Raw genomic sequence first — 57,396 nt, 5'->3', positions numbered from 1 at the left:
CAGGCGGCTTCCTTGGTTGGCGCTTGGCGCTCTATGGCCGCGGATGTTAACAAATAGGCTTTATGTCGCTAAATAACGTTTGTGGCAGAAGTCCCTAACTTTAATGAATAAGGCGCCGCGTTGCGTCACCTCGCCCGTGCCGTTAGAGTGCCGCTTCAATTTTTCTGCCTGAGGAATAGCCCGTGGAAATAGCCTGTCTCGACCTGGAAGGTGTGCTGGTTCCGGAAATCTGGATCGCGTTTGCCGAAGCCACCGGAATTGAATCGCTCCGGGCGACCACGCGGGACATTCCCGACTATGACGTGCTGATGAAACAGCGCCTTCGCATCCTCGACGAGCATGGCCTGAAGCTGGCGGATATCCAGGCCGTGATTGCCACCCTGAAACCGCTGGAGGGAGCTGTCGAATTCGTCAACTGGCTGCGAGAGCGCTTTCAGGTGGTGATTCTCTCAGACACTTTCTACGAGTTTTCTCAACCGTTGATGCGTCAGCTGGGCTTTCCCACGCTGCTCTGCCATCGTCTGATCACGGATGAAGCAGGGCGCGTCGTCAATTACGAGTTGCGCCAAAGAGACCCCAAGCGCCAATCAGTTATCGCCTTGAAGAGTCTGTATTACCGCGTCATCGCTGCAGGCGATTCTTACAATGACACCACCATGCTTGCCGAAGCGCATGCCGGCATTCTCTTTCATGCCCCGGACAATGTGATTCGTGAATTTCCACAGTTCCCGGCGGTGCACACCTTCGGTGAGCTGAAGCAGGAATTCCTCAAGGCTTCGAATCGCACGCTGGAGCTCTGAGGCGCTTCCGCGCTTGAAGGCCGACGGCGAATGGTGGATCAGGCTTCATGGATCCACCATTGCGTGCGCGAGGCGGGGGGCTAGCTAGAGCCTCTCCAATGTCTCCATCAGTACTCTGACCTTGTCCAGCGTTTCCTGGTGCTCGGCCTGCCAGTCAGAGTCCGCGACGATCCCACCACCGCCCCAGCACGTGACCTGATCGTTCTGGATCAATAGCGTGCGAATGGCGATGGAGCTATCCATTTCGCCTCGTACATCCAGATGCAGCAGTGACCCGCAGTAGATCGAGCGTTGGGTAGCTTCCAGCTCATCAATGATCTGCATCGCTCGGATTTTCGGAGCGCCTGTTATCGACCCTCCTGGAAAGCTGCCCTCAAGAAGGTCCAGTGCGTCCTTGCCGCTGGCCAGGGTCCCGCTAACGCTGCTGACCAGATGGTGGACATTCGGATAGCTTTCAAGCGAGAACAACTCGGGTACCTGCACACTGCCTATTTCGCAACTGCGCCCCAGGTCGTTCCGTAAAAGATCAACGATCATCAGGTTTTCGGCTCGGTCTTTCGTGCTGTTCTGCAGAGCCTGAGCTTCTATTCGGTCTTCTCCAGGATTGCTCCGTCGAGGGCGCGTGCCTTTGATCGGTCGGGTCTCGACCAGCCCTTTTGCCAGGCGCAGAAAGCGTTCGGGAGAGAGGCTCACGACAGCGCCGTCGTCTAGAGCCACATAGCCGGAGTATGGGGTAGGGCAAGCGGCGCGCAGGGCCCGGTATGCCTGCCAGGGGTTGCCAGCGCAAGGGGCGCGAAAGCGCTGAGCGAAGTTGACCTGATAGCAGTCACCGGCCTGAATGTAATCATGGATCCGTTCGATTGCCTGCCGATATTCCGAGCGCTGCGTATCGGCTGAAAACGGCGCGAGGAGCCTGAATGCTGTGCGCTCGTGCTTGGGCTCCGACTCGAAAAGACTTATCAGGTGAGCTTGGAGATCTTTCGCCAGTTGGGGGTGAAAGATCAGATACGTGGTTTGGCAGTGGTGGTCGTTTATCAACGCCCAGGCGTAGACGCCGAATCGGGCTGCGGGCAGTGTCAGATCCTGAGTGGCAGTAGCCGGCAGCCGCTCGAGTCGTGAGCCGAAATCGTATCCGAGAAAGCCCAGCAGGCCACAAGTAAATGGGATTTCGAGATTCGCAGGGGGCTCGGCTGCACCAAGGCTTTTCAGTGCGTTACGGAGTCGAGCAAAGAAGCTTGCCCCCGTCTCACCCTCATCTGGCTCGAGTGTTACTTCAGGCCAGGCGCTTAGCAAATCGTATCGGCCGCGCTCGGCAACCGGCCGGCCGGAATCGAGCAATACCGCTCCCGGCGCACTATGGATGCGCTCGAACCAATGCGCCGGGTCGGGATGATAGGGAAGTGGGTGCAGGGTGCAGAAGGTCATCTGGAAATTACGGTCCGGACGCGGCTGGATGTGCAGCCGCTAGCACTCAGGCTCACGTATGGGTCGGAATGTGGCCGAACAGCTCCTGGGCGAAACGGACCCGCTCTTCCGGCGTTTCCTGTACGTTCTTTTCCTTGAGGTCGGCAATCCGATGTTCTACCGCGTGGGCCCGGTGAGTGAGGCCGCAGTCGTTGGCGATCTGGATATTGAGGCCCGGGCGAGCGTTTAGCTCGAGAATCAGCGGGCCCTTGTCCTGATCGAGCACCATGTCGACGCCGATGTAGCCCAGCCCGCACAATTCATAGCAGCCGGCGGCGAGCTTCATGAAGCCGTCCCAGTTGGGCAGCTGTACGCCATCCACCGCATTGGTGGTGTCCGGATGCTTGCTGATCTTGTTGTTCAGCCATGTGCCTCGCAGCGTGATGCCCGTGGCCAGATCAACTCCGACACCAATCGCACCCTGGTGCAGGTTGGCCTTGCCGCCGGACTGCCGAGTGGGCAAGCGCAGCATGGCCATCACTGGATAGCCCATCAGGACGATGATGCGAATGTCCGGTACGCCTTCATAGCTGATGCTTTTGAAGATGGGATCCGGCGTAACGCGGTATTCGATCAGCGCGCGGTCGCGGTGCCCGCCAAGCGAATACAGGCCAGTAAGGATATTGGAGATCTGATGCTCGATTTCGTCGTGGGTCAGGATCTTGCCCGACACGGTCCGGTAGCGGCCTTCGAAGCGATCGGCGATGACGAGAATTCCGTCGCCGCCTGCGCCCTGGGCTGGTTTGACTACGAAGTCGGTGTGGTCCTTGACGATATCTTTGAGCTTTTCGATATCGCGTTCGGTTTCGATGACCCCGTACATCTCCGGCACATCGATGCCGGCCTCTATGGCCCGCTCTTTGGTGATGATCTTGTCATCGACGATCGGGTACAGGTTGCGCTTGTTGTACTTGAGCACATAGTCCGCATTGCGGCGGTTGATACCCATGATGCCCTTGGCTTCAAGAGCCTTCCACGTCTTGATTAGACCGAACATGGCTCAATCCTTCAAAAAGGCTTTGAAACGAAACAGTTCGGTCAAGCGGTAGCCGCGGTAGCGACCCATCGCAAGCATGAAGCCGACCATGATCAGCAGGACTGCAGGGAAGGTGAAGATGAAGTAGGTCAGCTCCGGAATATTCATCAGCATGAATGCCAGCGCTGCAGCGATCAGCGTGCCGACCGCGACTTTGAAGGCATGACCGCCGCCGCGCTCTTCCCAGGTGATCGAGAGACGCTCGATGGTCATGGTCAGAATGACCATCGGGAACAGCGACACGGAAAGGCCGCGCTCCAGGCCCAGTTTGTGGCTGAACAGGCTTATCACCGCAATCAACACCACTACGAACGTCAGTACGACCGAGAGTCGAGGCAGCATTTGCAGCTTGAGGTGCTCGAGGTACGAGCGCAAAGACAAGCCGAGTGCGGTGATTACGGTGAACAGAATGATGCCGAAACCGATCTGGGTTTCACGGAAGGCGAGGGCGATCAGTACGGGTGTGAATGTCCCCAGGGTCTGGAGACCGCCGAGGTTACGCAGGATCAGAATCACCAGAACGCCAATCGGGATCATGATCATGATCTGGTAGGTCTGCTGGGTCTGCAGCGGCAGTCCGTATAACGAATACTCAAGAAAATCCGCGTCGGTATTTTCGTCGGTCAGCTTCGCTAGACGGATTGCGTTCATCTCGCTGCTGTTAAGTGTGAAGGTCACCTGCGCGTTGCGCCCGCCTTCGAGCGTCAACAGAGGATCATCACCTGTCCACCAGACCAGGCGGTCCTTCGGTAGCCCCTGCTCGCCGGTTTCCGGGTTGAAGTACAACCACTTGTCGCCGTTGAAGCTCCGCAGCCAGAGCTCAGGTGACTGCGCCATGTCGGCCAGCAGTCGCACCGTGTGCACGCGCTCCATCGGCACGTGGGCAATCGAAAGCAGCAGTTCGATTACTCGCGCTTTGTTCGGGGTTGAGGAATCGCCACCAAGCAACAACTTGACGTTGTCGTCATTGGCATTGTTGACACGTTTAATGGCTTCGCTGATGAAGGTTTCAACGTCGGCCGAATGCTGCCGTATAGGTGAAAGCAACGCTTCTGCGGCAATTTTCTCGGCACCCTCGACCGGGATGCTGTCGCGGAAGATCGGGCCGGTGGCCTTGGTCTGTTCGCCGCTGTAGCGCCGGGTCAGAACCAGTCGGTAATAAAGCGTCTGGTTGCCATTGACGCGTCGTGCGGACCAGGTGACCCGACGGTTGCCGTCGGCTCGGTTGATGCTCACGCCGTAATTGTTGGAGATGAAGCTTTCGTTGAGGCTGACGAATTCCTGATTCAGCGGCGGCACATACATCTGCAGCTTTACCGGCTCACGCGCACTGGCCTGAAATTCGATTTTCGCGTCGATGTTCCAAAGGTCGTCGGTTTCGTCTTCGGTCACCGGTATGCCGAGAATGAATATCTGGTACGCGGTAATCGCGATGCCCAGCGTGACGAGTATAAAAATCAGTACTTTCAGGTGCAGGGTAAGAGCGCGCATTGAATTACTCGTCAGCGTCTGATTCGTTGATGCAGCCGGGCTTGCCAGCAGCGTACTTAAGGCTTGGGTCTACCAGGGCTTCGAAGCGAGCAAGCGCATCGGAACCGATCAAAAGTGGGTATTGGAATGCAGTTCGGTCCGTGAGGTTCACTTCAATGCTGCGTTTAGCCTTGCCCATGCACAGGTCGAGCTCGACGACCGGGCGGGGTGTGTAGGTTTTTTCTTCTTCTGGATCAAAGTCGCCGGCGCGTCGCTTGATCTTGCTGATGCGCTGCAACGGTAACTCGATGGGCTGATTGTGCGCCTCGTCGAGCGCCAGATAAAAGCGTACCCAGTTTTTACCATCGCGTTTGAATCGCTCAATGTCGCGAGCGCTCAACGACGCCGTCTGCGCACCCGTATCGAGTTTCGCGGGTACCTCGATACCAAAATCGGGTAAGGCCACGTGCTCGTTCAGGCCGTAAACGGTTTTTTCATTGGCGAGGACCAGAAGCGGACAGCTTACAAGGCACAGCAACAGGAAACGGCTTTTAGCGAGCATAGGTCCAGTGAGTCGAGTCGATAGGAGCGGCCGAAATGTCGACCTGCGGGTTGAGCGTGGCGAAGCAGACGCCAAGCGCGGCATATAGCGGCGCATTCTAGCACGGGCGTTCTCGTGTGCGACTTGGATTAAAGCCTGACCATCAAGCTACTGCGATCTAATCTACCGAAGGTGATTGTCGACAATCGACCTTGGTATCAGTTGACTCACTGTGTCCACAGGCTTAGTTTGTGCGAACTATTGATGCAGGTGTCAACAATATGCTGGATGCGTTGGAAAGCCATCGCCCTGATCAGATCGACAGCGGCACCTTGTCTGAACACGTCTTTCGGTTGATTCAGGCAGCCATCGTCAAAGGCGATATCGCGCCGGGCAGCAAAATCTCTGAGCCCGAACTCGCACGTACTTACGGTATCAGCCGCGGGCCGCTGCGCGAGGCGATTCATCGCCTAGAAGGCCAGAAACTGTTGGTGCGTGTCCCACACGTCGGTGCCCGGGTGGTTTCGCTCAACCATGCGGAATTGATCGAACTCTACGAAATCCGTGAGTCGCTGGAAGGAATGGCTTGCCGATTGGCTGCCGAGCGCATGAGTGAGGCGGAGATCGAAGAATTGCGCCGTGTGCTGGATACCCATGAGCGAGACGAGGCGTTTCAAGCCGGGTGGGCTACTACCAGCAGGAAGGAGATTTCGACTTCCACTATCGGATCATTCAGGGCAGTGGCAATCGCACCTTGGCTCAGATGCTGTGCGGCGAGTTGTATCAGCTTGTGCGCATGTATCGCATCCAGTTCTCGGCCACGCCGAATCGCCCTCGTCAGGCGTTCACCGAGCACCATCGAATTCTCGACGCCATCGCCGACCGTGACGGTGAACTGGCGGAGCTGCTGATGCGGCGCCATATCTGCGCATCCAAGCGCAACATCGAGCGGCATTATCTTCCGGCTCAGCAACAGACCCCACAACCAAGAGGTGAGGCATGACACTTCCTACCCCCGGCCAGCGTTTTCGCGATGCGGTTGCCAGCGAGCATCCTTTACAGGTGGTTGGCGCCATAAATGCCAACCATGCGCTGCTCGCCCAGCGTGCCGGCTTCAAGGCTATCTACCTGTCCGGTGGCGGTGTCGCGGCAGGATCGTTGGGCTTGCCCGATCTGGGTATTACCGGCCTGGATGATGTTCTGACCGACGTTCGGCGCATAACCGACGTCTGCGACCTGCCGCTGCTGGTGGATGTCGACACAGGCTTCGGCTCCTCCGCGTTCAACGTGGCGCGGACGGTCAAGTCGATGATCAAGTTCGGCGCGGCAGCGATTCATATCGAAGATCAGGTGGGCGCCAAGCGCTGCGGTCATCGTCCGAACAAGGAGATCGTTTCGCAGCAGGAAATGGTCGACCGCATAAAGGCCGCCGTCGATGCACGCACTGATGACAGCTTCGTAATCATGGCGCGCACCGATGCGCTGGCGGTCGAGGGGCTGGAGTCGGCGCTGGATCGCGCGGCAGCATGCATCGAGGCGGGGGCAGACATGATCTTCCCCGAGGCGATTACTGAATTGGCGATGTACAAGACCTTCGCTGACCGCGTCCAGGCGCCAATCCTGGCCAACATCACTGAGTTCGGCGCAACCCCGCTGTACACCACCGAAGAGCTTGCCGGTGTCGATGTATCCCTGGTGCTTTACCCGCTGTCGGCATTCCGTGCCATGAACAAGGCGGCAGAGAACGTCTATACCGCGCTGCGTCGTGACGGTACCCAGAAGAACGTGATCGATACCATGCAGACCCGCATGGAGCTCTACGATCGCATCAACTACCACACATTCGAGCAGCACCTCGACGCGCTCTTCGCCCAGAAAAAAAGCTGACGAGAAGGCCCCGATGGGTTTGCCAAAGGGGTCTTTGCGAACCATTTTTCAACGTGATTTGCAGTATCCAGAACAAATCCAAGAAGGAGATAGCAATGGCTGAAGCAAAGGTGTTGAGCGGTGCGGGTCTGCGTGGACAGATCGCCGGACAGACCGCCCTGTGTACCGTCGGCAAGACCGGCGCCGGGCTGACCTATCGCGGTTACGATGTGCGCGACTTAGCGGCCGACTGTGATTTCGAAGAAGTCGCCTACCTGCTGTTCTACGGTGAGCTGCCTAATACCCGGCAGCTGACCGATTACAAGGCCCGCCTCAAGACTCTGCGTGACCTGCCGCAGGCACTGAAGGAAGTGCTCGAGCGTATTCCGGCAAGCGCGCATCCGATGGATGTCATGCGTACCGGTTCGTCGGTGCTCGGCACGCTGGAGCCGGAGCTCAGCTTCGATCAGCAGCGCGACGTGGCAGAGCGCTTGATGGCCGCCTTCCCGGCCATCATGTGTTACTGGTATCGCTTCACCCACGATAACGTTCGTATCGATTGCACCAGCAGCGAGGACACCCTGGGTGGGCATTTTCTGGCGCTGCTGCACGGCAAGACGCCCAGCGACCTGCATGTAAAGGTGATGAACGTCTCGCTGATCCTTTACGCTGAGCACGAGTTCAACGCCTCGACCTTCACCGCACGGGTGTGTGCTTCGACGCTGTCCGACCTTTATTCCTGCGTGACGGGTGCCATCGGTTCACTACGCGGCCCGCTGCATGGCGGCGCAAACGAAGCGGCGATGGACATGATCCAGCAATGGAAGAGCGCGGAAGAGGCTCGCGAAGCGATTCTCGGCATGCTCGAGCGCAAGGACAAGATCATGGGCTTCGGCCACGCGATCTATAGCGAATCCGACCCGCGCAACGAGGTGATCAAGGTCTGGGCCAAGAAGCTGGCTGACGAAGTGGGCGACACCGTGCTCTACCCAGTTTCGGTGACCGTCGACGAAACCATGTGGGAGCAGAAGAAGTTGTTCCCCAACGCCGATTTCTATCACGCCTCGGCTTATCACTTCATGGGCATCCCGACCAAGCTGTTCACGCCGATCTTCGTCTGCTCGCGTGTCACCGGCTGGGCTTCTCATGTGTTCGAGCAGCGCAGCAACAACCGGATCATTCGGCCAAGCGCCGAGTACATCGGTCCAGAACAGCGCAAGGTTGTCCCGATCGCTCAGCGCTGATCGAAAAGGGGAGCTCGCTAAGCGGCTCCCCGGGCCTCGCCCCCAGGAACATTACCGCATTGAGTTCTCCCGGCATGAATACAGAACACCGCAAACCGTTGTCAGGCACTGGGCTTGATTACTTCGACACGCGTGAGGCTGTCGAAGCCATTCAGCCCGGCGCCTACGACAAGCTGCCCTATACCTCTCGCGTGCTAGCCGAGCAGCTGGTTCGTCGTTGCGAGCCTGCTGCGCTTACCGATTCGCTGAAGCAACTCATCGAGCGCAAGCGTGACCTCGACTTTCCGTGGTATCCGGCTCGCGTCGTCTGTCATGACATCCTCGGCCAGACCGCTCTGGTCGACCTGGCTGGTCTGCGTGACGCGATTGCCGAGCAGGGCGGCGACCCGTCCAAGGTCAATCCGGTGGTGCCAACCCAGCTGATTGTCGACCATTCGCTGGCGGTGGAGTTTGCCGGGTTCGATCCGGATGCCTTCGAGAAGAACCGTGCCGTTGAGGAGCGCCGCAATGAAGACCGCTTCCACTTCATCGAGTGGACCAAAACGGCCTTCAAAAACGTCGACGTGATTCCGGCCGGCAACGGCATCATGCACCAGATCAACCTGGAGAAGATGAGCCCGGTGATTCAGGCCCGGGGCGGCGTCGCCTTTCCCGATACCTGTGTCGGTACCGACTCCCACACCCCCCATGTCGATGCGCTAGGCGTGATCGCTATCGGCGTCGGTGGTCTGGAAGCCGAGACCGTGATGCTCGGTCTGCCGTCGATGATGCGCCTGCCCGACATCGTTGGTGTTCGCCTGAGCGGCAAGCGTCAGCCGGGCATCACCGCCACCGATATCGTCCTCGCGCTGACTGAGTTCCTGCGCAAGGAACGTGTCGTCGGAGCCTGGGTGGAATTCTTCGGCGAAGGCGCCGACAGCCTGACCATCGGCGATCGCGCGACCATCTCGAACATGTGCCCGGAATACGGCGCCACCGCGTCGATGTTCTATATCGACCGGCAGACCATCGATTACCTCAAACTGACTGGTCGCGAGCCAGAACAGGTTGCGCTGGTCGAGCAGTACGCCAAGGAAACCGGCCTGTGGGCGACCGCGCTGGAAGGCGCCGAATACGAGCGCGTGCTCGAATTCGACCTGTCCAGCGTGGTGCGCAACATGGCCGGCCCGTCCAACCCGCACAAGCGCTTGCCGACTTCGGCCCTGCACGAGCGCGGCATCGCAGATGACAAGATGCTGACGTCTGCCCGTGCAGAGGAAGCCGAAGGTCTGCTGCCGGACGGCGCGGTGATCATCGCGGCCATTACCAGCTGCACCAACACCTCCAACCCACGCAACGTGGTTGCCGCTGGCCTGCTGGCGAAGAAGGCCAATGAGCTCGGTCTTGTGCGCAAGCCCTGGGTCAAGACGTCTTTCGCACCGGGCTCCAAGGTCGCCAAGCTTTATCTTGAGGATGCAGGACTGTTGAGCGAGCTGGAACAGCTCGGCTTCGGCATCGTCGCTTACGCCTGTACCACCTGCAACGGCATGTCTGGTGCGCTGGATCCTAAGATTCAGCAGGAAATCATCGAGCGCGACCTGTACGCCACAGCGGTGCTGTCCGGCAATCGCAATTTCGACGGCCGTATCCACCCTTATGCCAAGCAGGCGTTCCTCGCATCGCCACCGCTGGTGGTCGCTTATGCGATCGCTGGGACCGTGCGATTCGACATCGAGCAGGACGTGCTGGGCACCGACCAGAACGGCCATCCAATCACCTTGAAGGACCTCTGGCCAACCGACGAAGAAATCGACGCCATCGTCGCTGCGTCGGTAAAACCCGAGCAGTTCAGGCAGATCTACATTCCGATGTTCGATCTCGGCACCATTGAGGAAGCCGAAAGCCCGCTGTATGACTGGCGACCGACATCGACTTACATCCGTCGCCCACCGTACTGGGAAGGCGCGCTGGCCGGTGAGCGAACGCTGAAAGGCATGCGCCCGCTGGCGATTCTCCCGGACAACATCACTACCGATCACTTGTCGCCATCGAACGCCATCCTGCTGAACTCGGCTGCTGGAGAATACCTGGCCAAGATGGGTTTGCCGGAAGAGGACTTCAATTCATACGCCACGCATCGAGGCGATCATCTGACGGCCCAGCGCGCGACGTTCGCCAACCCGCAGCTGGTCAACGAGATGGCGGTGGTTGATGGCAAGGTGAAGAAGGGCTCACTGGCCCGCGTCGAGCCGGAAGGGCAGGTCATGCGCATGTGGGAAGCAATCGAGACCTACATGACGCGCAAGCAGAATTTAATCATCGTTGCCGGTGCTGATTATGGTCAGGGCTCGTCGCGTGACTGGGCTGCAAAAGGCGTGCGTCTGGCGGGCGTTGAGGTAATCGTCGCCGAAGGCTTCGAACGTATCCATCGGACCAACCTCGTGGGCATGGGCGTGCTCCCGGTCGAATTCAAATCGGGCACTACGCGCCTGACCCTTGGCCTCGATGGCACCGAAACCTTCGATATCGAGGGCGATCTGTCGCCGCGCTGCGACCTGACGCTGGTCATTCATCACAAGAGCGGTGAAGAAACCCGCGTTCCGGTCACCTGCCGCCTCGATACGGCGGCGGAAGTCAGCGTATACGAGGCTGGCGGGGTACTGCAGCGGTTCGCCAAGGACTTCCTCGAGCAGGCGTGACCGCCCCCCCTCGCAGGGTGGATGGCGCTTTTCCATCCACCACACCAGCCCGCGCGGTGGATCGGTCAAGCATGATCCACCCTACGGCCCACTTATCTTTCAGCCAGGACTCACTCATGGCTTATCAACCTCAAATCAAGATTCCCGCGACCTACATGCGCGGCGGCACCAGCAAAGGCGTGTTCTTTCGGTTGCAGGACCTGCCTGAAAGCTGCCAGGTGCCTGGCGCTGCGCGTGACAAACTGTTCATGCGCGTGATCGGCAGCCCCGATCCGTATTCTGCGCACATCGACGGCATGGGTGGCGCCACATCCAGCACCAGCAAATGCGTGATCCTGTCGAAAAGCGAGCGAGCCGACCACGATGTCGAATACCTCTATGGACAGGTCTCTATCGACAAACCCTTCGTCGACTGGAGCGGCAACTGCGGAAACCTGTCGACCGGCGCTGGTGCCTTTGCGCTGCACGCCGGGCTGGTGGACGCCGAGCGTATCCCGCAGAACGGCATCTGTATCGTGCGGATCTGGCAGGCGAACATCGGCAAGACTATCCTCGCCCACGTTCCGGTCACCGACGGGCGGGTTCAGGAAACCGGTGATTTCGAACTGGATGGCGTGACCTTTCCAGCTGCCGAGATCGTGCTCGAATTTCTCGATCCTTCGGATGACGGCGAGGAGGGCGGTTCGATGTTCCCCACCGGCAACCTGGTCGATCATCTGGAGGTTCCCGGCATCGGTATGCTCAAGGCGACCATGATCAGCGCGGGCATCCCGACGGTTTTTGTCAATGCCGAGGATATCGGCTACCAGGGCACGGAGCTGCGTGAGGACATCAACGGCAGTCCGGATGCTCTGGCTCGTCTGGAGTCAATTCGTGTGGCCGGTGCGCTGCGCATGGGCTTGATCAAGACCGCGGAGGAGGCGCTGACCCGTCAGCACACGCCGAAGGTTGCGTTCGTTTCCCAGCCGAAAAGCTACCGGGCGTCTTCCGGAAAGACCATTGATGCAGGCGAGGTCGACCTGCTCGTGCGGGCGCTGTCCATGGGCAAGCTGCACCACGCGATGATGGGGACATGTGCGGTGGCCATCGGCACGGCCGCAGCGGTGCCCGGCACGCTGGTCAATCTTGCTGCAGGCGGTGGGGAGTTGCCGGCCGTGCGCTTCGGTCACCCGTCCGGCACGCTGCGTGTTGGCGCCGAGGCGAAGCAGATCGATGGGCAATGGTCAGTGACCAAGGCAGTTATGAGTCGCAGCGCACGCGTGCTGATGGAAGGCTGGGTTCGCGCCCCCGGGGACGCCTTATGAGGTGCCTTCGAGTTCAGGCGCCATTGGTTCTAGGCGTAATTCGTCGCGAGTAAAAAAGCAAAAAGTCCGCACCAAGCGGACTTTTTGTTGTCTAGCGATGCGGCGCTTTATTTGAGTCGGCGTTCGACGCCTTTTTCCACCAGGATCTTGGCCGAGATTTCCTCGACGGAAAAATGGGTCGAGTTGATGTAGTTGATGTTCTCGCGGCGGAACAGGTTTTCCACTTCGCGAACTTCGAATTCACACTGGGAAAAGCTTGCGTAACGGCTGTTGGGTTTGCGCTCGTTTCGAATGGCGGTCAATCGATCCGGGTCGATGGTCAAACCGAAGAGCTTGTCGCGGTGGGTTTTCAAGGCGGTAGGCAGTTGCAGGCGCTCCATGTCGTCTTCGGTCAGCGGATAGTTTGCTGCTCGAATGCCGTACTGCATCGCCATGTACAGGCAGGTGGGCGTTTTGCCGCACCTGGAGACGCCGACCAAAATAAGATCCGCCTTGTCATAGTAGTGCGTGCGGGCGCCATCATCGTTATCAAGAGCGAAATTGACCGCGTCGATTCGCTCCATGTAGTTCGCGTTATGGCTGATCGAGTGCGATTTGCCGACAGAATAGGACGAACGTGACATCAGTTCATGTTCAAGCGGAGCAAGGAAAGAAGAAAAGATGTCGATCATGAAGCCATTGGACTCGGCGAGGATGTCGCGAATCTCCTGGTTCACCAGCGTGTCGAATATGATCGGGCGAGCGCCGTCGCTTTCCGCCGCTTTATTTATTTGCTGTACCATTGCCCGCGCTTTTTCGGCCGTATCTATATATGGCCGGGTAAGCTTGGTGAAGCTTATGTTTTCGAACTGTGCCAGCAGACTTTGGCCGAGTGTTTCGGCCGTGATCCCGGTACCGTCGGATATGAAGAATGCAGTTCGTTTCATTGCTTGCGGGGCCTTAAGTCAAGAACGGTTCTCAGCTATAGTAGGCCCCTTCGCCGAGCCTCGATTGGCGGGCATTGTTACTTATTTCGCAGGGCCAGGCCACCGTGCCGCGGATGGGCACGAACCGAGTTTCCAACAAAACGTGGAGAGATCACCTTGGTAGAGTACGTAGTTTCCCTCGATAAGCTCGGCAATCATGATGTTGAGCGTGTAGGGGGCAAGAACGCCTCCCTAGGCGAGATGATCAGCAACCTCGCAGGCGCGGGTGTTTCGGTGCCTGGCGGTTTCGCCACTACGGCCCAGGCCTATCGTGACTTCATGGAGCTCAGCGGTCTCAACGAGCAGATCCATGCACTTCTCGATGCGTTGGACGTGGATGACGTTAACGCCCTGGCAAAGGCCGGCTCGCAAATTCGGGGCTGGGTCATGGAAGCCGAATTTCCTCCTAAGCTCGATGCCGACATTCGCACGGCTTTCGCGGAAATGGCCGGCGGCAATGACAATATGGCGGTCGCGGTTCGCTCCTCGGCGACTGCTGAAGACCTGCCTGATGCCTCCTTCGCAGGCCAGCAGGAAACGTTCCTGAACATCCGTGGCGTCGACAATGTCATCCGCGCCGCCAAGGAAGTCTTCGCGTCTCTCTTCAATGACCGGGCAATTGCCTACCGAGTCCATCAGGGCTTCGACCACAAACTGGTCGCCCTGTCGGCAGGCGTGCAGCGCATGGTCCGCTCCGAGACCGGCACCGCTGGCGTGATGTTCACGCTGGATACTGAGTCTGGTTTCCGTGACGTGGTGTTCATCACCGGCGCCTATGGCCTGGGCGAAACCGTGGTGCAAGGTGCGGTCAATCCTGACGAATTCTACGTTCACAAGCACACTCTCGAAGCCGGTCGTCCCGCCATCCTGCGCCGCAATCTCGGCAGTAAAGCGATCAAGATGATTTATGGCGAAGAAGCCAGCGCCGGAAAGTCGGTCAAGACCGTAGATGTCGATCAGGCTGAGCGCATGCGTTTCTGCCTGACTGATGAGGAGGTCACCAACCTGGCCAAGCAGGCCATGACCATCGAAAAGCACTACGGGCGCCCGATGGACATCGAGTGGGCCAAGGATGGTGATGACAACCAGCTTTATATCGTTCAGGCACGTCCGGAAACCGTAAAGAGCCGCAGCAGCGGCAACGTCATGGAGCGCTACCTGCTGAAAGAAAAAGGCAAGGTCCTTGTCGAAGGCCGCGCCATCGGACAGCGTATTGGTGCCGGTCCGGTCAAGATCATTCACAACGTATCCGAGATGGACAAGGTTCAGCCGGGTGATGTGCTGGTCTCCGATATGACCGATCCGGATTGGGAGCCCGTGATGAAGCGCGCAAGCGCAATCGTCACCAACCGCGGCGGTCGTACTTGCCACGCGGCCATCATCGCTCGTGAGCTGGGCATCCCGGCGGTCGTCGGCTGCGGCAATGCGACCGAACTCTTGCAGGATGGTCAGCGCGTTACCGTCACCTGCGCCGAGGGCGACACGGGCTTGATCTTCGAAGGCGAGCTTGGCTTCGATATCCGCCAGAACTCCGTCGACGCAATGCCAGACCTGCCGTTCAAGATCATGATGAACGTCGGCAATCCTGATCGCGCATTCGACTTCGCCCAGTTGCCGAACGAAGGCGTGGGCCTGGCGCGTCTGGAGTTCATCATCAACCGTATGATCGGCGTCCATCCCAAGGCGCTACTCAATTTCGATGGACTGCCAGCGGACGTCAAGAGCAGTGTCGAGAAGCGCATCGCCGGTTACGGTGATCCAGTCGATTTCTATGTCGAGAAGCTGGTTGAGGGTGTAAGTACACTGGCGGCGGCTTTCTGGCCCAAGAAAGTGATCGTGCGCCTGTCTGATTTCAAGTCCAACGAGTACGCCAATCTCATCGGCGGCAAGCTATACGAGCCGGAAGAAGAGAACCCGATGCTCGGCTTCCGCGGTGCGTCACGCTATATCAGCGAGTCATTCCGCGATTGCTTCGAGCTCGAGTGCCGTGCCATGCGCAAGGTTCGCGATGTGATGGGGCTGACCAACGTTGAGCTGATGGTGCCATTCGTCCGTACGCTGGGTGAGGCGTCCCAGGTTATCGACATCCTCGGCCAGTTCGGTCTGAAGCGCGGCGAGAACGGTCTGCGCATCATCATGATGTGCGAACTGCCGTCCAACGCCCTGTTGGCCGATGAGTTCCTTGAGTTCTTCGACGGATTCTCCATTGGTTCCAACGACATGACTCAGCTTACGCTGGGCCTGGATCGGGATTCCGGCATCATTGCGCACCTGTTCGACGAGCGTAATCCGGCAGTGAAGAAGCTGCTGGCGAACGCGATCGAAGCCTGTAACAAGGCAGGCAAGTACATCGGTATCTGTGGTCAAGGACCTTCCGATCACCCGGACCTGGCCAAGTGGCTGATGGAGCAGGGCATCGAAAGCGTATCGCTGAACCCTGACTCGGTTCTTGATACCTGGTTCTTCCTCGCTGACGCCGAGATAAAGTAACCACTAGGCACGGAAGGGCGCTAAGCCCTTTCGTGTTTATGCGCAATCTACCTGCGCTGTTGATGCGTACCGGCCAGAGCATCACCCAGCATTTCGTCGGATATCGCGATCGGGGCGGTCTTATTTCCGTCAATCGAGTTCCTGGTTCTGAACGTGGTTCGCCTCAAGGAGATTTCTCATGCAATACGTCACCCCAGACTTGTGCGACACCTATCCAGACCTGGTTCAGGTGGTGGAACCCATCTTCAGTAACTTCGGTGGCCGAGATTCGTTTGGCGGCGAGATCGTGACCATCAAGTGTTTCGAAGACAATTCGCTGGTCAAGGAGCAGGTTGACACTGACGGTACAGGCAAGGTGCTGGTGGTCGATGGTGGTGGCTCTTTGCGGCGTGCGCTGCTGGGCGACATGCTTGCAGAGAAGGCCGCACGAAATGGCTGGGAAGGGTTGGTGATTTACGGCTGCATTCGTGACGTCGATGTCATCGCCCAGACCGAGTTAGGCGTGCAAGCGCTGGCTACTCACCCAATGAAAACCGACAAACGTGGAGTTGGCGACCTTAATGTTGCGGTGACCTTTTGCGGCGTTACGTTCCGCCCTGGTGAGTATGTATATGCGGATAACAACGGCATCATCGTCTCTCCAGAGCAGTTGAAAATGCCCGCCTGAACATGCGTTTCGCGGTTCACAAGCCCGGCCACGCCGGGCTTTTTTGCGATTTGGAAGAGGTAGCTGGTCTTGCCTGAAGAAATGACCTACTCGGGTCTCTTGCATGCCCTCGTCCTCGATGGCCAGGGCGGAGCCCGCCGTGTTGGCGCTGCTGAGCTGCCTTCTTTGAGGCTCGAAGACTATGAGAGCCTGTGGTTGCACTGGGATCGCAGCCACGCACAGGCGCGCGAATGGCTCCGGAAGCAGAGCGGCTTGACTGCGTTCGCGTGCGACGTGCTGCTCGAGGAAAATACGCGTCCACGTGTCCTTACGTTGCCGGATGATGAGCTGCTCCTGTTTCTGCGTGGCGTCAACTTGAACCCTGACGCCGAACCAGAAGACATGGTCTCACTGCGGGTATTTGCCAGTGCAAAACGAGTCATTTCGCTTCGCCTGCGTCCGCTGCGCTCGACGGAGGTGGTGATCCAGTTGCTGGAGGCCGGCATCGGCCCGAAAACTGCTTCGGAGGTCCTGCTAGGCCTGGCGGACGCATTGACCGAGCGGGTAGATGAGCTGGTTGCAGTTCTTACCGAGAAGGTGGATGGCGAAGAAGATCGCGTGGAAGCTGATGATCGCTACACACCGCCTCAGGATAAGCTTTTATCGCTCAGGCGACAGGCTGCTGGGCTTCGGCGATTCCTACTGCCACAGCGCGAGATTTACGGTCAGTTGACCCGTAACCATTTGCCCTGGTTCGTCGATGACGACACCGATTACTGGAATGAGCTGAGCAATCGGCTTATCCGCTACCTTGAGGAGCTGGAACTAGTTAGGGAGCGAGTCAATCTTGTGCTCGAAGCGGAAGAAAGGCGAATGCGCGAGCGTATGAACAGGACTATGTACCTGCTGGGCATTATCACAGGCTTCTTTCTTCCGATGAGTTTCCTTACCGGGCTTCTCGGGATCAACGTCGGGGGAATCCCAGGATCGGAAAACCCCTATGGGTTTGTGGTCGCATGCGCGCTCATTGCTGCGGTCGCTGCATTCCAGTGGTGGATTTTCCGTCGTTTGAAATGGGTTTGATGTGACTACTCCGACAGCTATGCCGTCAGAGTCACACTGTTTGCGAGGTAGACATGCACGATCCCTTTGAAGAATCCCTGCGGGACATGCTTAACACGCACTCGGCGCGTCATGACGATGCGCGGCTGGATCGCGTACTCAAAACCGCTAATCGTCAGGTTGGTGCCGGTGACCTTTTCGGCTTGATGGGCCACTGGCTGCAGGCCGTGCTCATTGCCCTCAGCAGCGCACCAAATGCTTCGGTAGCCACGCGTCGCACACGCTCTCGTACTTCTTTCAATAAGGCCAACTGATCATGGAACTGGACCCCTGGAGCCAGAGTTTTCTGGGTGCAATGAGCGCACTCTGGGCACCTATTGCGGCATTCATTCCCCGTCTGTTTGGTGCATTGCTGGTCGTTGCAATTGGTTTTGTGGTCGCCAAATTACTGGACACTCTCCTATCCAAAGTTCTCGCCAAAGTCGGGCTCGATCGTCTTGTAGCTGGAACTGGAGTAACGAAGATGCTGGCGCGGGCGGGTATTCGCGCTCCAGTGTCGGCACTGCTTGGCAAGATCGTTTATTGGTTCGTACTGCTGATCTTCCTGGTATCTGCGGCTGAGTCCCTTGGCCTTGCGCGGGTATCGGCCACGCTCGATATGCTGGCGTTGTACGTACCCAAGGTGTTTGGCGCGGGTCTGATACTGCTGGTAGGCATACTGCTAGCCCAGTTGGTCAATGGGCTGGTGCGAGGCGCTGCAGAGAGCGTAGGCCTCGAATACGCGAGTGGGCTTGGTCGTATTGCTCAGGGCCTGGTGATCATCATCATCATCTCCGTGGCGATCGGTCAGCTCGAGGTGAAAACCGAGCTGCTCAACTACGTCATCGCGATAGCGTTGATCTCAGTGGGCCTGGCGGTTGCCTTGGCGCTTGGCCTGGGTAGCCGTGGGCTTGTCAGCCAGATTCTCGCCGGGATCTATGTGCGTGAGCTCTATGAAGTCGGGCAGAGGGTTCGCCTGGAAGGGATTGAAGGCGTCATTGAAGAAATCGGTACGGCCAAGACGTTGCTGCTCACAGACGAAGGTGAGCTGGTTTCGATTGCAAATAGAGTGCTGCTTGAACAGCGTGTAGGCAGCCGATAGGCCGGGGATCTGTTAAAGTGCGCCGCCCCTTTTGCGGGATACCGCGAACGGCCGCCACGACTATTGCCGGTTCGAAAGCGTCTTGACTAAAGCCCATCCGCCCACCATGAGCTACGACCCACGCCAGCTGTCCGATGAGGAGCTGGTGCAGCGAGCTCATGCTGAACTATTTCATATAACTCGCGCTTATGAAGAGCTGATGCGTCGTTATCAACGCACACTATTCAACGTGTGCGCGCGTTACTTGGGAAACGACCGAGACGCAGATGATGTTTGTCAGGAAGTGATGTTGAAGGTTTTGTATGGCCTTAAGAACTTCGAAGGAAAATCTAAGTTTAAGACATGGCTGTACAGCATCACGTACAATGAATGCATTACTCAGTATCGGAAAGAGCGTCGTAAACGCCGTTTACTTGATGCGCTCAGCTTGGAGCCGGTTGAAGAAGCGTTGGAAGAAAAGGCTCCTAGTCTCGAGGAAAAGCCGGCGCTAGACAAATGGCTGGTTCATGTGAACCAGATTGATCGGGAAATTCTTGTTCTTCGCTTTGTAGCGGAACTGGAGTTTCAGGAAATTGCCGACATCATGCACATGGGACTAAGCGCAACGAAGATGCGCTACAAGCGTGCCCTGGATAAATTACGCGAAAAATTTTCGGGAATCACTGAAACTTAACGGCATTAAGCTGTCCTATGGATAGCGAACAGCTTGGGCCTACAGACAGCCGGTTTCCTTAGATTGTTCTGATACTCACCACCAGATGGGGATTTACGGATGAAACTTAAAAACACTTTGGGCGTTGTAATTAGCTCATTGGTTGCTGCTAATTCTCTGAATGCGATGGCTCAAGGCCAAGGCGCAGTAGAAGTTGAAGCGTTCGGTAAACATTATTTTACCGATAGCTCTCGCGACGTTCAGCGTGACGGCGAGCTGTACGGAGCTGGCGTCAGCTACTTCCTGACCGACGACGTTTCGCTTGGTCTGTCGTACGGCGAATACCACGACCTGACGTCCCGTGAGCCTGTTGGCGCGGGCGGTCACAAGAACATCAAGGGCAGCCTGACTTCTCTCGACGCTGCTTATCATTTCGGTCAGCCAGGTGTCGGCCTGCGCCCCTACGTTTCGGCAGGCGCTGCTCATCAGAGCATTGGTCAAGCCGCCCGCGGTGGTCGTGATCGCAGCACCTTCGCTAACATCGGAACTGGTGTGAAGTATTACTTCACCGAAAACTTCTTTGCCAAGGCAAGCGTTGATGGGATGTACAACATCGATGCTGACGAAGGCGAGTGGATGGCTGGCGTAGGCGTCGGTCTGAACTTCGGTGGTGGCGCTCAGCAGCAGGTTGCACAAGTTGAGCCGACTCCTGAGCCAGCTCCCGCTCCGATGGTAGACAACGAGCCAGAGCCAGAACCAGAATTGGTTCGCGTTGAGCTAGATGTGAAGTTCGATTTCGACAAAGCTCAGGTTCGCCAGGAAAGCTATAGCGATATCAAGAACCTCGCAGACTTCATGCAGCAGTATCCTCAGACCAATACCACGGTCGAAGGTCATACTGACTCGGTAGGTACCGACCAGTACAACCAGCGCCTGTCCGAGCGTCGCGCTCAGGCTGTCCGTGAAGTTCTGGTCAACCAGTATGGTGTTGAAAGCCAGCGCGTTGACTCTGTCGGTTATGGCGAAAGCCGTCCGGTAGCTGATAACAACACCGAGGAAGGCCGTCAGGTTAACCGTCGTGTTGAAGCGGAAGTCGAAGCACAGGTACGTTAATCCGTACTCGATGCTCTAGACCGCTTGCAGGCGGTCGCTATAAGTTAGCGACTGCCTGAGCTGGGCAAAAAAATCCGATACCAATGTGGTGTCGGATTTTTTTTGCATATTTTTATTTAGGGTTAATGAAATCAAGTCCACCCGATGACCCTTTCTCAACAGTAGGCTTCAGCAACCTTTCCCAGCCATTCAGCATTCAGCCATCAGCAGTCTTCAAGGGTATCGCTGACCTGCTTATACGTGACGAGGCGCTCGGTGATGAATCAGGGCAGACGTCTCTACCCGGTATCAGTGCTGAACCATCTGTATCCCTACCTTATGTTGAGGCGAGGAACAAAACGACTGGGGAACTGGTATGCGAAAGCTCGTTTATCACCCAATTGATACGCAGACGACGCTTATATGTACCGACCGTAGATACGTGGTTGGAGGTCTGGCTCGAAGCGAGGCCCATGAGCCTGATACAGACCCGAGGTCAATCGCGTTATGCGGGCGCAGGCCTTAGCCCCAGGCAGAGCCTGGGCTCAGTTTGTTGTTCGTGTGGGTCATGCTGGTTGATGTAGTCGCGCCGTCCCGTCTGAATTGCCGGCAGGGTTCGACACCGTAGCAGTTCCGTGGGGCGTGCTGGCCCTCGAGCTAGCTTACGTGCTACACGCTAATACAAAGCAAAAAAAAAGCTGCTCTTAGGTAAGAGCAGCTTTTAGATCAGATGCCTGGACATCTGTTTGAACGACCTGGGCTTCATCACCCAGATCGTGACCAGCTTTTAGTGGAACTGGTTCATGGTGTTGTCTTTACCGCTTGCCTTCAGAGCCGCTTCGCCTGCGAAGTACTCTTTATGGTTGTCGCCGATGTCGGAGCCAGCCATGTTCTGGTGCTTGACGCAGGCGATGCCCTGACGCAGTTCCTGACGCTGAACACCTTTGACGTAGGCCAGCATGCCCTGGTCTGCGAAGTAACCTTTCGCCAGGTTGTCGGTGGACAGCGCGGCAGTGTGGTAGGTCGGCAGGGTGATCAGGTGGTGGAAGATGCCGGCGTGAGCCGAACCATCCCGCTGGAAAGTGCGGATTTTCTCGTCTGCAACCTGGGCCAGTTCGGTTTCGTCGTACTCGACGCTCATCAGCTTGGCGCGGTCGTAGGAGGACACATCTTTGCCTTCGGCAGCGAAAGCGTCGAATACCTGCTGGCGGAAATTGAGCGTCCAGTTAAAGGACGGGCTGTTGTTGTAGACCAGCTTGGCATCCGGAATAGTCTTGCGGATCTCGTCAACCATCGCCGCGATCTGACCCACGTGAGGCTTCTCAGTTTCGATCCACAGCAGATCGGCACCGTTCTGCAGGGAGGTGATGCAGTCAAGTACGCAGCGCGCTTCACCAGTGTCTTTCCGGAACTGGAACAGGTTGCTTGGCAGACGCTTCGGACGCAGCAACTTGCCTTCGCGCTTGATCACGACGTCGCCGTTGCCCAGTTCGGCTTCGGTGATTTCTTCGCAATCGAGGAAGGAGTTGTATTGGTCGCCCAGGTCGCCTGGCTCTTTAGTCACGGCGATCTGCTTGGTCAGGCCGGCTCCCAGGGAATCGGTACGAGCAACGATGACGCCGTTGTCGATGCCCAGCTCGAGGAAGGCATAGCGAACAGCAGCGATCTTGGCGAGGAAGTCGGCGTGCGGAACGGTCACTTTACCGTCCTGGTGTCCGCACTGCTTTTCATCAGAAACCTGATTCTCGATCTGGATGCAGCAAGCGCCAGCTTCGATCATGCGCTTGGCAAGCAGGTAGGTGGCTTCTGGGTTACCAAAGCCAGCGTCGATGTCGGCGATGATCGGGACGATATGAGTTTCGTAGTTGTCGATCTGGTTCTGAATTTCAGCAGCCTTGGCGCTGTCGCCTGCTTCGCGAGCGGCGTCCATGGCGGTGAACAGCAGGTCCAGTTCGCGGCTATCAGCCTGACGCAGGAAGGTGTAAAGCTCTTCGATCAGGTCGGAAACAGCAGTCTTCTCGTGCATGGACTGGTCCGGCAATGGGCCGAACTCGGAGCGCAGCGCAGCGACCATCCAACCCGAAAGGTAGAGGTAACGCTTGTTGGTCGTCTTCAGATGCTTCTTGATGGAGATCATCTTCTGCTGACCAATGAAGCCGTGCCAGCAACCCAGTGACTGGGTGTATACAGAAGTGTCGGCGTCGTACTCAGCCATGTCTTTGCGCATGATATCGGCTGTGTACTGAGCGATCTCCAGACCAGTCTTGAAGCGGTTCTGAGCACGCATACGAGCTACGGACTCAGGGTTGATAGCGCTCCAGCTGCTTCCAGCTGCTTCTTTCAGAGCGGCAACGGCCTTGATGTCGTTTTGATAAGCGGACATGGGTCAATCCTTCAAAAAATTCGTGTTTGGTTGAGCGCCGACTGTTCCCACTAAAACCTACGTGCTTGCGCTGATGATGCGGGCAACACGTGGCAGAGAGTCGAAATACCGACCGGAGACGAGGATTGACCAAGGAGAGGAGGGGTGTGCTATCACGACCGCAAGGGACTTGGCTAGCTGTGGAATGATCGTGGCATTCCTGCACGCAGCGGCACGGGCCGTTGTGTGATTCAGCAGACTGATGTCTCGAGCTGATGCGCTAATCGCTTCCCCGTCCCTCAGGACGACTCGTTCCAGTCGCAACCTCGTCAGTCCGCCTTGTGGGCAGTACAGTCACGGAACGCCTCTGCTGGTTGGCTGAGTGCGATCCGGAAGCCCTTTCCAGGGCCCCTGGTTAGCGGGAGCGGGGCCATGATGCGCCGGCTAAAAGGGTTCGTCAAATGTTTTGTAGTGCTTTTTTTACGGCACTACATTTTTCGCAGCGAGACGCTCAGGCATAGAACTTTTCTAATTCAGCGTGTCTACTTTCAGTCGTAGTGAAAGGTCCTGGCGACCCTGGGTTGAATAGCTCCGTAGCGTACCGCTCTGGTTTGAACTGGCACTTTCATCGACGCCGCCGAGTGAAATCCACTCTCCGAGGCGTCCCCGTACGCGGGTATCTGTTCCCTGGATATCGATGGCACCCGGGCGCGAGGAGCTGATGCGGTCCTGATGACTGCTGATGGTGACTTGCACCTGATCACCATGAATCGTGGCAGTCGCATAGAACCCGCGAGTGACATCCCGGAACTGAGTCTGCTGATAGATCTGACCGTATCCATCGGTGCCGCTCGTGGTGATTGGTACATTCTGGCCCACCTGAATGAGGGCTGGGTAGCCCTCCGTTGCCTGTACCTGTTGCACACCGCTGCCCTGGCTGGTCGTGCTACGCCGAATGACACGTACCTGGTCACGCCCGTTCTTCTCGCCGCGTCCCGACTGCACCTCGACGTCACCTGCACGAGCTGAACCGTCAACACTGTACCCGCTGGAGCCTCCGTCGGCGGAGTTCTGGGTGTCGACGCTGATCAGCAACTGTCTAGGTTCGTTATCAAGTTGAGCCAGTACATCGCGTAGTTCGCTGATGACCGAGGCAGGCGCATTAACGATCAGCTGATTGCCGTACGCGTTTATCCTGCCCTGGTCGCCCACAACGGATTGGGCGATTGGCAGAACATCCTCGGCCATTCTGAATTTCAGCGGAATCACCTCAGTAGCAGCCTGAAGCGACATACTGACCATAAGGGCGAGGGCGGCAAATAACGGGCGAGTCATAGCAGAAAACTCCGCAGGTCAGGGTCGGACTGGCTATGTTCCCAGGCAGTGTCGAATTGTCTCTGTAGCTGGCGAGCACGGCTCGGATCGCTATATAGCACATAGCCTTTGAACTCGTCCGGCTTGGGCCGTATGAGCACACCGCAACCGTCCACTAGAAGAAACACTTCGGGTTGTGCTGGGTAGTCGACATGCACTTTGCGAATGCGCATGTTGCTACTCAACCTTCGAGACAAGCTAAGCAGTTGATGGCCCTGCTTGACTGCTCGAGACGAATCTCTGAGCAGCACCCGCAGTTGATTCCGCGGATTTTCCAAAAGGAAGCGCATGCAAGCTTGCCGGACGCTGCTGTGGTTATATAACCAGGGTTCGAAGTCGGGGGAATACAGACTCAAGTTTCGCCGTGCCTGACTAAGCAGGGCCATCACATGGCGGCGAGCTTCGCTGGCTGTTTCGAAAGCCTGGATTTCGGTGGTCAAGCCCAGACTGAATGGTGCCTGATCCTGCGCGTCTTGCTGTGCTGATGCAGCGCCTGGGTTGGCAATGGAGAATCGACCCGGAGATGTGAATTCGATCTCGGCCAAGTCAGGCTCAGGTTTCGAATATTCCGGGTCGTCAATGCTCATGGTGGTCAGCTGCTCTTTCTCAGCATCTCGACATGGGGCAGGCCGGCTTCAAGGAATTCATCACTGATAACTTTGAAGCCAAGCCGTTCGTAGAACGCTGTGGCGTGCACCTGAGCAGTGAGTCGCTGTTCGTCGAGGCCCCTGCGCTCGGCTTCTTCGATTGCGGCTTTCATCAGTGCGTCGCCAACATTCAGACCTCGCCAGTCACGAAGTACTGACACGCGACCAATATGACCATCATTCAGCAGCCTCGCCGTACCGACGGGATAGCCGCTTTCAAGTGCGAGAAAATGCACCGCGTCCGTGTCGTCGGCATCCCATTCCAATTCTGGCGGAACCGACTGCTCGGCAACGAATACGGTTTCACGAATACGGCGCAGGTCGGCGTTGTCCTTCTGCCAGTCGGCGATGCGAACTTCTATGTCACTCATCAGCAAACTCCAGACTTCCCTGTTTGACCAGTTCCAGAACCAGACTACGCCCATCCTCATCGTTCAGCCAGGTCGCAAGGTTCTCTGCATGCAGCGCATCGGCTGAACAGATCAGTTTCAACAGTTCTTTCAGGTGTTCCGGAAGAAGTCGACTCTGGCCACTGGCAAATAACAACAAGCCGATGTCGACTTCGCTCCAGGCCAGGCGAGCACTCAGGTTTCTTACAAGAATAGCCCCATCGGTCAGTGCGCCGAGAAGCTGGGTTTCGTCTATTTCGGGACCCTGAACGCGTTCTGGATAGCGCGGCTCTGTCATGAACTGACCGAACCAAGTGAGCAACAGGCGCTCGTCTCCCATGTGTTCGGTGAGCATTGCGCGCAAGCGGCCTAGAGCATCACTCTGGATCTGGAACGGATCCTCCACTGGGGTAAGGTCAGCATCGCTGTAACGTTCTTCGTCTGGAAGAAACTGTGCAAGAAAATCGGTGAAATGGGTGAGGACTTCGGCCGCGCTTGGCGCGCGGAACCCCAGCGAGTAGGTCATGCATGCGTCTTCCGCAGTACCGAAATGCGCAAGTTTGGGCGGCAGATAGAGCATGTCGCCCGGCTCGAGGACCCATTCATCGGTTCCCTGAAATTCCGAAAGAATTCGGAGATCAGCGTGCGGCAGCGTCGGGCTGTCGGCACTGCAAACCTGGCCTATGCGCCATCTGCGCTGGCCATGGGCCTGAAGAAGAAACACGTCGTAATTGTCAAAATGCGGACCGACTCCGCCGCCCGGCGCTGCAAAGCTCACCATTACATCGTCGATTCGCCAGTTGGGAAGGAAACGGAAATGCTCGATGAGTTGGGCGACTTCAGGAACCAGCTGGTCGACCGCCTGAACCAGCAATGTCCAATCTCGCTCTGGCAGATTCTGATACGTCTCGTCGTCGAAGGGGCCGCGACGCAATTCCCAAGGGCTTTCCCCGTGCTCGATTACCAGACGGGACTCGACTTCTTCCTCAAGCGAAAGACCGGCCAGCTCGTCGGGGGATATTGGGTTTTCAAATGATGGGATCGCTTGGCGGATCAGCAATGGCTTCTTCTGCCAGTAGTCACGCAGAAATTCGCGCGCGCTGATGCCGCCGAGGATTTGCAAAGGGATGTCGGAAGTCATGCCAGGTACCTTGCTCTGCTACAGAGCTGCAAATAAAAACGCCCGGCACAGCCGGGCGTGCAAAAAGAAGGAACGCTTAGATCCGCTTGGCCTGTTCGGCGGCGTTGCCGATATAGGCTGCCGGAGTCAGTTTGCGAAGCGCTTCCTTGGCTTCTGAGGGCATATCCAGACCGTCGATGAAAGTCTGCAGGGCCTGCGGGCTGATACCTTTGCCGCGAGTCAATTCCTTGAGCTTTTCGTATGGATTTTCGATGGCGTAGCGACGCATGACGGTTTGGATCGGCTCGGCCAGTACTTCCCAGCAGGCATCCAGATCTTCGGCTATACGTGCCTCGTTGAGCTGCAACTTGCCGATGCCCTTCAGGCTTGCTTCGTACGCGATAACGCTGTGTGCGATACCGACGCCGAGGTTGCGCAGAACGGTTGAGTCGGTCAGGTCCCGTTGCCAGCGGGATATGGGCAACTTGCTCGCCAGATGCTGGAGCAGGGCGTTCGCGATTCCCAGATTGCCTTCAGAGTTTTCGAAGTCGATCGGATTGACCTTGTGCGGCATCGTCGAGGAGCCGATCTCGCCAGCTACGGTGCGCTGTTTGAAGTATCCCAGGGAGATGTAGCCCCAGATATCACGATCAAAGTCGATGAGGATCGTATTGAAGCGCGCCACAGCGTCGAACAGTTCTGCAATGTAATCGTGCGGCTCGATCTGGGTGGTATAGGGGTTCCATGTCAGCCCCAGGTCGCCCTCGATAAACTCGCGAGCATTTGCTTCCCAATCGACGTCCGGGTAAGCGGAAAGGTGAGCATTATAGTTGCCGACCGCGCCATTTATCTTGCCCAGCAGTGGTACGGCTGCGACCTGTGCGATTTGCCGTTCGAGGCGGAAGACGACGTTGGCCAGTTCCTTGCCGAGGGTGGTAGGTGAGGCAGGCTGGCCATGCGTGCGCGAAAGCATCGGCACGTCGGCGTGTTCGATAGCCAGCGCGCGTATGGAGTCGGCCAGTTGGCGCATCAGCGGCAGCAACACGTCGTCACGACCCTCGCGGAGCATGAGCGCATGGGACAGATTGTTGATGTCTTCACTGGTGCAGGCGAAATGAATGAACTCGTTGACCTTCGCCAGCTCCGGAAGCTGCTTGGCCTGCTCCTTGAGCAGATATTCCACCGCTTTGACGTCGTGGTTTGTAGTGCGCTCGAATTCCTTCACGCGCTCAGCGTGTTCCAGCTGGAAATTTTCAGCCAGTTGGTTGAGCAGGGCATTGGCCTGGGCAGAGAAGGGCGCGACCTCCGGAATTCCATCATGGGCGGCCAAGCGCTGCAGCCAGCGCACTTCAACCTGAACGCGGCAGCGAATAAGGCCGAACTCACTGAAAATAGGGCGCAAGGCGCTGGTTTTGCCGGCGTAGCGGCCATCGACAGGGGAAACCGCGGTGAGCGAGGAAAGCTGCATAGAGGGCATTCTCGGACAGTCGAGCGACGAAAAGAGGGCGCAGATTATACATGAAACCCGGCAGTAGACTTCCGTGTCGGGGAGTCATTGAGCGGGAGACGCTACGCTTATTCTGGGCGGAGCAAGGGGTACAGCGCGTCGAGCATCTTGCGACGACTGAATATCATCTGCCAACGGTGGCCACCAAGTTGCCGCCAGAGACGCGCTGAGCGAATGCCTGCGAGCAGAAGCGCACGTATCTTGGCTGCATTATCGCTTTGTTGCAGGTGGCGCATATCGCCCTGGACCTGGATGCGCTGGCGGAACGTGCTGATCGTGTCCTGATACAAGCCGCCGAAGGACGCGATGACGTTTTCGTGGGTGAGGCCGAAATGATCGGCCTGCTGTTCTATCTGATCCAGCCGGCTGCCGATCACCTGCAGCATATCGCCACGCTTATCCAGCTGACGCTCAAGCCCGATCATCGCCAGGGCGTAACGCAGCGGTTCGCGCTGCAGGCTGCTGGTATCTCGCTCCAGCGCGCCGACCAGTGCGCGATAGCCTTCACGAAGGTTGATGTCATCCCCACCGTAGATTTCCAACGCTGGCTTGTCTTCCCGCACAAGCAGACTGCCCAGGACACTTCCGAGTGCGGCGTTCGGTACCTGGCCCGTTCGCGCGATTCGGTCAACCAGTGCGGCGGCTTCGAACACCGCGCCGAGGGCGACCAGCTGCTCCTGAAGAGGTGTCATGAGCGGCCCCCCGTAAACCAGGGTTCGGCACTCTCGATGACCCCACCGCCAAGGCAGATTTCACCACGATAGAACACCACCGACTGGCCCGGCGTAACGGCCCGTTGAGGTTCGTCAAACACGGCTCGATAGCCGTTGGCGGTAGGCTCAAGAGTGCAGTTCTGGTCGGCCTGGCGGTAGCGAACCTTGGCAGTGAGCGTGAGCGGTGCGATCAGCTCGATCTGATTGACCCAGTAGATTTCCGAAGCAAGCAATGCTCTGGAGAAGAGCCAGGGGTGGTCATTGCCTTGTCCGACCATCAGCACATTTCGCTCAAGGTCTTTGCTCAAGACGTACCAGGGCTCGTCACCCGCGTCCTTCAGGCCACCAATCCCGAGCCCCTGTCGCTGGCCTATGGTGTGGTACATGAGTCCGTGATGACGTCCAATGACCTCGCCATCGACTGTCTCGATGTTGCCTGGCTGGGCCGGGAGGTACTGCTTGAGGAAGTCGCTGAAGCGGCGCTCACCGATAAAGCAGATTCCGGTCGAGTCCTTCTTTTTTGCTGTGGCCAGACCATGCTTTTCAGCGAGCGCGCGGACCGCGGGCTTTTCCAGTTCTCCTACCGGAAACAACGTCTTGCTCAATTGTTCGCCGCCAACGGCGTGGAGAAAGTAGCTCTGGTCCTTGTTCGGGTCGAGCCCTTTGAGTAGCTCGCTATGGCCGGCAGCATCACGACGACGCACGTAGTGCCCGGTCGCGATCAGGTCGGCACCGAGTGCCAAGGCATAGTCGAGGAACGCCTTGAATTTGATTTCGCGGTTGCAGAGGATGTCTGGATTCGGCGTTCGTCCTGCCTTGTACTCAGCCAGGAAGTGCTCGAATACGTTGTCCCAGTACTCGGCCGCAAAGTTTGCCGTGTGCAGCTTTATTCCGATCCTGTCACAGACGGCTTGAGCGTCGGCCAAGTCTTCACGCGCTGTACAGTATTCGGTGCCGTCATCTTCCTCCCAGTTCTTCATGAAAAGGCCCTCGACCTGATATCCCTGCTCAAGCAGCAGGAGGGCAGATACCGAGGAATCCACGCCGCCGGACATGCCGACAATGACGCGACGATTTTCAGGAGCAACGAATGGTGAGTCAGACATAGAAGCTCAGGACTGAATGCAAAGCGTGGGATTCTAACAGGCTGGCCAAGCCAGGGGTTAAAGGCGGTTCAGTCGCGGATCACGTCGAGATCGTAAGCCGAACCCGCCAGGTAATCGTCAATGCAGCGCAGAATCAGTTCACTGCGCCAGCGTTCAGGCTGCGCCGCCAGTTCGTCGCGCGTCATCCAGACCGTACCGACGATGCCGGTGTCGAGCGTTCGTTGCGGATCATGGTGAAGCGCGGTGGCTGCGAAGCAGACGCGCTGATAGGTCACGCCATTACTCGGTGCGGTGTACAGATAGATACCAACCACTCCACTGAGGGTGACGTCCCAGCCGGTTTCCTCGAGGGTTTCGCGTATAGCCGCCTGACGAAGCGTTTCGTTAGGCTCGAGATGGCCTGCGGGCTGGTTCAACACGAGCCGACCGCCTTTTGATTCCTCCACCATGAGGAAACGACCCTCGGCTTCGACGATAGTGGCGACAGTTATATGGGGATGCCAGGACATGTGCGGCCCTTTAGTTCTAGATAAGGGGGAATGCTAACGCCTTGTCGTGTGCATAGAAACGAAAAGCCCCGGCACGAGGCCAGGGCTTTCGGTTCAGCTACGCTAATCAGCGCCCGGTGATTTAGGCCAGGGCGGCAAGTGCGGAGTTGAAGGTGGCACTAGGGCGCATGACCTTGCTGGTCAGCTCCGGGTTGGACCGGTAATAACCGCCAATTTCAACCGGCTTGCCCTGAACCGCTGCCAGTTCGGCAACGATCGCCTCCTCGTTATCGCTCAACTGCTTGGCAACCGGAGCGAAGTGAGCCTGTAGCTCCAGGTCTTCGGTTTGGGCGGCCAGCTCTTGGGACCAATACAGCGCCAGATAGAAGTGACTGCCGCGGTTATCCAGTTCGCCCGTGCGACGCGATGGCGACTTGTTGTTATCAAGCAATTTGCCGGTTGCTGCGTCCAGGGCCTTGCCGAGCAGCTTGGCCTTGAGGTTGTCCGTCTTGATTCCGGTTTCTTCCAGCGATACGGCCAGGGCAAGAAACTCGCCGAGCGAATCCCAACGTAGGTGGTTTTCTTCGATCAGCTGCTGAACGTGCTTGGGTGCGGAGCCGCCAGCACCCGTCTCGTACATGCCGCCACCCGCCATCAGAGGAACGATCGAAAGCATCTTCGCCGAGGTGCCCAGTTCCATGATCGGGAACAGGTCAGTGAGGTAGTCGCGCAGTACGTTACCGGTCACCGAAATGGTGTCCTGGCCGCGGATCAGGCGCTCCATGCTCACTCGAATCGCTTCGTTATAGCCCATCATGCGGATATCCAGGCCGTTCAGGTCGTGGTCCTGGAGATAGGTTTCGACCTTTTTCTGCAGTTCACGATCATGAGCGCGCTCCGGGTCCAGCCAGAAAATCGCTGGGGTGCCCGACTGCCGTGCACGGGTTACGGCAAGCTTGACCCAGTCGCGAATCGGCGCGTCCTTGGTCTGGCATGCACGCCAGATGTCGCCTTTCTCGACCTCGTGCTGCATTAGCACGGTGCCATCGGCCAGTACGACGCGCATGGTGCCGTCAGCTTGCATTTCGAAGGTCTTGTCGTGCGAACCGTACTCTTCTGCTTTCTGCGCCATCAGGCCAACGTTCGGTACGCTCCCCATGGTCGTAGGGTCGAAGGCGCCATTGGTTTTACAGAAGTTGATCATCTCCTGGTAAATGCGGGCGTAGGTGCTCTCGGGCATTACCGCCTTGGTGTCCTTCTGCTTGCCGTCCTTACCCCACATTTGACCGGAGTTGCGGATCATCGCAGGCATGGAGGCGTCGACGATCACGTCGCTTGGGATGTGAAGGTTCGTGATGCCTTTGACGGAGTCGACCATCGCCATTTCCGGGCGCTCGGCGTAGCAGGCGTGGATGTCATGAAGAATCTCTTCCTGCTGTGAATCGGGCAGGGACTTGATCTTGTCGTAAACGCTGCTGATGCCGTTGTTCGGATTGACGCCCAGCTCTTTGAACAGCTCACCATACTTGTCGAACACATCCTTGTAATACACGCTGACGGCATGGCCAAAGACGATCGGGTGAGAGATCTTCATCATGGTGGCCTTGACGTGAAGCGACCACATGACGCCGGTTTCCTTGCAGTCTTGCAGTGTGTCCTCGAAGAACGCGCGCAGCTTGTTGCAGCTCATGAACATGCCGTCGAGCACTTCGCCTTCCTGCAGGGCAAGTTGCTTCTTGACCTCGACCTTGCCGTCTTTACCGACGAACTCGATGCGCACATCACCGGCATTCTGCATGGTGACCGACTGTTCGCTGGAGAAGAAGTCGCCGCCTCGCATGTAGTCGGCATGAGACTGCGAAGACTTGCTCCACTTGCCCATAGAATGGGGATGCTTGCGAGCAAAGGCTTTCACTGCTGCAGGCGCGCGTCGGTCGGAGTTGCCTTCGCGAAGAACTGGGTTCACTGCGCTACCGAGCACTTTTCCGTAACGTGCACGGATTTCCTTGTCTGCGTCGGTCTGTGGATCTTCGGGGAAATTCGGAATGCCGTAGCCCAACGCTTGCAGTTCCGCGATGGCTGCCTTGAGTTGGGGCACGGAGGCGCTGATATTGGGAAGCTTGATGATGTTGGCATCCGGCTGAACGGTCAGCTCGGCGAGCTTGGCAAGGTCGTCATCAACCTTCTTGTCGTCCAACTGATCGGCAAAGCTCGCGAGGATGCGCCCGGCCAGAGAGATGTCACGTGTTTCGACGGCTATATCAGCGGCTGAAGCAAAGGCTTCTACAATTGGCAGAAGCGAATAGGTGGCCAGCGCCGGGGCTTCGTCGGTGAAGGTATAGATAATCTTCGAGCGGGTGGACATGTAGAGTTAACTCTCTCTTGCTGAGCGCGCACACAATCCCGAATTGCGTAGGTAGACGCTCTGGCTGCGGTGGCCGGGCCAGTCTCGAGATTTGCCGCGATGATGTTGGATGCAGCACCACTGGAGTGTTGAGTGTTTGATCCGACCGGCTGCGGTTGGCAGTCTGGCGGTAGCAGAGGCAGGGAGCTCCTGAAAGATCGACTGGCCCCTCATGACTCGTTAGTCACCTAAGCAGTATATCACCGGGGCCTGTTGTCAAAGAATGCCCCGGCCATACGACGAACGAACATATGGTTCAGGCCGATTCAACTGGGTTACTCTTCAGAGATGACCACTGTTTAATGTTTAACCACAAAAACGGAGTCCAGCATGGGATACCAAAAGATCCAGGTGCCTGCCAACGGTGACAAAATCACCGTCAATACCGATAACACCCTGAACGTCCCCAACAATCCGATCATTCCTTATATCGAGGGTGATGGCATTGGCGTGGACATCAGCCCGGTGATGATCAAGGTAGTCGACGCAGCCGTTAAGAAAGCCTACGGCGGCGAGCGCAAGATCGCCTGGATGGAAATCTACGCCGGCGAGAAAGCGACTCAGGTTTACGACCAGGACACCTGGCTACCGAAGGAGACGCTGGAAGTCGTTCGAGATTTCGTGGTGTCCATCAAGGGGCCACTGACAACTCCGGTGGGCGGTGGCATTCGCTCGCTGAACGTTGCGCTACGCCAGGAGCTCGATCTCTATGTATGTCAGCGCCCCGTACGCTGGTTCACAGGCGTACCTAGCCCGGTGAAGAAGCCGGCAGACGTTGATATGGTGATCTTTCGCGAAAACTCCGAAGACATTTACGCAGGCGTGGAGTGGAAGGCCGGTTCGCCTGAGTGCGAGAAAGTCATAAAATTCCTCACCGAAGAGATGGGTGTCAAGAAGATCCGCTTCACTGAAAATTGCGGCATAGGCATCAAGCCGGTTTCTCTGGAAGGGACGAAGCGACTGGTGCGCAAGGCGCTGCAGTATGCAGTCGACAATGACCGCCGCTCGGTCACCATCGTGCACAAAGGCAACATCATGAAGTTCACCGAAGGCGCATTCAAGGAATGGGGCTACGAGGTGGCGCGTGATGAGTTCGGGGCCGAGTTGCTGGATGGCGGTCCCTGGATGCAATTCAAGAACCCTAATACCGGAAAACATATTGTCGTCAAAGACGCCATCGCCGATGCGATGCTGCAGCAGATTCTGCTGCGCCCGGCCGAATATGACGTCATCGCCACTCTGAACCTCAACGGCGACTATCTATCCGACGCGCTGGCGGCTGAAGTGGGCGGAATTGGTATCGCTCCTGGCGCAAATCTATCCGACACGGTAGCCATGTTCGAGGCAACCCATGGCACTGCGCCCAAATACGCGGGCCAGGACAAGGTCAACCCAGGGTCGCTGATTCTTTCAGCTGAGATGATGTTGCGACATATGGGATGGCTAGAGGCTGCAGACTTAATTATCAAGTCGACGGAAGCCGCCATCGCCGCCAAGACAGTCACCTATGACTTCGAGCGTCTGATGGACGGTGCGCAGCTGATGTCGTGCTCTGAATTTGGCGACGCTATGATCTCCCACATGTAAAAAGCTGCGGGAAGACAAAAAGGCCGATCACTTGATCGGCCTTTTTGTTTGCCTGTATCAGGCGTCTACGGTCGAGCCCTGTGAGACAGGTGCAGCCGTCTCGGCAGCGGTCTGCAGTGACCGGATGTTGGTTGCGTGCAAGCCCTTGGGACCTTGCAGGATGTCGAACATGACCGCTTGCCCAGCTTTCAGAGTTCTGTACCCTTCCATTTGAATGGCAGAGTAGTGGGCGAACAGGTCCTCATCGCCGCCGTCTGCTACGATGAATCCATAGCCCTTGGCGTTGTTGAACCACTTGACCTTACCGCTTAGCATGCTGTTATCCCTCTGCAAAGGAGTCCATCACTGGAGTAACATCCATTTCATTCCGCGCTGATGCAGCACATGGCTCACACGCGCAGCCCGTTGCCGTTGTGGCACATACTGTTTGTATCATCGTTTTGCCGATAGTCAAGGCGACTCGTCAGGTGGCTGTGAAGCCCCTTCCACTTACTCGGCCTCGGCGCCCCGATCTAGAACTGTTATACGCATGCGTGCATTGTCAGAGATTCGACTAACATTTAATCAGGATCGTCCGAAGCCGTTGGACGACGACTCTTCTGGCCTGGCTGTTGAAGAAGCCAAGCCGCAACTGAAGGCACCACCGATGTTCAAAGTTGTCATGTTTAATGATGACTACACGCCTATGGATTTCGTCGTGGAGGTGCTCGAAGGAATTTTCAATCACAATCGGGAGCTCGCCACCAAGATTATGCTGGCGGTTCATACCGAAGGGCGGGCCGTCTGTGGCGTCTACACACGGGACGTCGCTGAAACCAAAGCGATGCAGGTCAATCAATATGCAAGGGAGTGCCAGCATCCGTTGCTTTGTGAGATCGAGAAGGACGGTTAACCCCGACTGCTGGGTAAGAGGTGAAAGCTATGTTGAACCGTGAGCTCGAAGTCACTCTGAATCTGGCTTTCAAGGAGGCTCGAACCAAACGTCATGAATTCATGACGGTCGAGCATCTTCTGTTAGCCCTGCTGGACAATGAAGCAGCCGCAACGGTATTGCGTGCCTGCGGTGCCAGCCTCGACAAATTGCGTCATGACCTCCAAGAGTTCATTGACTCCACTACACCTCTAATTCCTCAACATGACGAAGAGCGAGAGACTCAGCCAACCCTGGGCTTTCAGCGTGTGCTTCAGCGCGCCGTCTTTCATGTGCAGAGCTCCGGCAAGCGTGAAGTAACCGGAGCGAACGTCTTGGTTGCGATCTTCAGCGAGCAGGAAAGCCAGGCGGTATTTCTGTTGAAGCAGCAGAACGTGGCTCGGATCGATGTCGTCAATTACATCGCGCACGGTATCTCGAAAGTCCCAGGCAACAGTGGGAATGCCGAAGGTGATCCAGAGATGCAGGACGAGGAGGGCGGCGAGTCCTCTGCGGCCGGCAATCCGCTTGACGCATACGCAAGCAATCTCAACGAGTTGGCGCGCCAGGGGCGGATCGATCCTTTGGTCGGCCGTGAGCATGAGGTTGAGCGGGTAGCGCAGATCCTGGCGCGTCGTCGCAAGAACAATCCGCTGTTGGTCGGGGAGGCAGGTGTCGGTAAGACTGCCATTGCCGAAGGGCTTGCAAAGCGCATCGTCGACAATCAGGTCCCTGAGTTGCTAGCTGATAGCGTGGTCTATTCGCTGGACCTCGGCGCGTTGTTGGCAGGTACGAAATATCGCGGTGATTTCGAGAAGCGATTCAAGGCGCTCTTGAACGAGCTTCGGAAGCGGCCTCAGGCGGTCCTTTTCATTGATGAAATTCACACCATAATTGGTGCAGGCGCGGCGTCTGGCGGGGTAATGGACGCGTCCAATCTTCTCAAGCCGCTGCTGTCTTCTGGCGAGATCAGATGCATTGGCTCGACCACCTTCCAGGAATTTCGCGGCATCTTCGAGAAGGATCGTGCACTGGCGCGGCGCTTCCAGAAGGTCGATGTGTCCGAGCCATCGGTTGAAGACACCATTGGTATATTGCGCGGGTTGAAGGGTCGATTCGAGCAGCACCACAACATCGAATACAGCGATGAGTCTCTCCGCGCTGCGGCAGAGCTTGCGTCCCGCTACATCAATGATCGTCATATGCCTGACAAGGCCATCGATGTCATCGATGAAGCGGGCGCTTATCAGCGGCTTCAGCCCGAGGATAAGCGCGTCGCTCGAATCGAAGTCGAACAGGTCGAGGATATCGTAGCGAAGATCGCTCGCATTCCGCCCAAGCACGTAAGCACCTCAGACAAGGAGTTGCTGCGAAACCTGGAGCGCGACTTGAAGCTGACGGTGTTCGGTCAGGATGACGCAATCGACTCTCTGGCGACGGCGATCAAGCTGTCACGGGCGGGGCTCAAGGCTCCGGACAAGCCAGTAGGTTCGTTTCTCTTCGCCGGCCCCACTGGTGTGGGTAAAACAGAAGCTGCCCGCCAATTGGCGCGGGCTCTCGGGATCGAGTTGGTACGCTTCGATATGTCCGAGTACATGGAACGGCATACCGTGTCTCGACTCATCGGTGCGCCGCCTGGCTATGTCGGATTCGACCAGGGTGGGTTGCTGACAGAGGCCATCACCAAACAGCCGCACTGCGTATTGCTGCTTGATGAGATCGAGAAAGCGCATCCGGAGGTTTTCAACCTGCTGCTTCAGGTCATGGACCATGGCACGCTGACGGATAACAACGGCCGTAAAGCTGATTTCCGTAACGTGATCGTGATCATGACCACTAATGCGGGTGCGGAGACTGCTGCACGAGCGTCCATTGGCTTTACACATCAGGATCATGCCTCCGACGCCATGGAAGTCATCAAGAAGAGCTTTACGCCGGAGTTCCGCAATCGTCTGGATACGATCATCCAGTTTGGTCGCCTAAGTCATGAGGTCATCAAGAGTATCGTCGACAAGTTCCTCATCGAGCTTCAGGCTCAGCTTGAGGACAAGCACGTTACGCTTGAGGTGTCAGATGAGGCACGTGGATGGCTGGCCGAACGCGGTTATGACGCTCAAATGGGAGCCCGACCGATGGCCCGGCTTATTCAGGACAAGATCAAGCGACCCCTTGCGGAGGAGATTCTCTTTGGAGAGCTAGCCGAGCATGGTGGAGTAGTCCATATCGATATTCGCGACGGCGAGCCGTTCTTCGAATTCGAGACGTCAGCCGAACTGGCTTAACTGAAGCATCTCGCTGAGATAAAACGCCCGGTACTGCCGGGCGTTTTCGTAATCGCGTTCTGACGGGAGATAGCGACCTGATGAGCGCTGTAAAGCGATCATTCTCCATCTAATCCAGCACTTTTTTCAGCGCAAACAAAAAGCCCGGTCATTGCCGGGCGTTTTTCATCGCGGCCTGTTAGCGGGCGCGGTAGGTGATGCGACCTTTGCTCAAGTCGTACGGTGTCAATTCCACACGTACTTTGTCGCCAGTCAGAATCCGGATGTAATTCTTGCGCATCTTTCCGGAGATATGCGCAGTAACGACGTGCCCATTTTCCAACTCCACACGAAACATGGTGTTGGGCAGGGTGTCGACGACAGTACCTTCCATTTCGAAGCTGTCTTCTTTCGACATTCAGTAAAGCCCTCGGTGTCCAATGATAGACCCGGTGCGAAGAATGCCCGGGTAAAAGCGGCAAGTATTGTGCCTGAAAGGGCCCAGAGAGCCAAGGGCTCAACTCAGAGTAATCCAGCGTTGGTTGACGAGAAGTTCGATAGGGCGGTATTCGGTCTTGTAGTTCATCTTCCGGCAGTTCTTGATCCAATAGCCTAGATAGATCGCTTTCAGTCCGAGTCTTGCTGCTTCGCTGACTTGCCAGAGGATTGCAAAGCGTCCAAGGCTGCGACGCTCCTCGCTGGGATCGTAGAAGGTGTATACCGCAGACAAGCCATTAGGTAGCAGATCTGTCACCGCTACCGCCAGCAGCCGACCTTCCAGGCGGAACTCATAGAATCGGGAGAAGGGCAGGTCTCTCACCAGAAAGGTATGGAACTGATCCCGGCTAGGTGGGTACATGTCTCCGTCTGCATGGCGCTGCTCGATATAGCTGGCGTAGAGCGCGTAATACTCTTCGGTAAAGGCGGGTCGGACATTGGTGACTTCAAGGTCAGCGTTGCGCTTGAGGATGCGTTTCTGCTGGCGATTAAGCTGCAGCCCGTCGGCTGGGATACGCGCAGGAATACAGGCGGTGCAGCGCTGGCAGTGCGGGCGATAGAGGTGGTCACCGCTACGCCGAAACCCCATCTCTGAAAGTTCTGCATACACCTGGACATCCATCGGCTGGCTAGGGTCGAGGAAGAGCGTCGTAGCCTGTTCGTCAGGCAGATAACTGCAGGCGTGAGGCTGAGTGGCGTAGAACTTGAGGCGAGCCAGTGAAGTCATGATCAGCTCTCATAAATCTTGAAATCAGTGTAGGTCAGCTTGGCTTCGTCGACTAGCGCTCCCATCGGGCTGTGCTGGGTTCGTCAAGGTACTTGTCGAGTGTCTCGGCGAAGACGTGGCGGGGGATGGACCGTGATCCAAAACTGGCCAGATGCTCAGTCGGCATCTGGCAGTCGATCAGTTTGAATCCCCACTCCTTGAGACGTTCCACTAGTGTGACGAATCCTGCCTTGGATGCATCGGTCGTACGGCTGAACATTGATTCGCCGAAGAATAGCTGACCCATGGCGAGGCCGTAGAGACCGCCGACCAGCTGATCGTTCTGCCAGACTTCAACCGAGTGAGCGGCGCCCAGTCGGTGTAGCTCAATGTAGGCGTCCTGCATGGGTGTTGTGATCCAGGTTCCGTCCGAATAGTCTCTCGGACCGGCGCATCCTTCAATGACGTCTTTGAACGCTTGATCGAAGGTGACGGTGAAGACTCCCTGGCGCATTTTCTTACGTAAGCTGCGAGAGATATGCAGCTCGTCGGGGTAAAGAACGGTCCGGGGGTCGGGCGACCACCAGAGCAGCGGTTGTCCATCCTGGTACCAGGGAAAGCAGCCGTGACGGTAAGCCGCAAGCAAGCGTGCGGGCGAAAGGTCGCCGCCCGCAGCGAGCAGTCCGTTTGGCTCGCGCATGGCTTTTTCCAGTGGAGGGAACGACAGCTCGTCGCGCTGGAGCCAGGTCAGCATGCGGAATCCCGGAGCGAGGCGGATATTGGTGTCCGCCTCAGATGAGGGTCAAAGGTCCAGAAACTTTTCAGCATCGAGTGCCGCCATGCAGCCGGCACCGGCAGAGGTAATGGCCTGACGATAAACGTGATCTGCAACGTCACCAGCGGCGAAAACACCGGGAATCGTTGTGCTGGTGGCGTCACCCTCACTGCCACCTTTTATGGTGAGATAGCCATCCCTCATTTCAAGTTGGCCTTGAAAAAGATCCGTGTTCGGTTTGTGGCCGATAGCAATGAACACGCCTGACAGTTCGAGGTTCTGCTCATCGCCAGTGAGCGCGCTCTTTAAGCGTACTCCGGTAACACCGCTGGCATCTCCAAGGACCTCTTCCAAGGTGTGGTTCCAGTGCAGGCGGATATTGCCGTTGGCCGCCTTCTCCATGATCTTGTCCTGAAGAATCTTCTCGGAGCGAAGCTTGTCGCGACGATGAATCAGGTGGACTTCCTTGGCGATGTTCGACAGGTAAAGCGCTTCCTCAACCGCTGTGTTGCCCCCACCGATGACGGCGACTACCTGGTTTCGATAGAAGAACCCATCGCACGTGGCGCAAGCCGAAACGCCCCGGCCGGCAAAGGCTTCCTCGGACGGCAGGCCGAGGTATTGAGCCGAGGCTCCGGTAGCGATGATCAGGGCATCGCAGCTGTAAGTAGCGCTGTCGCCCTTGAGAATGAAGGGTCGTTGCTGCAGTTCTGCAGTGTGGATGTGGTCGAACACCACTTCGGTATCGAAACGCTCGGCATGTTTCTGCATCCGCTCCATCAGCGCCGGGCCGGTTAGGCCCTCGACGTCGCCTGGCCAGTTGTCCACTTCGGTAGTCGTAGTGAGCTGGCCGCCGGGCTGGATGCCGGTGATCATCACCGGCTTCAGGTTGGCGCGGGCGGCGTATACCGCAGCGGTATAACCGGCCGGGCCCGAGCCGAGAATGATCAGACGTGAATGCTTGACTTCATTCATAAAAAGCCCTCATAAGCCTTTGTTGCAAATAGAGAAGCGTGCTCCAGTCGAGCCGCGCTGAAAAATCTGGCGTTTATGCTACACCGAAGCATCGAGAAAAGCCCAAGCCGGCGCGGAACCGACATGCCATCGAATCGACAAACCCGTACAATGTCCAATTTTCTGGCTGAATACGGTTAATAGAGCGCGCCTAAGGCGCAGGAAATAAAGCGTTTTGAAGAATACCTCCTCTACCGCGCCAGCTTCCGTCTGGCGACAGCAATTGCATTACCGTCTCAAAGAGGGCGCGTTGATCGCGCTCGGCGCGCTGTGCGCGTATCTCTGGATGGCACTCCTGACCTACGACCCTGCAGATCCTGGCTGGACCCACACCAGCAACGTGCAGCAGGTCCAGAATGCGGCTGGGCGTGCCGGAGCCTGGTTTGCCGATGTGTTGTTCATGGCGCTCGGCTACTTCGCCTTTCTGTTTCCCTTGTTGCTTGGCATCAAGACCTGGCAGGTTTTTCGTGCTCGCCATCAGCCGTGGAGCTGGAATGGCTGGCTGTTTTCGTGGCGACTGATCGGCCTGGTTTTTCTGATCCTGTCCGGCTCGGCGCTGGCCTATATCCACTTTCAGTTCGCCAACAGTTTGCCGGCATCCGCTGGCGGCGCGCTAGGCGAGAGCCTTGGTCAGCTCGCTGAGGCAGCGCTCAATGTGCAGGGCAGTACGTTGCTGCTGCTGGCATTCTTTCTGTTCGGCCTGACGGTATTTACCGATCTGTCGTGGTTCAAGGTGATGGATCTGACGGGCAAGATCACTCTCGATCTAGTGGAGCTGATCCAGAGCGGCATCAACCGTTGGTGGTCAGCGCGTAATGACCGTAAGCAGCTGGTTGCACAGCTCCGTGAAGCTGATGAAGTCGTCAATGAGGTTGCTGGGTCGCTCTCCGATCGCCGTGAGCGGGCGAAGGTGAAGGAACGCCTGCTTGAGCGTGAAGAGTCGTTGAGCAAACACATGAGCGAGCGCGACAAGCGACCGGCTCTGGTTATTCCCCCTGTAGCGCTGCCGAAGCCAATCGAACAGAGCAAACGCGTGCTGAAGGAGAAGCAAGCCAATCTGTTCGTCGACCCGTTGATAGCCGGCAGCGTGCCGCCCTTGTCATTGTTGGACGTTGCTGAAAAGCAGCAGAAGCAATATTCGCCCGAGTCGCTGGAAGCAATGTCGCGGCTGCTGGAGATCAAGCTCAAGGAATTCGGCGTCGAGGTGATCGTCGAATCCGTTCATCCTGGCCCGGTCATTACCCGTTTCGAAATTCAGCCTGCGGCAGGCGTCAAAGTTAGCCGTATATCCAACTTGGCAAAGGATCTGGCGCGTTCGTTGGCTGTCATCAGCGTACGCGTGGTCGAGGTCATTCCTGGCAAAACAACTGTAGGTATCGAGATACCCAACGAGGACCGGCAGATCGTGCGGTTTTCCGAGGTCCTGTCGTCTGCACCTTATGACGATGCCAAATCTCCGGTAACCATCGCGCTGGGTCACGATATCGGTGGCAAACCGGTGATCGCTGATCTGGCGAAGATGCCGCACCTGCTGGTTGCCGGTACGACAGGCTCGGGTAAATCGGTCGGTGTGAACGCGATGATCCTGTCAATTCTGTTCAAGTCCACGCCCGAAGATGCGCGGCTGATCATGATCGACCCGAAGATGCTCGAGCTGTCGATCTATGAAGGCATCCCGCATCTGCTGTGCCCCGTTGTGACCGATATGAAGGAAGCGGCCAACGCACTGCGCTGGAGCGTTGCGGAGATGGAGCGCCGCTATAAGCTGATGGCGGCCATGGGCGTGCGTAACCTCGCGGGCTTCAATCGCAAGGTCAAGGAAGCGGAAGAGGCCGGTACGCCGCTTACCGATCCGCTGTATCGCCGCGAAAGCATGGAAGACGAAGCACCTTTGCTGAAGAAACTGCCGACTATCGTGGTCGTGGTAGATGAGTTTGCCGACATGATGATGATCGTCGGCAAGAAGGTCGAAGAGTTGATTGCGCGCATCGCACAGAAAGCGCGCGCAGCTGGTATCCACCTGATTCTCGCGACGCAGCGGCCGTCGGTGGATGTGATCACCGGTCTGATCAAGGCCAACATTCCGACGCGCATGGCATTCCAGGTATCCAGCAAGATTGATTCGCGCACGATCCTTGATCAGGGTGGCGCCGAGCAACTGCTCGGTCACGGCGACATGCTCTATCTGCCGCCGGGCACAGGCCTGCCTATACGGGTCCACGGTGCGTTCGTTTCCGATGAAGAAGTACACCGCGTGGTCGAGGCGTGGAAAGCCCGCGGCGCACCGGACTACATCGAAGAAATCCTGGTTGGCGTCGAAGACTCCGGCGGTGGTTTCGACGGTAGCGGCGGTGACAGTGGCAGCGGTGAAGGCAGTGAAGAAGATCCGCTCTATGATGAGGCCGTACGCTTCGTTACGGAAAGCCGTCGAGCATCGATATCCGCAGTTCAGCGCAAGCTGAAGATTGGCTATAACCGCGCCGCTCGCATGATTGAAGCCATGGAAATGGCCGGCGTTGTAACCTCCATGAACACTAATGGTTCGCGCGAAGTGCTCGCGCCGCCTCCCACTCGCGACTAGCTCCACCGAGGGCCTTATGCAATTGATTCGCGTGCTGTTTGCATCCGCGCTGATGCTCACTCTGACGCCAGCGCAGGCCGATCAGGCAGATTCTGTAAAGCGTCTGACCGTGCTGCTGCAAAAGGCAGAAACTTTGACCGGTCGATTCTCCCAGCTATCGCTGGATGGCACTGGCACCCAGCTTCAGGAGACATCCGGCGAGCTGGCTTTGAAACGCCCTGGCCAGTTTCGCTGGCATACCGATGAGCCAATGGAACAGTTGTTGGTTTCCGATGGTAAGAAGGTCTGGTTATACGACCCGGATCTCGAGCAGGTGACCATTCAGACCCTCGACCAGCGTCTGACTCATACGCCGGCCCTGCTGTTGTCCGGCGATGTTTCGGCAATTAGCGATAACTTCGACGTCTCGCATCAGCAGGCCGGAGAGGTGGTCGATTTCACGCTCAAACCCAAGGCCAAGGACACCCTGTTCGATAGTCTCCGCCTGTCGTTTCGTGGCGACGTGATCAACGATATGCAGATGGTCGACGGTGTTGGACAGCGCACCAATATCCTTTTTCAGGGCATAGAGCTGAACCAGCCGTTGAAAGCGGATCTGTTCACCTTCGAGATTCCTGAAGGCGCCGACGTCATTTCTGAATAGCGCCCGCACGAATCGTTTCCCATACGGCCTGCGTTCCTGCAGGCCGTTTGCATCAGAGGTTCCTGCCACCGATGGACCTGTTCAGCCGCGATCCTGTCGCTCAACCGCTAGCCGCACGCCTGCGAGCCGCCAGCCTTGACGAATACGTCGGCCAGGAACATCTCCTGGCGCGCGGCAAGCCCTTGCGTGAAGCCTTGGAGCAGGGCGCGCTGCACTCCATGGTCTTCTGGGGCCCACCGGGCGTGGGCAAAACCACCTTGGCCCGATTGCTTGCGAAGGTCTCCGATGCTCATTTCGAGACTGTCTCGGCCGTGCTTGCAGGCGTCAAAGAAATCCGCCAAGCGGTAGAGATAGCCAAGCAGCAGGCTGCGCAATATGGCCGGCGCACCATCCTGTTCGTCGATGAAGTGCATCGTTTCAACAAGTCCCAGCAGGACGCCTTCCTGCCGTACGTCGAAGACGGCACGCTGATCTTTATCGGGGCTACCACGGAAAATCCGTCATTCGAATTGAACAACGCGTTGCTCTCAAGAGCACGTGTCTATGTGCTCAAGAGTCTCGATGAGGCTGCGCTGCGTAAGTTGGTCATGCGCGCACTGACCGAGCCTAAGGGTTTGGGCGATCTGCATCTCAGCCTTCCAGATGAAAGCTTTCAGATGCTCCTGGCGGCGGCCGATGGCGATGGCAGACGGTTGTTGAATCTACTTGAGAACGCCTCGGACCTGGCTGAGGAGGGGGGCGAGATCTCGATCGAACTGCTGCAGGACCTGCTCGGTGATGGGCGCAGACGTTTCGATAAGGGTGGCGAGGCCTTTTATGACCAGATTTCGGCGCTGCACAAGTCCGTTCGAGGTTCGAATCCGGACGCGGCGCTGTACTGGTTCGCTCGGATGATCGACGGTGGTTGTGATCCGCTCTATATCGCCCGCCGTGTGGTGCGAATGGCCAGCGAAGAAGTCGGCAATGCCGATCCGCGAGCGATGGGTCTGTGCCTGTCTGCGTGGGACGTCCAGGAACGTCTCGGCAGCCCGGAAGGTGAGTTGGCGGTTGCTCAGGCCATTGTCTATCTGGCGTGTGCGCCGAAGAGCAATGCCGTATATACGGCTTTCAAGGCGGCAATGCGCGATGTTGCCGAAAATGGATCGCACGAAGTCCCGCTGCACCTTCGCAATGCGCCAACACGGCTGATGAAGGAGTTGGGGTATGGCAACGAGTACCGATACGCCCACGATGAACCGGACGCCTATGCAGCAGGCGAAGATTACTTCCCGGACGCCATGGTCCCGCGTCAGTACTATCAGCCTGTCCCGCGTGGGCTGGAGAGCAAGATTCGCGACAAGCTCGAGCATCTGTCACAGCTGGATCGTCAAAGTCCACGCCAACGGAGAAAGCCTTGATACGCATGATGCTTGCGGTGGCGGCGGGCGGCGTGGTCGGAACGCTGGTTCGCTTTGGGGTTGCTTCCTGGGTCTCGATACACTGGCCGCGCCATTTCTATGTGGCAACTCTGGCGGTCAACCTGCTCGGCTGCCTGGTGATCGGTTATCTGTATGCGACGTTTCTGGTGCGGCCGGATATCTCACCCGAGCTGCGTGGCGGCCTAATCATTGGTTTGCTCGGTGCGCTGACGACGTTTTCCAGTTTCTCACTCGATGGGCTTCGGCTGCTCGAAAGCGGGCAGCTAACGACCGCTTTCGGCTACATCGGCATCAGCGTGGTCGGAGGGCTGTTAGCGGCCTGGGCCGGCCTTGCGCTAGGCAGGTTATGAACCTTGCCGCGATCAAAGTAAACTTCGTTTCCGCTTCGCCTTTCCTCAAAGCTTTCACAGACGAGACCCACCATGCTTGATTCGAAACTGGTACGCACACAGCTGCAAGACGTCGCTGACCGCCTGGCTACTCGCGGATTTGAGCTTGACGTAGCGCGTATCGAAGCGCTTGAAGCTCAGCGCAAGACCGTACAGACCCGTACCGAGCAGCTGCAAGCCGAGCGCAATGCGCGCTCCAAGTCCATCGGCCAGGCGAAGCAACGCGGAGAAGACATCGCACCGCTGCTCGCTGATGTGGACCGCATGGCATCCGAACTGGATGCCGGTAAGGTTGAGTTAGAGAGTATTCAAGCCGACCTGGACCAGCTGATGCTGAGCCTGCCTAACCTGCCGGACGAATCAGTCCCCGTAGGTAAAAGCGAAGATGACAACGTTGAGGTACGCCGCTGGGGTACGCCGAAGGCTTTTGATTTTGAAATCAAAGACCACGTGGCCTTGGGTGAACAGCATGGATGGCTGGATTTCGAAACAGCGGCCAAGCTCTCCGGCGCGCGTTTCGCGCTGATGCGCGGCCCTATCGCTCGCCTGCATCGTGCCCTCGCGCAATTCATGATCGACCTTCACACGAGCGAGCATGATTACGAAGAGGCTTACACGCCTTATCTGGTTCAGGCCCCGGCACTCCAGGGCACCGGCCAGCTGCCAAAGTTCGAAGAAGATCTGTTCAAGATCAGCCGTGAGAATGAAGCCGATCTGTACCTGATCCCGACTGCCGAGGTTTCGCTGACGAACATCGTCTCCGGCGAGATTCTCGATGCCAAACAGCTGCCATTGAAGTTCGTCGCGCATACCCCGTGTTTCCGCAGCGAGGCGGGCGCATCGGGACGCGACACACGTGGCATGATTCGTCAGCACCAGTTCGATAAGGTCGAGATGGTACAGATCGTCGAGCCGGCGCAATCGTTTGAGGCGCTTGAAGGCCTCACGGCCAATGCCGAGACGGTATTGCAACGTCTGGAGCTGCCTTACCGTGTGCTGGCCCTGTGCACCGGTGACATGGGTTTCGGAGCGGTCAAGACCTACGACCTGGAGGTATGGGTGCCGAGCCAGGACAAGTACCGCGAGATATCGTCCTGTTCCAATTGCGGCGACTTCCAGGCCCGTCGGATGCAGGCGCGGTACCGCAACCCGGAAACGGGCAAGTCCGAACTGGTGCATACCCTCAACGGTTCAGGCCTGGCCGTCGGCCGGACCCTCGTAGCTGTGCTTGAAAACTACCAGCAGGCCGATGGAAGCGTCCGTGTGCCGGAAGTGCTCAAGCCCTATATGGGTGGTATCGAAGTCATCGGCTGATCGTCGATCCCCGGAAGGCGGGACGTTGCAGCGCGGTGTCCCGATCCAGTCTTTCAAGGTCACGCCACTTCAAGCCGAGCAGTCCGTCCGGACTCCTTGATTAGCGACAAGGGCCGTCTCTTCCATAAGCGATGAGATGGCTCCACTTTCTACTGCCATCAGGACTCGTCCATGGATTTTCTGCCTCTTTTTCACAATCTGAAGGGTCGCGAGGTGCTGGTTGTCGGCGGCGGTGAGATCGCGTTGCGCAAGGCGCGCTTGCTGTCAGAAGCTGGTGCTGTACTGCGTGTCGTGGCGCCGGAAGTCGAGGCTGAACTCAGCGAGCTGGTCCAGAAAGGTGGCGGCAACGTTCTGCTCAGGGGCTACAGCACCACTGATCTCGCCGGCTGTGTGTTGGCGATTGCTGCGACCGATGACGAGCCGCTGAATGCTCAGGTTTCTCAAGATGCCAGAGCAGTTGGTATGCCGGTCAATGTGGTCGACTCGCCTGATCTCTGCACGGTCATCTTTCCAGCAATCGTCGACCGCTCGCCCTTGATGATTGCAGTCTCCAGTGGTGGTGATGCGCCAGTGTTGGCGCGGCTCATGCGCGCACGCATAGAAACATGGGTGCCTTCCGTCTACGGTGAGTTGGCGGGTCTTGCGAAAAAGTTTCGCAGTCAGGTCAAAGCCAGGTTCGCGGACGTTCAGCAGCGGCGCGTATTCTGGGAAGAGGTTTTTCAGGGTGATGTTGCAGAGCGAGCCCTGGCAGGCCAACAGCAAGAAGCTGAGCGGCTACTGGTGGAAAAGCTGTCTGGTGCACAACCGAAAAGCCTCGGTGAGGTTTATCTGGTCGGTGCCGGTCCTGGGGACCCCGACCTTCTCACGTTCCGCGCTCTGCGCCTGATGCAGCAGGCCGACGTGGTGCTGTACGACCGCCTTGTCGCGCCTGCCATCCTTGATCTGTGCCGGCGAGATGCTGATCGAATCTATGTGGGCAAACAGCGCGCGGCGCACGCGGTTCCACAGGATCAGATCAACCAGCTGTTGGTTACTCTCGCCAAAGAAGGTAAGCGCGTGCTGCGGCTCAAGGGCGGCGACCCGTTCATATTCGGGCGTGGCGGGGAAGAGATTGAGGAGTTGGCGGCGCATGACGTACCGTTCCAGGTCGTGCCCGGTATCACGGCAGCTAGTGGATGCGCGGCCTATGCGGGCATTCCGCTGACGCATCGCGACCACGCTCAATCGGTGCGCTTCGTGACAGGTCATCTTAAGGATGGAAGCTGCGATCTACCCTGGTCGGAATTGGTTGCCCCAAGTCAGACCCTGGTGTTCTACATGGGGTTGGTCGGTCTGCCTGTGATTTGCCAGCAGCTCATCGCCCATGGCCGCGCTGCAGATACACCGGCTGCGCTGGTCCAGCAGGGGACAACGGTCAATCAGCGCGTTTTTACCGGGACGCTTGCGAGCCTGGCCGAGCGAGTGGCCAGCGAGCAGGTGCAGGCACCCACGCTGGTCATCATTGGCGAAGTGGTTCAACTGCGCGAAAAGCTCGCCTGGTTCGAAGGCGCGCAGAACCGCGACAGATAACTGTCCCAGTCCCACGGGCGGCTCACCGCGACCAGATGCCCTTGCCCGGAAGACGTTCGCGATCATGCGCTCTATCAAGCGCCAGTTGCGGACCTTTCGGAACGATGCCATTGGCATTGATATGCCGATGGCTGGCGTAGTAGTGATGCTTAATGTGTTTGAAGTCGACCGTCTCGGCAATTCCGGGCCACTGAAACAATTCGCGTAGCCAGTTCGAGAGGTTTGGGTAGTCCTCGATTCGGCGCAGATTGCATTTGAAATGCCCATGGTAGACGGCATCGAAGCGAATGATCGTAGTGAACAGTCGCCAGTCTGCCTCGGTGAGGTATTCCCCGGCCAGGTAACGATGATCACCGAGGCGTTTATCAAGCCTGTCCAGCTCACTGAATAGCTCATCGAAGGCAGATTCATAGGCCTTCTGAGTGGAAGCGAACCCCGCGCGATAGACGCCGTTGTTGACCCTCGGGTAAATCCGCTCGTTGAGGCTGTCGATTTGTGCCCTAAGCGGTTCCGGATACAGATCGAGGGTCGAGCCCGTCAGATCATCGAACGCGGTGTTGAATATGCGGATCAGCTCGGCCGATTCGTTGTTGACGATGCGGCGCTCCTGGCGATCCCAGAGCACCGGGACGGTGACGCGACCGGTATATTCGCTGTCGTCAGCGGTATAGCGCTGATGGAGATAGCTCAAGTCATCCAGCGCATCGCCAGTCGATCCGCTCGAGGTATCGAACGTCCAGCCATGCTCGGCCATCAGCCAGCTGACTACTGAAACCTCTATCAAGGGCTCGAGTTTTTTAAGCTTGCGATAGATCAGGGTTCGGTGCGCCCAAGGGCAGGCCAGCGAAACGTAAAGGTGATAGCGGCCAGCTTCGGCTTTTACGGCCTTGCGCCCGTCGGGGCCAGGTGAGCCGTCGGCTGTCACCCAATCACGTCGCTTTGCCTGTTCACGCTGAAATTCACCATCGTTGCTGTTTTCGTACCAGCGGTCCTGCCATTGCCCGTCGACCAGAAGACCCATGTCCACCTCCACGATTTCAATTTGGGAAACAGTGTAGGCGGCCAGGTTCGATGGATCAGTCGTAAAGGTCGGTCAAACCGATCATTCAAACCGATAGGTTTCGCTGTTCCCAGAATGACCGGGCTTGAGTGAACGCTGCCTCCCGGGACTGCCCAAGACCTCGTAGTGCGAGCGCCATGGTCGCTACCACCGCAAGTTCTCCGTAGGCATCCTCAGCGCCTTGCCAGACCGCCATAAGGTGGTGTGGATCAAGTTGCGCAGGTTTGACGTGTCGTTGTGGCGAGAGGGCAGGCCAATCCTCGTCCCACGACTCGCCACGCTCTGTACCGTAGAGATGGCCGACGCCGTCGGGATTGACTTCGATCTCACCGCCTTCGCCTTTGATGACGATCGCAGTATCGCCAAGCAGCCGGCTGGCTTCACGGTGGTTGGCCTGATATCCCGGATGGAAAATACTCTGCAGGCCGCAACGCGCGCCCAAGGGGTTGAGGATGCGTGCCAGCGAGTGGATGGGCGAGCGCAGTCCGAGAATGTTGCGCTGATCGATCATCCGCTGAAGCCCTGGCATCCAGGCGCCGAGGGGCATGAAGGCGATGCTGTCCTGGTCTAGCGCGGCGGCTGTTGCCTGCCAGTCTACGCAGCGGGCGATGTTCAGGAGATCGAGCTGTTGCTCGGTGTACATGCGCCCCGCAGTGTGCGCACCACCTCCATGCATCAGGATACGAATGCCGTTTTGCGCCAGGCATTTGGCCGCGAGCAGATACCAGGGCAAATGGCGCTTCTTCCCTGCATAGGTCGGCCAGTCGACGTCCACCGCTATCGCGGGTGCGTCCAGGCGTTCTCGCACGGCTTCGGTAAACCCGGCAAGCTCTTCGGCGCTTTCTTCCTTGTGCCGCAGCAGCATGAGGAAGGCGCCGAGTTGCGTGTCCTCGGCCTTGCCGTCGAGCAGCATGCCCATGGCTTCTCGGGCTTCCTCACGCGTGAGGTCACGGGCGCCGCGTTTACCCTTGCCCAGGATGCGGACGAAGATGGCGAACGGGTGTTCAGCAGGTGTCACGAGGCTCATATGCAATTGCTCGGTTTCGGCAGGCCAGCCAGCTTTGCCGCAAGCTTGGCCGGGGTGCCTTTAAATAGGCGGTTCAGATGCATGCTGTTGCCTTTTTCCGGTCCGAGTTTCAATGCGGCATATTTGATCAGCGGCCGGGTAGCAGGCGAAAGCTGGTACTCCTGATAGAAATCACGCAGCAGCCGCAGGATCTCCCAGTGTTCTGCTTGGAGTGCCATCCCTTCGGCGTTGGCGATAGCTTCGGCTACCGGATCGCTCCAGTCTTTCAAATCGACCAGAAAGCCTTCCTGATCCACAGCAACGCTCGTGCCGTCGCCAAGTAACAATTTCATAGCCAGGAATTGGTCCGCTCATAACGGCAGCAGAGTTCGACGAAGCCCTCATAGTCCACCTGTTGCAGGCGCGGCGGCAGGAAGTTCATTGCGCGCGCGGCGATATCCTCCTCCAGCGCAAAAAGCGCGATGCTCTCGGGCATCAGATCCAACGCTTGCCTTTGTGAAGTGCCGTCTTTCAGGGCATATACCGCATCGCCGCAAAGCAACAGGGCATCGCCGCCCGTTAGCAGGTGCAGGCAACTGGACAGACGGCTATCCGAAAACGGGGAGTGGGAAAGAAGGTGCAGGGTTGCCATCAGAGCGTGATCACATGGTCGTAACGGTTGATAAGCGTGCGCAGTCCGTCATCGTCAAGCAGCTCCACTGAAAGAGACAGCTTCGCTTCGTCCAATCCGCGCTCGGTGAGGCTGCGCTTTGCGGCAAAGAGGGAATCGACGCCGAACATGGGCAGCGCCTGCAGGTTCGCGGTCAGATCCTTTTGCTGCAATCGGGCGGGTTGCTGTGCCGGAGCAAGCTGAAACACACCATCATCGAGAAACAGTAACGCGAGCGGCAGGTCGAATGCCCCTCCGGCCAGGACGATGTCCAGTGCTTCACGTGCGCAGGGGCCGGACCAGGGCGATTGCCGGGTAATGATCAGCATCGAGCGTGCCATCAGTGGCCTCCAAAGCAGACTAGCCGGTCCGCTTGCTGGTTGGCTTCGTGCAGTTGCCCTAGGCCGGACAGCTCCCAACCTGCGGCGAGGTTTGCTGCGGGGCGCTGGTGACGCTTCGCTTCCTGGTCGTCCAGTACACCGCGGCGCAAGCCGGCAGCGATGCAGACAACACCGTCGAGCTGGTGACGGCTGACGAACCGGGTCCATTGATCAGCCACATCCAGCTCATCCTGTGCGCTCACGATATTAGCCGAGGCGCTATGGACGCCGTCCTGGTAGAGGAACAGCCGAACGATTTCGTGACCACCCGCGAGCACCGCCTCGCAGAAGCGCAACGCGCGTCGTGAAGCAGGGGAGTGGGCGGGTGAAAACAGAGCGATTGCGAATTTCATGGGCCACCGTGTCATAACTGCCGACATGATACGCCAGCTTCAAAAACGAAAAAGCCCGCCGAAGCGGGCTCGTTCGAAGAGCAGCTATCAGTCGTCGCCGCCCATGATGCCCATCAGCTGGAGCAGGCTGATGAACAGGTTGTAGATCGATACATACAGGCCAATGGTGGCCATGATGTAGTTACGTTCGCCACCGTGAATGATTGCGCTGGTCTGGTAGAGGATGCACACCGACGAGAACAGCACGAAGCCGGCACTGATTGCCAGTTGCAGGCCGCTGATCTGGAAGAAGAAGCTCGCAACCATGGCGCCCAGCAGGACGAAGAAGCCCGCGGTGATGAAGCCGCTGAGGAAGCTCATGTCCTTGCGGGTGATCAGCACGAATGCCGACAAACCAAAGAACACCAGAGCCGTCATCGACAGTGCCGAAGCGATCAGCTGCCCGCCGTTGGCTGTTCCCAGGTACATGTTCAGGATCGGGCCTAGCGTGTAACCCATGAAGCCAGTGAGCGCGAAGGTGGAAAGCAAACCCCATGCGGAGTTGCGCAGCTTGACGGTCAGGAAGAACAAACCGTAGAAGCCGACCAGCACTACGAAAATGTTGGGGTAGGCTGCGTTGGCCTGCATCGCCATGTAAGCGACGAAGGCGCTGAAGCCCAGGGTAATGGCCAGCAGGCCGTAAGTGTTGCGCAGAACGCGGCTGACTTCCTTTTGTTCAACCTGCGTATGCGTAGGTGCGTACTGTTGCTTGAGCATGGCGACACTCCTGTAAATGTATTCAGCCTAAGGTGAATTGCCCGGGATCATAGCAGAGCTTTTGTTTCATCCTAACAACAGAGTTTGACAGTGTGTTTCGTTCGGGTACTATGGCGCCCGCTCTCTGCGGAGGAGTGGCAGAGCGGTTGAATGCAACGGTCTTGAAAACCGTCGAAGGGGAAACTCTTCCGTGAGTTCGAATCTCACCTCCTCCGCCATATTGCAAGCTGAAGGCCCCGTATTCCGGGGCTTTCGCGTTTCTAGGGCTCGCTGGTCCACACTTTGGTCCACATTTGGGTTCTTGTCGCCGCGTGTTCAAAATGGCCGTCACGAATGGCTCTGGCGGCATTACAACTCCCAGTGAAAACGTAGTCGATTCTTTCGTCAGTGGCCTGATCGGTTCAAAAAGGGCGGGCAGCTGCCCATGGCATGCTGTGCTGCGTATCGCGTTCGTACGGGTTTCCTACTGGCCGCTGTGTGCAGCTGGCCCGCAAAGACGGCTCGCTTTAGGTACCTATTGGCGGTTTCCTGGCTTTTCGATGCCTGTGAGCGACTGCCTTTGCTTCGGAAGGGAAGTTTAGCTGGTTTTTGATTGAGTCCTTGCCGTAGCTCGGGCACCCCTGAGGCAGGTGGTAGATTTTGCTACTCCTGTTACCGATGATCATGGGCTCGTTTGAAGCCTTAACAGATGCCGCTGCGGTGGATCTGACACGAACCGGGCTGACAGGACCTTCTCGGGACGGCTTGTGCCCGAGACTCCACGAGCGATCGTCAGTGATGAACGGATTCTGGTGACCCATGATCTTGGCGGTTCGGCTATTCCACTCCCATTCCCATGCGGATACCGGATATTGGCGGTCCCATGCCATTAGCAGCTGCTGCTGTTGCCTAGACATAGACAGACCATAGCGGTCGTTCATGTAGAAGGTAGACCGTGCTAAGAGCCTCTTCACGTCGTCACGCGGCTCGGCGGAACGGTCGTTGAAGTCAACGCGGGTAGGGCACGCTCCGTATTGCGGCGCGATGCCAGTCACTATTCCGAACTGGAAGTTGCTCCGATCGCCATTCACCTCGCCTACCGATGGGTAGAGGTTGAACAGGTCAGCTTCCATCGCTCGGAAGACTGGATAATCCGCTATGCAGTTCTTACGACCGAGTTTCTGCCAGCAATGACGCTGAAGGTCTATGATTTAGGCGGGGAAGATGTGTTCTCACTCAATACGATCGGCGCGGTTATGCTGAGCACGAGTTTCATAGCCGCACGAAGCGGGATCAATCCGACCGTCTGACTTTCCGATCCATTGCACTTGCAGCGACAATAAAGCTCTCCCTGCACCCTTGACGCTTGGTCAATGAAGTTTCGTTGCTTAGCGATGACTACAGCAGCAGTGAGCTTCGAACGCGTGTCGGCGTTGAAGATTGATGCGACGAATAGGGATCATTGCCGCTAGGGATACTTTTGATTCATTACTTCAATCAGCCCGTTGCAAATTTACGTATTATTAGATGCGCCCGCGTCGCTATGCTACTTGTCCCTTGCTCTTGACTAGGTGGCGGTTCAACTGGCGCTGGGTCGGCTCGTTACGGGCTTAATATAGATCGAAGCAATCATCCGCACGTTAGTATGCCTGCTTGCAGGCATGTCTAGTTTACCGCTCATCTTTAAAGGGACGGTGGAAATATGCACTAACCAGTTTGAACAACGCATTGCGCATGCTCTAGCAAAGCGCTAGAGCTATAATGTCTCAGGTTTTTTTAACCTTTTTAGCCTGAGCTCTTGAAGCATTGGACTGAGCTCGAGCGACCTTAATACTGCGTACTCAATTTCCTTCCGAACACGAGCCTTCTTTTGCAGCGCTAGTTCCTCCGATAACTTGAGCTCCTCGTCCGATGGAAGGGGGTTTTCGCCTCTAGCAATTTCATACGCCGCCAAAAAACCTATGCAGCCCATGAGCTGGTTCTTAGTTTCTCGCAGCTCCTCCCTACATCTCGCCAATGCATCATTGGTTTGATGCCGAGCCACTTTATCCTCTTCCTTTTTCTTTACGAGCTGCTGTCTGAGGTCTGCATCCTCTCGGACCGCATCGTTGATGAGCGATTCGACCATCGCTGTCTCTGTCTTTTTGTATCGCTCAGCCAGACGAACAAGCTTCTTTTTTGTCGAGCTGTTTAATACATATGTGCTGCTTTCCCGTCCGTTAGCAGGGGACCTATACCGATGCTGTCTCAGGGCGCCCTTCATGCGTGTCAACCAAAGCACCCCCTCCTCGGATTTCGGGATCCTTTCTAGCCTACGGATGACTAGGTTCTTGGTCGACGTTTCCGCAAATTGTCCAGGCGAGAAGTATTCCCGCTCGAGGCTGATTGGATTCCTAGCGATGTAGCGGTCGAGCCAAGACCACTCATCGTCGCTCCTGCACAGATCATCAAATCCTTTGCTTTTCATCGCTCTCGTCTCATCAGGGATGCGCCGCTGGCATCGACGGAGCTCAATATCTCACGTGTAACGTTACAAGTAAATCACATGTAACACTAGACTATAGCAAGACAATATTTTCAGGGTATAAAAACCGTGCCTAAATAGGTGCAATCCATTTATAATGCTCATCATCGGAACCGGCAAGGTAGTGATTTTGTACTGGAATTTCTTATGCGATGAGCTGCATGCGTGCAGCCCTGACGCCAGATTTGTTTTCGAGGCACTGGCGAACCGAGCCGCCAGGGGCGAACGCTGCTGCTATAGAGTCAAGACGCTCGCTGCGATCCTGCATCTATCCCAGAAGCTAGTGAGCGGTGCGCTTACTGAGCTCAAGGAGGCGGGAGCGCTGGTAGATGAACAGACGAAGCCTGCTGGTAAAGGCAGGCCAGCGATCAGGCTCGAAATAACGCCTCACCTGCTTCAACAGATTGAGGAGATGGGTAATCCGTACGGAATCCACAGCGAGATCCTAGAGTGCCTTTTTTCTGAAGCAGAAATCCTAGCTGCGAAGCCCAATGCTCAGCCGGTCATCAATAAGGGTATTGAGCTATCGACGCGAGATGGGAGGTCAGCGCCTTCCGGTGCGCGAGGTCGACTTTCAGCAGCCAACAGGTTTTTGCTTGGGGAACTGCTGGTGAACGCGGATAAATTCGGTGTGGTGTCAAGAATTGGCAATGCACAGCTGAGGCGGCTTACTGGATTGGATGACGCTAGCTTAAAGCACCGTTTGCGTCGGCTGATTGACCTGGGCTTTATTCGACGCTTCGTGCCCGGCCTCACAAGCTCGATATTCAAAAGTGGAAAGGTTAGCAGCACATACTTTCTCAATCTGACCCATCATGGCTTTGGCATTTCTAGCGGCTGTGGTGTTCTGAGGCATGTCGCTGTTACGCACAAGACTGCGCATTACAGCGATGCTCAGATGCTGCAGAACCACGTCGAGATTTTTATAGTAACAGGTAAATACTGGCTAAAGGGGTCTCCGGTTCCTGTTGTTAAATTCCTGGCGGGGCAAAATGAACGAGTCTTCGCTGTGGTACAGGTTATGCTTTTCCGGTACGTCTCGTATCTTCTGACCAATCACTGGAAGGATCTAGGGGGCGGTCGCCCGGTTGCGCGAGAAACAGTCAGCGACCTGATCTCCCGTGACTTTCGACAGCCTGACCAAGACCGTGAATGGTCGGCTATTTTGGATCATTTCTATAAGCGGGCCATTGAACTTGCCGAGGATTTCAAAGCTAGATTTAGCCAAGTATCAACCTTTGAGTTCGCTGCGGTGGAGACATGCGTTATCCCACCAGCGCTGCATCAAGATTACAAAACCATAACCACAGCTGTCTGGCCGCTTCGCGAAGGAGCTACAGGTTATATTGAATCTCAGGATGGGCCGCTTAGTTCAGGCGTGGAATGCCCCGGTGGCTGGGGCACAATACGATATTGGCCGAGTCACTCTGACTAGAGGTAGCTGAGCACGTCGTAGGTATTTTTTTACAAACCCTGCCTTTCCTCTGGACGAACAGAGGACCCGCCCATGATTAGACTAATTCGTAAAAAAGAAGTGCTTGCGGCTACCGGCTTCAAAAATTCAACTCTTTACAAGTATATCGCTGAGGGAAGCTTTCCTAAGCCGGTCACTATAGGCGGGCGAGCTAAGGCGTGGGTGGAAAGTGAGGTTATTGGCTGGATGAATGATCGAATCAAGGAGCGAGACGAAGGTCGCTCGTAAAGACTGAGCTAATAGCCGCTTGCTCAGGCAAGCGGCTTTATGCTGTACACGAGCAAGCATTGGTCTGGGTACCGCTCTTATAGTTGCGAAGTCTTCTAGCGGCAACGGTGAAGTTATCGGTGCACTTTTAATAACTCGTACATCGTGACTCGGTGATCAATTTTGTAGCTCATACCCGCAGAGCGATACCATTAGAGTGCAGATAGATATTACCGATAAAATGGATTTTTTCGAGACTTAAACATTTTAGGATTTGGCCAACTAATCGGCTTATCGTTAAGGATTCTCCAAGATAATTGCTTAGTTATGCCTCGATAAGCTTTGGTATAGTAGTAACAAGCTCAATGCTAATAGAGTTAGCTTAGCTGGATAACTGTATACCCCCATAACAATCCAGATAATAGCCAAAAGCCCAATAAACTTTAAATTTAAGAAGTCAAGTTTAGTGAATATAAGGGAATAATATCACTTGCTAAGATAAATGGTTAAATTCTTATTTGAATATTTCAAGATTAAGCTATTTACAGTAAGGTTGAGGGTCTGAGGCTACGTTACAAATCGGTTCTTTCCTCATAAAAAAATAATTGACTTGTTTAGATGTGTACTCACTAAGCAGGTCAATTCTGATGAAAAATATTAGACTGAGAAAACGTCATCCAGACAATCCCAGCTTGCATCTATACACAGATACAGAATTTTATGGATTGCCTATTCAATCTGATCAAGTACCCTTCATCTAT

51 protein-coding genes, 1 tRNA gene and 2 pseudogenes are annotated in these 57,396 nt (G+C 56.9%); 25 read left to right on the top strand and 29 right to left on the bottom strand.

What is annotated here, in order from left to right; genetic code table 11:
• The first annotated feature begins 182 nt into the window (after positions 1–182).
• Positions 183–800, top strand: coding sequence for a bifunctional phosphoserine phosphatase/homoserine phosphotransferase ThrH (gene thrH, locus NA619_RS00270; RefSeq protein WP_255958854.1), 618 nt, complete (start codon positions 183–185; stop codon positions 798–800).
• An 84-nt stretch (positions 801–884) separates the two neighbouring features.
• On the opposite strand, the gene pabB is transcribed toward thrH, so the two are convergent.
• The 4 genes from pabB to NA619_RS00250 are packed head-to-tail and all read right to left on the bottom strand — an operon-like array spanning position 885 to position 5,332.
• The gene (pabB, locus tag NA619_RS00265; RefSeq protein WP_255958853.1) at positions 885–2,225 is read right to left on the bottom strand and encodes an aminodeoxychorismate synthase component I; all 1,341 of its coding nucleotides are present in this window, start codon (positions 2,223–2,225) and stop codon (positions 885–887) included.
• 52 nt (positions 2,226–2,277) lie between these two features.
• Positions 2,278–3,261, bottom strand: a complete 984-nt coding sequence (locus NA619_RS00260) for an alpha-L-glutamate ligase-like protein (RefSeq protein WP_255958852.1) — start codon at positions 3,259–3,261, stop codon at positions 2,278–2,280.
• A gap of 3 nt (positions 3,262–3,264) precedes the next feature.
• Positions 3,265–4,791 carry an inactive transglutaminase family protein gene (locus tag NA619_RS00255; RefSeq protein WP_255958851.1) on the bottom strand — a complete coding sequence of 509 codons (1,527 nt, stop codon included), beginning with the start codon at positions 4,789–4,791 and terminating at the stop codon, positions 3,265–3,267.
• Between the two features lie 4 nt (positions 4,792–4,795).
• Entirely contained in the window at positions 4,796–5,332 is a 537-nt protein-coding gene (locus tag NA619_RS00250; RefSeq protein WP_255959527.1) for an ATP-dependent zinc protease, read from the bottom strand.
• 260 nt (positions 5,333–5,592) lie between these two features.
• On the opposite strand from NA619_RS00250, the pseudogene NA619_RS00245 reads away from it, so the two are divergent.
• The 5 genes and pseudogenes from NA619_RS00245 (at position 5,593) to prpF (ending at position 12,403) form a co-directional block, all read left to right on the top strand.
• Positions 5,593–6,314, top strand: a pseudogene (locus NA619_RS00245) (GntR family transcriptional regulator).
• A complete protein-coding gene (gene prpB / locus NA619_RS00240) occupies positions 6,311–7,198 on the top strand; it encodes a methylisocitrate lyase (RefSeq protein ID WP_255958850.1) in 888 nt (295 codons plus the stop codon). Before NA619_RS00245 ends, prpB begins: the two are co-directional and overlap by 4 nt.
• A 95-nt stretch (positions 7,199–7,293) precedes the next feature.
• Complete coding sequence (prpC, locus tag NA619_RS00235) at positions 7,294–8,421, top strand: bifunctional 2-methylcitrate synthase/citrate synthase (protein WP_255958849.1); 1,128 nt, start codon at positions 7,294–7,296, stop codon at positions 8,419–8,421.
• Positions 8,422–8,495: 74 nt separating this feature from the next.
• Positions 8,496–11,099: a Fe/S-dependent 2-methylisocitrate dehydratase AcnD gene (gene acnD, locus NA619_RS00230; RefSeq protein ID WP_255958847.1), complete on the top strand. Its 2,604-nt coding sequence runs from the start codon at positions 8,496–8,498 to the stop codon at positions 11,097–11,099.
• A 116-nt stretch (positions 11,100–11,215) separates the two neighbouring features.
• Complete coding sequence (prpF, locus tag NA619_RS00225) at positions 11,216–12,403, top strand: 2-methylaconitate cis-trans isomerase PrpF (protein ID WP_255958844.1); 1,188 nt, start codon at positions 11,216–11,218, stop codon at positions 12,401–12,403.
• A gap of 107 nt (positions 12,404–12,510) precedes the next feature.
• Here prpF and ppsR read toward each other — a convergent pair whose 3' ends face one another.
• Complete coding sequence (gene ppsR, locus NA619_RS00220) at positions 12,511–13,329, bottom strand: posphoenolpyruvate synthetase regulatory kinase/phosphorylase PpsR (RefSeq protein WP_255958842.1); 819 nt, start codon at positions 13,327–13,329, stop codon at positions 12,511–12,513.
• A 156-nt stretch (positions 13,330–13,485) separates the two neighbouring features.
• On the opposite strand from ppsR, the gene ppsA reads away from it, so the two are divergent.
• The 7 genes from ppsA (at position 13,486) to NA619_RS00185 (ending at position 20,472) form a co-directional block, all read left to right on the top strand.
• The gene (ppsA, locus tag NA619_RS00215) at positions 13,486–15,858 is read left to right on the top strand and encodes a phosphoenolpyruvate synthase (protein ID WP_255958840.1); all 2,373 of its coding nucleotides are present in this window, start codon (positions 13,486–13,488) and stop codon (positions 15,856–15,858) included.
• Positions 15,859–16,036: 178 nt separating this feature from the next.
• Entirely contained in the window at positions 16,037–16,525 is a 489-nt protein-coding gene (gene rraA / locus NA619_RS00210; RefSeq protein WP_255958837.1) for a ribonuclease E activity regulator RraA, read from the top strand.
• An 81-nt stretch (positions 16,526–16,606) separates the two neighbouring features.
• Positions 16,607–17,587: a CorA family divalent cation transporter gene (locus tag NA619_RS00205; protein WP_255959525.1), complete on the top strand. Its 981-nt coding sequence runs from the start codon at positions 16,607–16,609 to the stop codon at positions 17,585–17,587.
• A 53-nt stretch (positions 17,588–17,640) separates the two neighbouring features.
• Positions 17,641–17,880 (top strand): CrfX protein, encoded by a 240-nt coding sequence (locus NA619_RS00200; protein ID WP_255958835.1) that lies wholly within the window; start codon positions 17,641–17,643, stop codon positions 17,878–17,880.
• A 2-nt stretch (positions 17,881–17,882) separates the two neighbouring features.
• Complete coding sequence (locus NA619_RS00195) at positions 17,883–18,707, top strand: mechanosensitive ion channel family protein (RefSeq protein ID WP_255958834.1); 825 nt, start codon at positions 17,883–17,885, stop codon at positions 18,705–18,707.
• A gap of 106 nt (positions 18,708–18,813) precedes the next feature.
• Positions 18,814–19,380, top strand: a complete 567-nt coding sequence (gene sigX / locus NA619_RS00190) for an RNA polymerase sigma factor SigX (RefSeq protein WP_423836788.1) — start codon at positions 18,814–18,816, stop codon at positions 19,378–19,380.
• A gap of 99 nt (positions 19,381–19,479) precedes the next feature.
• Positions 19,480–20,472, top strand: coding sequence for an OmpA family protein (locus NA619_RS00185; RefSeq protein WP_255958830.1), 993 nt, complete (start codon positions 19,480–19,482; stop codon positions 20,470–20,472).
• Between the two features lie 766 nt (positions 20,473–21,238).
• Here NA619_RS00185 and NA619_RS00180 read toward each other — a convergent pair.
• From NA619_RS00180 to NA619_RS00135, 10 genes are all read right to left on the bottom strand, one after another.
• Positions 21,239–22,834 carry an isocitrate lyase gene (locus NA619_RS00180; protein WP_255958829.1) on the bottom strand — a complete coding sequence of 532 codons (1,596 nt, stop codon included), beginning with the start codon at positions 22,832–22,834 and terminating at the stop codon, positions 21,239–21,241.
• Between the two features lie 507 nt (positions 22,835–23,341).
• Entirely contained in the window at positions 23,342–24,148 is an 807-nt protein-coding gene (locus tag NA619_RS00175) for a secretin N-terminal domain-containing protein (protein WP_255958827.1), read from the bottom strand.
• Complete coding sequence (locus tag NA619_RS00170) at positions 24,145–24,774, bottom strand: histone acetyltransferase HPA2 (RefSeq protein ID WP_255958824.1); 630 nt, start codon at positions 24,772–24,774, stop codon at positions 24,145–24,147. The genes NA619_RS00175 and NA619_RS00170 overlap by 4 nt, the downstream gene beginning before the upstream one ends.
• Before the next feature lie 5 nt (positions 24,775–24,779).
• Complete coding sequence (locus tag NA619_RS00165; protein WP_255958823.1) at positions 24,780–25,205, bottom strand: GNAT family N-acetyltransferase; 426 nt, start codon at positions 25,203–25,205, stop codon at positions 24,780–24,782.
• A complete protein-coding gene (locus NA619_RS00160; protein ID WP_255958822.1) occupies positions 25,198–26,364 on the bottom strand; it encodes a cupin domain-containing protein in 1,167 nt (388 codons plus the stop codon). The genes NA619_RS00165 and NA619_RS00160 overlap by 8 nt, the downstream gene beginning before the upstream one ends.
• A 76-nt stretch (positions 26,365–26,440) precedes the next feature.
• Positions 26,441–27,811, bottom strand: a complete 1,371-nt coding sequence (gene purB / locus NA619_RS00155) for an adenylosuccinate lyase (RefSeq protein ID WP_255958820.1) — start codon at positions 27,809–27,811, stop codon at positions 26,441–26,443.
• A 107-nt stretch (positions 27,812–27,918) separates the two neighbouring features.
• The gene (gene hflD / locus NA619_RS00150; RefSeq protein WP_255958818.1) at positions 27,919–28,542 is read right to left on the bottom strand and encodes a high frequency lysogenization protein HflD; all 624 of its coding nucleotides are present in this window, start codon (positions 28,540–28,542) and stop codon (positions 27,919–27,921) included.
• Positions 28,539–29,669 (bottom strand): tRNA 2-thiouridine(34) synthase MnmA, encoded by a 1,131-nt coding sequence (gene mnmA / locus NA619_RS00145; RefSeq protein ID WP_255958816.1) that lies wholly within the window; start codon positions 29,667–29,669, stop codon positions 28,539–28,541. The genes hflD and mnmA overlap by 4 nt, the downstream gene beginning before the upstream one ends.
• Positions 29,670–29,737: 68 nt before the next feature.
• Complete coding sequence (locus tag NA619_RS00140) at positions 29,738–30,178, bottom strand: NUDIX hydrolase (RefSeq protein ID WP_255958814.1); 441 nt, start codon at positions 30,176–30,178, stop codon at positions 29,738–29,740.
• Between the two features lie 121 nt (positions 30,179–30,299).
• Entirely contained in the window at positions 30,300–32,522 is a 2,223-nt protein-coding gene (locus NA619_RS00135; protein WP_255958812.1) for an NADP-dependent isocitrate dehydrogenase, read from the bottom strand.
• A gap of 369 nt (positions 32,523–32,891) precedes the next feature.
• On the opposite strand from NA619_RS00135, the gene icd reads away from it, so the two are divergent.
• Complete coding sequence (gene icd, locus NA619_RS00130; protein ID WP_255958810.1) at positions 32,892–34,148, top strand: NADP-dependent isocitrate dehydrogenase; 1,257 nt, start codon at positions 32,892–32,894, stop codon at positions 34,146–34,148.
• Between the two features lie 57 nt (positions 34,149–34,205).
• Here icd and cspD read toward each other — a convergent pair whose 3' ends face one another.
• Positions 34,206–34,463, bottom strand: coding sequence for a cold shock domain-containing protein CspD (gene cspD / locus NA619_RS00125; RefSeq protein WP_272891591.1), 258 nt, complete (start codon positions 34,461–34,463; stop codon positions 34,206–34,208).
• Positions 34,464–34,677: 214 nt separating this feature from the next.
• Between cspD and clpS the strand changes: the two genes are divergently transcribed.
• A complete protein-coding gene (gene clpS, locus NA619_RS00120) occupies positions 34,678–35,040 on the top strand; it encodes an ATP-dependent Clp protease adapter ClpS (protein ID WP_122163986.1) in 363 nt (120 codons plus the stop codon).
• 29 nt (positions 35,041–35,069) lie between these two features.
• Positions 35,070–37,340, top strand: coding sequence for an ATP-dependent Clp protease ATP-binding subunit ClpA (clpA, locus tag NA619_RS00115; protein ID WP_255958808.1), 2,271 nt, complete (start codon positions 35,070–35,072; stop codon positions 37,338–37,340).
• 178 nt (positions 37,341–37,518) lie between these two features.
• Here clpA and infA read toward each other — a convergent pair whose 3' ends face one another.
• The 4 genes from infA to trxB all read right to left on the bottom strand — a co-directional run bounded on the left by infA (position 37,519) and on the right by trxB (position 40,273).
• On the bottom strand, positions 37,519–37,737 hold the full coding sequence (infA, locus tag NA619_RS00110) for a translation initiation factor IF-1 (RefSeq protein WP_002553999.1): 219 nt from the start codon (positions 37,735–37,737) through the stop codon (positions 37,519–37,521).
• 99 nt (positions 37,738–37,836) lie between these two features.
• The gene (locus NA619_RS00105) at positions 37,837–38,544 is read right to left on the bottom strand and encodes an arginyltransferase (protein WP_255958804.1); all 708 of its coding nucleotides are present in this window, start codon (positions 38,542–38,544) and stop codon (positions 37,837–37,839) included.
• A gap of 52 nt (positions 38,545–38,596) precedes the next feature.
• Positions 38,597–39,277 (bottom strand): leucyl/phenylalanyl-tRNA--protein transferase, encoded by a 681-nt coding sequence (gene aat / locus NA619_RS00100; RefSeq protein WP_255958803.1) that lies wholly within the window; start codon positions 39,275–39,277, stop codon positions 38,597–38,599.
• 48 nt (positions 39,278–39,325) lie between these two features.
• Positions 39,326–40,273, bottom strand: a complete 948-nt coding sequence (trxB, locus tag NA619_RS00095) for a thioredoxin-disulfide reductase (protein WP_255958802.1) — start codon at positions 40,271–40,273, stop codon at positions 39,326–39,328.
• 214 nt (positions 40,274–40,487) lie between these two features.
• On the opposite strand from trxB, the gene ftsK reads away from it, so the two are divergent.
• The 6 genes from ftsK (at position 40,488) to cysG (ending at position 48,226) form a co-directional block, all read left to right on the top strand.
• On the top strand, positions 40,488–42,893 hold the full coding sequence (ftsK, locus tag NA619_RS00090) for a DNA translocase FtsK (protein WP_255958801.1): 2,406 nt from the start codon (positions 40,488–40,490) through the stop codon (positions 42,891–42,893).
• Between the two features lie 16 nt (positions 42,894–42,909).
• On the top strand, positions 42,910–43,536 hold the full coding sequence (gene lolA / locus NA619_RS00085) for an outer membrane lipoprotein chaperone LolA (RefSeq protein ID WP_255958800.1): 627 nt from the start codon (positions 42,910–42,912) through the stop codon (positions 43,534–43,536).
• 71 nt (positions 43,537–43,607) lie between these two features.
• Positions 43,608–44,933 (top strand): replication-associated recombination protein A, encoded by a 1,326-nt coding sequence (locus tag NA619_RS00080; RefSeq protein ID WP_255958799.1) that lies wholly within the window; start codon positions 43,608–43,610, stop codon positions 44,931–44,933.
• Entirely contained in the window at positions 44,930–45,304 is a 375-nt protein-coding gene (crcB, locus tag NA619_RS00075; RefSeq protein WP_255958798.1) for a fluoride efflux transporter CrcB, read from the top strand. Before NA619_RS00080 ends, crcB begins: the two co-directional genes overlap by 4 nt.
• 72 nt (positions 45,305–45,376) lie before the next feature.
• Entirely contained in the window at positions 45,377–46,657 is a 1,281-nt protein-coding gene (gene serS, locus NA619_RS00070) for a serine--tRNA ligase (RefSeq protein WP_255958797.1), read from the top strand.
• Positions 46,658–46,828: 171 nt separating this feature from the next.
• Complete coding sequence (gene cysG / locus NA619_RS00065; RefSeq protein WP_255958796.1) at positions 46,829–48,226, top strand: siroheme synthase CysG; 1,398 nt, start codon at positions 46,829–46,831, stop codon at positions 48,224–48,226.
• A gap of 22 nt (positions 48,227–48,248) precedes the next feature.
• Here cysG and NA619_RS00060 read toward each other — a convergent pair whose 3' ends face one another.
• The 7 genes from NA619_RS00060 to NA619_RS00030 all read right to left on the bottom strand — a co-directional run bounded on the left by NA619_RS00060 (position 48,249) and on the right by NA619_RS00030 (position 52,451).
• Positions 48,249–49,247: a glutathione S-transferase family protein gene (locus NA619_RS00060; RefSeq protein ID WP_255958795.1), complete on the bottom strand. Its 999-nt coding sequence runs from the start codon at positions 49,245–49,247 to the stop codon at positions 48,249–48,251.
• Between the two features lie 85 nt (positions 49,248–49,332).
• Positions 49,333–50,313, bottom strand: a complete 981-nt coding sequence (locus NA619_RS00055) for a glycosyl transferase family protein (protein WP_255958793.1) — start codon at positions 50,311–50,313, stop codon at positions 49,333–49,335.
• The gene (locus NA619_RS00050) at positions 50,310–50,645 is read right to left on the bottom strand and encodes a TusE/DsrC/DsvC family sulfur relay protein (RefSeq protein WP_255958791.1); all 336 of its coding nucleotides are present in this window, start codon (positions 50,643–50,645) and stop codon (positions 50,310–50,312) included. Before NA619_RS00050 ends, NA619_RS00055 begins: the two co-directional genes overlap by 4 nt.
• Complete coding sequence (gene tusB, locus NA619_RS00045) at positions 50,642–50,944, bottom strand: sulfurtransferase complex subunit TusB (RefSeq protein WP_255958787.1); 303 nt, start codon at positions 50,942–50,944, stop codon at positions 50,642–50,644. The genes NA619_RS00050 and tusB overlap by 4 nt, the downstream gene beginning before the upstream one ends.
• The gene (gene tusC / locus NA619_RS00040; protein WP_255958785.1) at positions 50,944–51,303 is read right to left on the bottom strand and encodes a sulfurtransferase complex subunit TusC; all 360 of its coding nucleotides are present in this window, start codon (positions 51,301–51,303) and stop codon (positions 50,944–50,946) included. The genes tusB and tusC overlap by 1 nt, the downstream gene beginning before the upstream one ends.
• A complete protein-coding gene (tusD, locus tag NA619_RS00035; protein ID WP_255958783.1) occupies positions 51,303–51,695 on the bottom strand; it encodes a sulfurtransferase complex subunit TusD in 393 nt (130 codons plus the stop codon). Before tusD ends, tusC begins: the two co-directional genes overlap by 1 nt.
• A gap of 87 nt (positions 51,696–51,782) precedes the next feature.
• Positions 51,783–52,451, bottom strand: a complete 669-nt coding sequence (locus tag NA619_RS00030; RefSeq protein ID WP_122163970.1) for a Bax inhibitor-1/YccA family protein — start codon at positions 52,449–52,451, stop codon at positions 51,783–51,785.
• A gap of 128 nt (positions 52,452–52,579) precedes the next feature.
• Between NA619_RS00030 and NA619_RS00025 the strand changes: the two genes are divergently transcribed.
• Positions 52,580–52,669, top strand: a tRNA-Ser gene (locus tag NA619_RS00025).
• A 288-nt stretch (positions 52,670–52,957) separates the two neighbouring features.
• On the opposite strand, the pseudogene NA619_RS00020 reads toward NA619_RS00025, so the two are convergent.
• Both NA619_RS00020 and NA619_RS00015 read right to left on the bottom strand, forming a co-directional pair.
• Positions 52,958–53,871, bottom strand: a pseudogene (locus tag NA619_RS00020) (endonuclease).
• A gap of 315 nt (positions 53,872–54,186) precedes the next feature.
• Positions 54,187–54,897 (bottom strand): hypothetical protein, encoded by a 711-nt coding sequence (locus tag NA619_RS00015; RefSeq protein WP_131651985.1) that lies wholly within the window; start codon positions 54,895–54,897, stop codon positions 54,187–54,189.
• A 154-nt stretch (positions 54,898–55,051) separates the two neighbouring features.
• Here NA619_RS00015 and NA619_RS00010 point away from each other — a divergent pair, with 154 nt between their 5' ends.
• Positions 55,052–56,389 (top strand): hypothetical protein, encoded by a 1,338-nt coding sequence (locus NA619_RS00010; protein WP_131651986.1) that lies wholly within the window; start codon positions 55,052–55,054, stop codon positions 56,387–56,389.
• A 75-nt stretch (positions 56,390–56,464) separates the two neighbouring features.
• On the top strand, positions 56,465–56,656 hold the full coding sequence (locus tag NA619_RS00005; protein ID WP_131651990.1) for a helix-turn-helix transcriptional regulator: 192 nt from the start codon (positions 56,465–56,467) through the stop codon (positions 56,654–56,656).
• Positions 56,657–57,396 lie beyond the last annotated feature (740 nt).

Source organism: Stutzerimonas stutzeri (assembly GCF_024448895.1).
In the GTDB taxonomy this organism is placed as follows: Bacteria; Pseudomonadota; Gammaproteobacteria; order Pseudomonadales; family Pseudomonadaceae; genus Stutzerimonas; species Stutzerimonas stutzeri_Q.
This window is presented reverse-complemented; position numbering and strand designations above follow the sequence as displayed.

Coding starts and splice junctions, on each gene's coding strand:
- pabB (WP_255958853.1), bottom strand. CDS start 2,225: ATGACCTTCTGCACCCTGCACCCACTTCCCTATCATCCCGACCCGGCG.
- NA619_RS00260 (WP_255958852.1), bottom strand. CDS start 3,261: ATGTTCGGTCTAATCAAGACGTGGAAGGCTCTTGAAGCCAAGGGCATC.
- NA619_RS00255 (WP_255958851.1), bottom strand. CDS start 4,791: ATGCGCGCTCTTACCCTGCACCTGAAAGTACTGATTTTTATACTCGTC.
- NA619_RS00250 (WP_255959527.1), bottom strand. CDS start 5,332: ATGCTCGCTAAAAGCCGTTTCCTGTTGCTGTGCCTTGTAAGCTGTCCG.
- prpB (WP_255958850.1), top strand. CDS start 6,311: ATGACACTTCCTACCCCCGGCCAGCGTTTTCGCGATGCGGTTGCCAGC.
- prpC (WP_255958849.1), top strand. CDS start 7,294: ATGGCTGAAGCAAAGGTGTTGAGCGGTGCGGGTCTGCGTGGACAGATC.
- acnD (WP_255958847.1), top strand. CDS start 8,496: ATGAATACAGAACACCGCAAACCGTTGTCAGGCACTGGGCTTGATTAC.
- prpF (WP_255958844.1), top strand. CDS start 11,216: ATGGCTTATCAACCTCAAATCAAGATTCCCGCGACCTACATGCGCGGC.
- ppsR (WP_255958842.1), bottom strand. CDS start 13,329: ATGAAACGAACTGCATTCTTCATATCCGACGGTACCGGGATCACGGCC.
- rraA (WP_255958837.1), top strand. CDS start 16,037: ATGCAATACGTCACCCCAGACTTGTGCGACACCTATCCAGACCTGGTT.
- NA619_RS00205 (WP_255959525.1), top strand. CDS start 16,607: ATGACCTACTCGGGTCTCTTGCATGCCCTCGTCCTCGATGGCCAGGGC.
- NA619_RS00200 (WP_255958835.1), top strand. CDS start 17,641: ATGCACGATCCCTTTGAAGAATCCCTGCGGGACATGCTTAACACGCAC.
- NA619_RS00195 (WP_255958834.1), top strand. CDS start 17,883: ATGGAACTGGACCCCTGGAGCCAGAGTTTTCTGGGTGCAATGAGCGCA.
- sigX (WP_423836788.1), top strand. CDS start 18,814: ATGAGCTACGACCCACGCCAGCTGTCCGATGAGGAGCTGGTGCAGCGA.
- NA619_RS00185 (WP_255958830.1), top strand. CDS start 19,480: ATGAAACTTAAAAACACTTTGGGCGTTGTAATTAGCTCATTGGTTGCT.
- NA619_RS00180 (WP_255958829.1), bottom strand. CDS start 22,834: ATGTCCGCTTATCAAAACGACATCAAGGCCGTTGCCGCTCTGAAAGAA.
- NA619_RS00175 (WP_255958827.1), bottom strand. CDS start 24,148: ATGACTCGCCCGTTATTTGCCGCCCTCGCCCTTATGGTCAGTATGTCG.
- NA619_RS00170 (WP_255958824.1), bottom strand. CDS start 24,774: ATGAGCATTGACGACCCGGAATATTCGAAACCTGAGCCTGACTTGGCC.
- NA619_RS00165 (WP_255958823.1), bottom strand. CDS start 25,205: ATGAGTGACATAGAAGTTCGCATCGCCGACTGGCAGAAGGACAACGCC.
- NA619_RS00160 (WP_255958822.1), bottom strand. CDS start 26,364: ATGACTTCCGACATCCCTTTGCAAATCCTCGGCGGCATCAGCGCGCGC.
- purB (WP_255958820.1), bottom strand. CDS start 27,811: ATGCAGCTTTCCTCGCTCACCGCGGTTTCCCCTGTCGATGGCCGCTAC.
- hflD (WP_255958818.1), bottom strand. CDS start 28,542: ATGACACCTCTTCAGGAGCAGCTGGTCGCCCTCGGCGCGGTGTTCGAA.
- mnmA (WP_255958816.1), bottom strand. CDS start 29,669: ATGTCTGACTCACCATTCGTTGCTCCTGAAAATCGTCGCGTCATTGTC.
- NA619_RS00140 (WP_255958814.1), bottom strand. CDS start 30,178: ATGTCCTGGCATCCCCATATAACTGTCGCCACTATCGTCGAAGCCGAG.
- NA619_RS00135 (WP_255958812.1), bottom strand. CDS start 32,522: ATGTCCACCCGCTCGAAGATTATCTATACCTTCACCGACGAAGCCCCG.
- icd (WP_255958810.1), top strand. CDS start 32,892: ATGGGATACCAAAAGATCCAGGTGCCTGCCAACGGTGACAAAATCACC.
- cspD (WP_272891591.1), bottom strand. CDS start 34,463: ATGCTAAGCGGTAAGGTCAAGTGGTTCAACAACGCCAAGGGCTATGGA.
- clpS (WP_122163986.1), top strand. CDS start 34,678: ATGCGTGCATTGTCAGAGATTCGACTAACATTTAATCAGGATCGTCCG.
- clpA (WP_255958808.1), top strand. CDS start 35,070: ATGTTGAACCGTGAGCTCGAAGTCACTCTGAATCTGGCTTTCAAGGAG.
- infA (WP_002553999.1), bottom strand. CDS start 37,737: ATGTCGAAAGAAGACAGCTTCGAAATGGAAGGTACTGTCGTCGACACC.
- NA619_RS00105 (WP_255958804.1), bottom strand. CDS start 38,544: ATGACTTCACTGGCTCGCCTCAAGTTCTACGCCACTCAGCCTCACGCC.
- aat (WP_255958803.1), bottom strand. CDS start 39,277: ATGCTGACCTGGCTCCAGCGCGACGAGCTGTCGTTCCCTCCACTGGAA.
- trxB (WP_255958802.1), bottom strand. CDS start 40,273: ATGAATGAAGTCAAGCATTCACGTCTGATCATTCTCGGCTCGGGCCCG.
- lolA (WP_255958800.1), top strand. CDS start 42,910: ATGCAATTGATTCGCGTGCTGTTTGCATCCGCGCTGATGCTCACTCTG.
- NA619_RS00080 (WP_255958799.1), top strand. CDS start 43,608: ATGGACCTGTTCAGCCGCGATCCTGTCGCTCAACCGCTAGCCGCACGC.
- serS (WP_255958797.1), top strand. CDS start 45,377: ATGCTTGATTCGAAACTGGTACGCACACAGCTGCAAGACGTCGCTGAC.
- cysG (WP_255958796.1), top strand. CDS start 46,829: ATGGATTTTCTGCCTCTTTTTCACAATCTGAAGGGTCGCGAGGTGCTG.
- NA619_RS00060 (WP_255958795.1), bottom strand. CDS start 49,247: ATGGGTCTTCTGGTCGACGGGCAATGGCAGGACCGCTGGTACGAAAAC.
- NA619_RS00055 (WP_255958793.1), bottom strand. CDS start 50,313: ATGAGCCTCGTGACACCTGCTGAACACCCGTTCGCCATCTTCGTCCGC.
- NA619_RS00050 (WP_255958791.1), bottom strand. CDS start 50,645: ATGAAATTGTTACTTGGCGACGGCACGAGCGTTGCTGTGGATCAGGAA.
- tusB (WP_255958787.1), bottom strand. CDS start 50,944: ATGGCAACCCTGCACCTTCTTTCCCACTCCCCGTTTTCGGATAGCCGT.
- tusC (WP_255958785.1), bottom strand. CDS start 51,303: ATGGCACGCTCGATGCTGATCATTACCCGGCAATCGCCCTGGTCCGGC.
- tusD (WP_255958783.1), bottom strand. CDS start 51,695: ATGAAATTCGCAATCGCTCTGTTTTCACCCGCCCACTCCCCTGCTTCA.
- NA619_RS00030 (WP_122163970.1), bottom strand. CDS start 52,451: ATGCTCAAGCAACAGTACGCACCTACGCATACGCAGGTTGAACAAAAG.
- NA619_RS00015 (WP_131651985.1), bottom strand. CDS start 54,897: ATGAAAAGCAAAGGATTTGATGATCTGTGCAGGAGCGACGATGAGTGG.
- NA619_RS00010 (WP_131651986.1), top strand. CDS start 55,052: ATGCTCATCATCGGAACCGGCAAGGTAGTGATTTTGTACTGGAATTTC.